General features: G+C 47.4%; 60 protein-coding genes and 1 pseudogene (1 of these 61 running past the window's edge). 31 read left to right on the top strand and 30 right to left on the bottom strand.

The window, feature by feature from the left end:
• Positions 1-73 precede the first annotated feature (73 nt).
• From oppA to IX31_RS03820, 6 genes are all read left to right on the top strand, one after another.
• Positions 74-1708, top strand: a complete 1635-nt coding sequence (gene oppA, locus IX31_RS03850) for an oligopeptide ABC transporter substrate-binding protein OppA (RefSeq protein ID WP_034455837.1) — start codon at positions 74-76, stop codon at positions 1706-1708.
• Between the two features lie 125 nt (positions 1709-1833).
• A complete protein-coding gene (gene oppB, locus IX31_RS03845) occupies positions 1834-2754 on the top strand; it encodes an oligopeptide ABC transporter permease OppB (RefSeq protein ID WP_034455836.1) in 921 nt (306 codons plus the stop codon).
• A 14-nt stretch (positions 2755-2768) separates the two neighbouring features.
• Positions 2769-3677, top strand: coding sequence for an oligopeptide ABC transporter permease OppC (oppC, locus tag IX31_RS03840; RefSeq protein WP_034455835.1), 909 nt, complete (start codon positions 2769-2771; stop codon positions 3675-3677).
• An 11-nt stretch (positions 3678-3688) separates the two neighbouring features.
• Positions 3689-4702 carry an ABC transporter ATP-binding protein gene (oppD, locus tag IX31_RS03835; RefSeq protein WP_034455834.1) on the top strand — a complete coding sequence of 338 codons (1014 nt, stop codon included), beginning with the start codon at positions 3689-3691 and terminating at the stop codon, positions 4700-4702.
• Positions 4699-5703, top strand: a complete 1005-nt coding sequence (gene oppF / locus IX31_RS03830; RefSeq protein WP_034455833.1) for a murein tripeptide/oligopeptide ABC transporter ATP-binding protein OppF — start codon at positions 4699-4701, stop codon at positions 5701-5703. Before oppD ends, oppF begins: the two co-directional genes overlap by 4 nt.
• 214 nt (positions 5704-5917) lie before the next feature.
• Positions 5918-6769 (top strand): ion transporter, encoded by an 852-nt coding sequence (locus IX31_RS03820; RefSeq protein ID WP_034455831.1) that lies wholly within the window; start codon positions 5918-5920, stop codon positions 6767-6769.
• A gap of 27 nt (positions 6770-6796) precedes the next feature.
• Here the strand turns inward: IX31_RS03820 and IX31_RS03815 are convergent, their stop codons facing one another.
• Positions 6797-7126, bottom strand: a complete 330-nt coding sequence (locus tag IX31_RS03815) for an HI1450 family dsDNA-mimic protein (protein WP_034455830.1) — start codon at positions 7124-7126, stop codon at positions 6797-6799.
• 37 nt (positions 7127-7163) lie between these two features.
• The gene (gene cls, locus IX31_RS03810) at positions 7164-8624 is read right to left on the bottom strand and encodes a cardiolipin synthase (protein ID WP_034455829.1); all 1461 of its coding nucleotides are present in this window, start codon (positions 8622-8624) and stop codon (positions 7164-7166) included.
• A gap of 208 nt (positions 8625-8832) precedes the next feature.
• Here cls and IX31_RS22175 point away from each other — a divergent pair, with 208 nt between their 5' ends.
• Positions 8833-9015: a YciY family protein gene (locus IX31_RS22175; RefSeq protein WP_072009405.1), complete on the top strand. Its 183-nt coding sequence runs from the start codon at positions 8833-8835 to the stop codon at positions 9013-9015.
• A 57-nt stretch (positions 9016-9072) separates the two neighbouring features.
• Here the strand turns inward: IX31_RS22175 and IX31_RS23385 are convergent, their stop codons facing one another.
• Both IX31_RS23385 and IX31_RS03805 read right to left on the bottom strand, forming a co-directional pair.
• On the bottom strand, positions 9073-9228 hold the full coding sequence (locus tag IX31_RS23385; protein ID WP_154150139.1) for a hypothetical protein: 156 nt from the start codon (positions 9226-9228) through the stop codon (positions 9073-9075).
• Between the two features lie 42 nt (positions 9229-9270).
• A complete protein-coding gene (locus IX31_RS03805) occupies positions 9271-9567 on the bottom strand; it encodes a YciI family protein (RefSeq protein WP_034455828.1) in 297 nt (98 codons plus the stop codon).
• A 225-nt stretch (positions 9568-9792) separates the two neighbouring features.
• On the opposite strand from IX31_RS03805, the gene tonB reads away from it, so the two are divergent.
• The gene (gene tonB / locus IX31_RS03800) at positions 9793-10533 is read left to right on the top strand and encodes a TonB system transport protein TonB (protein WP_072009404.1); all 741 of its coding nucleotides are present in this window, start codon (positions 9793-9795) and stop codon (positions 10531-10533) included.
• A gap of 54 nt (positions 10534-10587) precedes the next feature.
• Here the strand turns inward: tonB and pqqU are convergent, their stop codons facing one another.
• Positions 10588-12708, bottom strand: coding sequence for a TonB-dependent receptor PqqU (pqqU, locus tag IX31_RS03795; protein WP_034455825.1), 2121 nt, complete (start codon positions 12706-12708; stop codon positions 10588-10590).
• A 284-nt stretch (positions 12709-12992) separates the two neighbouring features.
• Here pqqU and IX31_RS03790 point away from each other — a divergent pair, with 284 nt between their 5' ends.
• The 3 genes from IX31_RS03790 to IX31_RS03780 all read left to right on the top strand — a co-directional run bounded on the left by IX31_RS03790 (position 12993) and on the right by IX31_RS03780 (position 14826).
• On the top strand, positions 12993-13553 hold the full coding sequence (locus IX31_RS03790) for a fasciclin domain-containing protein (RefSeq protein WP_034455824.1): 561 nt from the start codon (positions 12993-12995) through the stop codon (positions 13551-13553).
• Between the two features lie 65 nt (positions 13554-13618).
• Positions 13619-14173 carry an RNA polymerase sigma factor gene (locus IX31_RS03785; RefSeq protein ID WP_034455823.1) on the top strand — a complete coding sequence of 185 codons (555 nt, stop codon included), beginning with the start codon at positions 13619-13621 and terminating at the stop codon, positions 14171-14173.
• On the top strand, positions 14170-14826 hold the full coding sequence (locus tag IX31_RS03780) for an anti-sigma factor (RefSeq protein ID WP_034455822.1): 657 nt from the start codon (positions 14170-14172) through the stop codon (positions 14824-14826). The genes IX31_RS03785 and IX31_RS03780 overlap by 4 nt, the downstream gene beginning before the upstream one ends.
• A 49-nt stretch (positions 14827-14875) precedes the next feature.
• On the opposite strand, the gene ansP is transcribed toward IX31_RS03780, so the two are convergent.
• The 3 genes from ansP to IX31_RS03765 form a co-directional block, all read right to left on the bottom strand.
• The gene (gene ansP, locus IX31_RS03775) at positions 14876-16330 is read right to left on the bottom strand and encodes an L-asparagine permease (RefSeq protein ID WP_034455821.1); all 1455 of its coding nucleotides are present in this window, start codon (positions 16328-16330) and stop codon (positions 14876-14878) included.
• 184 nt (positions 16331-16514) lie between these two features.
• Positions 16515-19610, bottom strand: coding sequence for a beta-galactosidase (locus IX31_RS03770; RefSeq protein ID WP_034455820.1), 3096 nt, complete (start codon positions 19608-19610; stop codon positions 16515-16517).
• Between the two features lie 113 nt (positions 19611-19723).
• A complete protein-coding gene (locus tag IX31_RS03765) occupies positions 19724-20806 on the bottom strand; it encodes a LacI family DNA-binding transcriptional regulator (RefSeq protein ID WP_034455819.1) in 1083 nt (360 codons plus the stop codon).
• Between the two features lie 126 nt (positions 20807-20932).
• Here IX31_RS03765 and IX31_RS03760 point away from each other — a divergent pair, with 126 nt between their 5' ends.
• Entirely contained in the window at positions 20933-21736 is an 804-nt protein-coding gene (locus IX31_RS03760; RefSeq protein ID WP_241767161.1) for an arylamine N-acetyltransferase family protein, read from the top strand.
• A 67-nt stretch (positions 21737-21803) separates the two neighbouring features.
• A complete protein-coding gene (pptA, locus tag IX31_RS03755) occupies positions 21804-22034 on the top strand; it encodes a tautomerase PptA (protein ID WP_034455817.1) in 231 nt (76 codons plus the stop codon).
• 41 nt (positions 22035-22075) lie between these two features.
• On the opposite strand, the gene IX31_RS03750 is transcribed toward pptA, so the two are convergent.
• Positions 22076-23110 carry an AI-2E family transporter gene (locus IX31_RS03750; RefSeq protein ID WP_034455816.1) on the bottom strand — a complete coding sequence of 345 codons (1035 nt, stop codon included), beginning with the start codon at positions 23108-23110 and terminating at the stop codon, positions 22076-22078.
• Between IX31_RS03750 and IX31_RS23855 the strand changes: the two genes are divergently transcribed.
• The 3 genes from IX31_RS23855 (at position 23010) to mdtI (ending at position 24264) form a co-directional block, all read left to right on the top strand.
• The gene (locus IX31_RS23855) at positions 23010-23450 is read left to right on the top strand and encodes a protein YdgV (RefSeq protein ID WP_479682195.1); all 441 of its coding nucleotides are present in this window, start codon (positions 23010-23012) and stop codon (positions 23448-23450) included. The two genes, IX31_RS03750 and IX31_RS23855, sit on opposite strands and share 101 nt — an antisense overlap.
• A 120-nt stretch (positions 23451-23570) precedes the next feature.
• Positions 23571-23948, top strand: a complete 378-nt coding sequence (mdtJ, locus tag IX31_RS03745; protein ID WP_122973983.1) for a multidrug/spermidine efflux SMR transporter subunit MdtJ — start codon at positions 23571-23573, stop codon at positions 23946-23948.
• Entirely contained in the window at positions 23935-24264 is a 330-nt protein-coding gene (gene mdtI / locus IX31_RS03740; RefSeq protein WP_034455813.1) for a multidrug/spermidine efflux SMR transporter subunit MdtI, read from the top strand. Before mdtJ ends, mdtI begins: the two co-directional genes overlap by 14 nt.
• Positions 24265-24299: 35 nt before the next feature.
• On the opposite strand, the gene IX31_RS03735 is transcribed toward mdtI, so the two are convergent.
• The 5 genes from IX31_RS03735 to IX31_RS03720 all read right to left on the bottom strand — a co-directional run bounded on the left by IX31_RS03735 (position 24300) and on the right by IX31_RS03720 (position 28840).
• Positions 24300-25106: a trypsin-like serine peptidase gene (locus IX31_RS03735; protein WP_034455812.1), complete on the bottom strand. Its 807-nt coding sequence runs from the start codon at positions 25104-25106 to the stop codon at positions 24300-24302.
• Between the two features lie 97 nt (positions 25107-25203).
• Positions 25204-25308 (bottom strand): small membrane protein YdgU, encoded by a 105-nt coding sequence (gene ydgU, locus IX31_RS23850; protein ID WP_456061802.1) that lies wholly within the window; start codon positions 25306-25308, stop codon positions 25204-25206.
• Positions 25309-25363: 55 nt separating this feature from the next.
• Positions 25364-25762: an acid resistance repetitive basic protein Asr gene (gene asr, locus IX31_RS03730; RefSeq protein ID WP_034455811.1), complete on the bottom strand. Its 399-nt coding sequence runs from the start codon at positions 25760-25762 to the stop codon at positions 25364-25366.
• Positions 25763-26032: 270 nt separating this feature from the next.
• The gene (locus IX31_RS03725; RefSeq protein ID WP_034455810.1) at positions 26033-27517 is read right to left on the bottom strand and encodes a carboxypeptidase M32; all 1485 of its coding nucleotides are present in this window, start codon (positions 27515-27517) and stop codon (positions 26033-26035) included.
• 72 nt (positions 27518-27589) lie between these two features.
• Complete coding sequence (locus tag IX31_RS03720; RefSeq protein ID WP_034455809.1) at positions 27590-28840, bottom strand: MFS transporter; 1251 nt, start codon at positions 28838-28840, stop codon at positions 27590-27592.
• A gap of 102 nt (positions 28841-28942) precedes the next feature.
• On the opposite strand from IX31_RS03720, the gene IX31_RS03715 reads away from it, so the two are divergent.
• The 3 genes from IX31_RS03715 to bioD all read left to right on the top strand — a co-directional run bounded on the left by IX31_RS03715 (position 28943) and on the right by bioD (position 32074).
• A complete protein-coding gene (locus IX31_RS03715) occupies positions 28943-29851 on the top strand; it encodes a LysR family transcriptional regulator (RefSeq protein ID WP_034455807.1) in 909 nt (302 codons plus the stop codon).
• Positions 29852-29968: 117 nt separating this feature from the next.
• A complete protein-coding gene (gene mlc / locus IX31_RS03710) occupies positions 29969-31186 on the top strand; it encodes a sugar metabolism global transcriptional regulator Mlc (RefSeq protein WP_034455806.1) in 1218 nt (405 codons plus the stop codon).
• 192 nt (positions 31187-31378) lie between these two features.
• Positions 31379-32074: a dethiobiotin synthase gene (gene bioD / locus IX31_RS03705; protein WP_034455805.1), complete on the top strand. Its 696-nt coding sequence runs from the start codon at positions 31379-31381 to the stop codon at positions 32072-32074.
• On the opposite strand, the gene clcB is transcribed toward bioD, so the two are convergent.
• The 7 genes from clcB to IX31_RS03670 all read right to left on the bottom strand — a co-directional run bounded on the left by clcB (position 32027) and on the right by IX31_RS03670 (position 38259).
• On the bottom strand, positions 32027-33322 hold the full coding sequence (clcB, locus tag IX31_RS03700) for a voltage-gated ClC-type chloride channel ClcB (RefSeq protein WP_034457136.1): 1296 nt from the start codon (positions 33320-33322) through the stop codon (positions 32027-32029). The two genes, bioD and clcB, sit on opposite strands and share 48 nt — an antisense overlap.
• Before the next feature lie 124 nt (positions 33323-33446).
• A complete protein-coding gene (osmV, locus tag IX31_RS03695) occupies positions 33447-34586 on the bottom strand; it encodes an osmoprotectant ABC transporter ATP-binding protein OsmV (RefSeq protein ID WP_034455804.1) in 1140 nt (379 codons plus the stop codon).
• Positions 34586-35233 carry an osmoprotectant ABC transporter permease OsmW gene (gene osmW, locus IX31_RS03690; protein WP_034455802.1) on the bottom strand — a complete coding sequence of 216 codons (648 nt, stop codon included), beginning with the start codon at positions 35231-35233 and terminating at the stop codon, positions 34586-34588. Before osmW ends, osmV begins: the two co-directional genes overlap by 1 nt.
• A 9-nt stretch (positions 35234-35242) precedes the next feature.
• On the bottom strand, positions 35243-36145 hold the full coding sequence (gene osmX, locus IX31_RS03685; RefSeq protein ID WP_034455801.1) for an osmoprotectant ABC transporter substrate-binding protein OsmX: 903 nt from the start codon (positions 36143-36145) through the stop codon (positions 35243-35245).
• Positions 36146-36167: 22 nt separating this feature from the next.
• Positions 36168-36884: an osmoprotectant ABC transporter permease OsmY gene (gene osmY / locus IX31_RS03680; RefSeq protein ID WP_034455800.1), complete on the bottom strand. Its 717-nt coding sequence runs from the start codon at positions 36882-36884 to the stop codon at positions 36168-36170.
• 352 nt (positions 36885-37236) lie between these two features.
• Complete coding sequence (dmsD, locus tag IX31_RS03675; protein WP_034455799.1) at positions 37237-37866, bottom strand: Tat proofreading chaperone DmsD; 630 nt, start codon at positions 37864-37866, stop codon at positions 37237-37239.
• Between the two features lie 90 nt (positions 37867-37956).
• On the bottom strand, positions 37957-38259 hold the full coding sequence (locus IX31_RS03670) for a DUF1161 domain-containing protein (protein ID WP_034455798.1): 303 nt from the start codon (positions 38257-38259) through the stop codon (positions 37957-37959).
• A 144-nt stretch (positions 38260-38403) separates the two neighbouring features.
• On the opposite strand from IX31_RS03670, the gene IX31_RS03665 reads away from it, so the two are divergent.
• Complete coding sequence (locus IX31_RS03665; RefSeq protein ID WP_034455797.1) at positions 38404-39114, top strand: YnfC family lipoprotein; 711 nt, start codon at positions 38404-38406, stop codon at positions 39112-39114.
• A 45-nt stretch (positions 39115-39159) separates the two neighbouring features.
• Here IX31_RS03665 and add read toward each other — a convergent pair whose 3' ends face one another.
• From add to IX31_RS03640, 5 genes and pseudogenes are all read right to left on the bottom strand, one after another.
• Complete coding sequence (gene add, locus IX31_RS03660) at positions 39160-40161, bottom strand: adenosine deaminase (RefSeq protein WP_034455796.1); 1002 nt, start codon at positions 40159-40161, stop codon at positions 39160-39162.
• Positions 40162-40263: 102 nt separating this feature from the next.
• On the bottom strand, positions 40264-41436 hold the full coding sequence (locus tag IX31_RS03655) for a MalY/PatB family protein (protein WP_034455795.1): 1173 nt from the start codon (positions 41434-41436) through the stop codon (positions 40264-40266).
• 41 nt (positions 41437-41477) lie between these two features.
• Positions 41478-41939: pseudogene (locus IX31_RS03650) on the bottom strand (glucose PTS transporter subunit EIIB); the annotation flags it as partial.
• Between the two features lie 30 nt (positions 41940-41969).
• A complete protein-coding gene (locus IX31_RS03645) occupies positions 41970-42224 on the bottom strand; it encodes a hypothetical protein (RefSeq protein ID WP_034455793.1) in 255 nt (84 codons plus the stop codon).
• A 105-nt stretch (positions 42225-42329) separates the two neighbouring features.
• A complete protein-coding gene (locus IX31_RS03640; RefSeq protein WP_034455792.1) occupies positions 42330-43283 on the bottom strand; it encodes a DUF2971 domain-containing protein in 954 nt (317 codons plus the stop codon).
• A 324-nt stretch (positions 43284-43607) separates the two neighbouring features.
• On the opposite strand from IX31_RS03640, the gene IX31_RS03635 reads away from it, so the two are divergent.
• A complete protein-coding gene (locus tag IX31_RS03635; protein WP_051880528.1) occupies positions 43608-44246 on the top strand; it encodes a hypothetical protein in 639 nt (212 codons plus the stop codon).
• 170 nt (positions 44247-44416) lie between these two features.
• Entirely contained in the window at positions 44417-45142 is a 726-nt protein-coding gene (locus IX31_RS03630) for a hypothetical protein (protein WP_157837361.1), read from the top strand.
• Positions 45143-45188: 46 nt separating this feature from the next.
• On the opposite strand, the gene IX31_RS03625 is transcribed toward IX31_RS03630, so the two are convergent.
• From IX31_RS03625 to IX31_RS23380, 4 genes are all read right to left on the bottom strand, one after another.
• Complete coding sequence (locus IX31_RS03625) at positions 45189-45392, bottom strand: hypothetical protein (protein ID WP_034455790.1); 204 nt, start codon at positions 45390-45392, stop codon at positions 45189-45191.
• Positions 45393-45512: 120 nt separating this feature from the next.
• Entirely contained in the window at positions 45513-46118 is a 606-nt protein-coding gene (locus IX31_RS03620; protein ID WP_034455789.1) for a hypothetical protein, read from the bottom strand.
• 9 nt (positions 46119-46127) lie between these two features.
• Positions 46128-47264, bottom strand: a complete 1137-nt coding sequence (locus IX31_RS03615; RefSeq protein ID WP_034455788.1) for a hypothetical protein — start codon at positions 47262-47264, stop codon at positions 46128-46130.
• Between the two features lie 587 nt (positions 47265-47851).
• Entirely contained in the window at positions 47852-48022 is a 171-nt protein-coding gene (locus IX31_RS23380; protein ID WP_157837360.1) for a hypothetical protein, read from the bottom strand.
• Between the two features lie 1216 nt (positions 48023-49238).
• On the opposite strand from IX31_RS23380, the gene IX31_RS22030 reads away from it, so the two are divergent.
• The 9 genes from IX31_RS22030 to IX31_RS03570 all read left to right on the top strand — a co-directional run.
• Positions 49239-49715: an endonuclease domain-containing protein gene (locus tag IX31_RS22030; RefSeq protein WP_051880526.1), complete on the top strand. Its 477-nt coding sequence runs from the start codon at positions 49239-49241 to the stop codon at positions 49713-49715.
• A gap of 40 nt (positions 49716-49755) precedes the next feature.
• A complete protein-coding gene (locus IX31_RS03605) occupies positions 49756-50673 on the top strand; it encodes a hypothetical protein (protein WP_034455787.1) in 918 nt (305 codons plus the stop codon).
• 82 nt (positions 50674-50755) lie between these two features.
• Complete coding sequence (locus tag IX31_RS03600; RefSeq protein WP_034455786.1) at positions 50756-52666, top strand: terminase gpA endonuclease subunit; 1911 nt, start codon at positions 50756-50758, stop codon at positions 52664-52666.
• A gap of 45 nt (positions 52667-52711) precedes the next feature.
• Positions 52712-53218: a hypothetical protein gene (locus tag IX31_RS03595; RefSeq protein WP_034455785.1), complete on the top strand. Its 507-nt coding sequence runs from the start codon at positions 52712-52714 to the stop codon at positions 53216-53218.
• Between the two features lies 1 nt (position 53219).
• A complete protein-coding gene (locus IX31_RS03590) occupies positions 53220-54716 on the top strand; it encodes a phage portal protein (RefSeq protein ID WP_034455784.1) in 1497 nt (498 codons plus the stop codon).
• Between the two features lie 10 nt (positions 54717-54726).
• Complete coding sequence (locus IX31_RS03585) at positions 54727-56622, top strand: phage major capsid family protein (protein ID WP_034455783.1); 1896 nt, start codon at positions 54727-54729, stop codon at positions 56620-56622.
• A gap of 98 nt (positions 56623-56720) precedes the next feature.
• On the top strand, positions 56721-57017 hold the full coding sequence (locus IX31_RS03580) for a hypothetical protein (RefSeq protein ID WP_034455782.1): 297 nt from the start codon (positions 56721-56723) through the stop codon (positions 57015-57017).
• The gene (locus tag IX31_RS03575; RefSeq protein ID WP_157837359.1) at positions 57001-57417 is read left to right on the top strand and encodes a hypothetical protein; all 417 of its coding nucleotides are present in this window, start codon (positions 57001-57003) and stop codon (positions 57415-57417) included. Before IX31_RS03580 ends, IX31_RS03575 begins: the two co-directional genes overlap by 17 nt.
• Positions 57417-57546, top strand: the beginning of a protein-coding gene (locus IX31_RS03570) for a hypothetical protein (RefSeq protein ID WP_034455780.1). Its footprint extends 1550 nt past the window's final position; 130 of the gene's 1680 nt are visible here — the first part of the coding sequence; it begins with the start codon at positions 57417-57419; its stop codon lies off the right edge, out of view. Before IX31_RS03575 ends, IX31_RS03570 begins: the two co-directional genes overlap by 1 nt.

Here is a 57546-nt window from a genome sequence, read left to right as displayed (position 1 = left end):
CACTGTTAAGGAACCCTAAGGGGAAGAGGCTGGCTTTCGGGTCGGTAATTATAATGAGTGGAGTATCAACACAATGTCCATCATCACAAAAAAAAGTCTGGTAGCAGCAAGTATTTTATCCGCGCTAATCGTAGGCAATGTGGCCATGGCGGCCGAAGTTCCTGCAGGTGTTCAACTGTCAGAAAAGCAAACGTTGATTCGAAATAACGGTGCTGAACCACAGTCTCTGGACCCAAATAAGATTGAAGGTGTTCCTGAGTCAAACGTTAGCCGTGATCTTTTTGAAGGCTTACTGATTACTTCTCCAAAAGACGGACACCCAATTCCTGGTGTAGCTGAGTCCTGGGATAACAAAGATTTCAAAGTCTGGACCTTCCATCTGCGTAAAGATGCTAAATGGTCTAACGGCGAACCCGTCACAGCGCAAGATTTTGTTTATAGCTGGCAGCGTCTGGTTGATCCAAATACCGCTTCCCCATATGCAAGCTACCCACAATACGGCCATATCGTAAACGTTGATGCCATCATTGACGGTAAAATGAAACCAAGTGAATTGGGCGTAAAAGCCATTGACGACCACACTCTGGAAGTCACTTTGAGCGAGCCTGTTCCTTATTTCTACAAACTTTTGGTTAACCCGGCGATGTCCCCGGTGAATAAAACCGCCATTGAGAAGTTTGGTGAGAAGTGGACCCAACCTGCAAACATCGTCAGCAACGGTGCCTACAAACTGAAAGACTGGGTTGTTAACGAACGCATCGTAATGGAGCGTAATACCAATTATTGGGATAACGCTAAGACTGTTATTTCACAAATTACTTATCTGCCAATCTCTTCCGAAGTCACGGATGTGAACCGCTACCGCAGCGGCGAGATTGACATGACGTATAACAACCTGCCGATCGAACTGTTCCAGAAGCTGAAAAAAGAAATTCCAGCTGAAGTACACGTTGACCCGTATCTGTGTACTTACTACTACGAAATCAACAACCAGAAAGCTCCATTTAATGATGCGCGCGTTCGTACTGCTCTGAAACTGGGCCTGGATCGTGACATTATCGTTAATAAAGTGAAGGCGCAGGGCGATCTGCCTGCATATGGCTACACCCCTCCTTATGCTGACGGCGCAAAACTGACTAAGCCTGAGTGGTTCTCATGGACCCAGGAAAAACGCAACGAAGAAGCTAAGAAATTGCTGGCTGAAGCGGGTTACACCAAAGATAAACCGCTGACCTTCGACCTACTGTACAACACCTCAGATCTGCACAAGAAACTGGCAATCGCTGCCGCGTCTATCTGGCAGAAAAACCTCGGTGTGAACGTTAAGCTGGTAAACCAGGAGTGGAAAACCTTCCTCGATACTCGTCACCAGGGCAACTACAACGTTGCGCGTGCTGGTTGGTGTGCGGATTACAACGAGCCGACCTCCTTCCTGAACACCATGCTTTCTACAAGCTCAATGAACACCGCGCATTATAAGAGCCCAGCCTTTGATGCCATTATGGCGGAATCGCTGAAAGCGACGGATGATGCACAACGTGCTGCTGCATACGATAAAGCGGAACAGCAATTGGGCAAAGATTCTGCAATCGTTCCGGTTTATTATTACGTGAATGCCCGTCTGGTGAAACCATGGGTTGGCGGTTATACCGGTAAAGACCCGATGGATAATATCTATACTAAAGATATGTATATCATCAAACATTAATGGCAATTCGTGGGGCAAGTTTTAGCCTTTCTACTTCACGCTGAACGTGAATTATTTAGGGTAATTTTTGCCCCATCGTGTCTTATTTTATCGCACTCTAAAGGCACAGCCAGAAGGTATGGGCAATGTTGAAATTTATTCTGCGTCGTTGTCTGGAAGCAATTCCGACACTCTTTATTCTTATAACAATTTCATTCTTCATGATGCGCCTTGCTCCAGGTAGCCCTTTTACCAGTGAACGCGCACTGCCGCCGGAAGTTATGGCGAACATTGAAGCCAAATACCATTTAAACGATCCGATCTCGACCCAGTATTTCAGCTATCTGAAACAACTGGCGCACGGTGATTTTGGCCCGTCATTTAAATATAAAGATTATTCAGTGAACGACCTGGTGGCTTCGAGCTTCCCTGTCTCGGCCAAATTGGGTGCTGCTGCATTTATCTTTGCCGTCGTGTTAGGCGTTTTGGCTGGGGTTATTGCCGCACTGAATCAAAATACCAAATGGGATTACGCCGTAATGGGGGTGGCCATGACGGGGGTAGTTATCCCGAGCTTCGTGGTGGCGCCATTACTGGTTCTTATATTTGCGATAACCCTCAAGTGGTTGCCCGGAGGCGGGTGGAACGGCGGGGCCATTCAATACATGATCTTACCAATGGTCGCGTTGTCTTTGGCTTATATTGCCAGTATCGCGCGTATCACTCGTGGCTCAATGATTGAAGTTCTGCACTCCAACTTTATCCGTACCGCACGTGCGAAAGGGTTACCGATGCGCCGCATTATTTTGCGCCACGCCTTGAAACCTGCACTGTTACCCGTTCTGTCATATTTGGGCCCGGCATTTGTCGGTATCATCACAGGCTCGATGGTTATTGAAACCATTTACGGATTACCAGGTATCGGCCAGTTGTTCGTAAACGGAGCGTTGAACCGTGACTATTCATTGGTTCTGAGCCTGACCATTCTGGTCGGCGCGCTGACTATTCTCTTTAACGCGATTGTTGATGTGCTGTATGCCGTTATCGATCCGAAAATCCGTTACTGACGCTGGAGTACGCCATGATGTTGAGTAATAAAAACAGCGAGGCGCTGGAAAACTTCAGTGAAAAACTAGAAGTAGAAGGCCGTAGCCTTTGGCAAGACGCCCGTCGCCGCTTTATGCATAACCGTGCAGCGGTAGCGAGTTTGATTGTCCTGGCGCTTATCGCACTGTTCGTGACCTTCGCGCCAATGCTGTCGCAATTTAGTTATTTTGATACCGACTGGGGAATGATGTCCGCTGCACCGGATATGGCCTCTGGTCACTATTTCGGGACGGACTCCTCGGGACGTGATCTGCTGGTTCGTGTCGCAATCGGTGGTCGTATCTCGTTGATGGTGGGTGTTGCAGCAGCACTGGTCGCAGTAGTGGTTGGCACATTGTATGGCTCGCTTGCGGGCTATCTGGGTGGCAAAACCGACTCCGTGATGATGCGTCTGCTCGAGATTCTCAACTCCTTCCCATTTATGTTCTTCGTTATTTTGCTGGTGACATTCTTCGGGCAAAACATCCTGCTGATTTTTGTCGCAATCGGCATGGTTTCCTGGCTGGATATGGCGCGTATCGTGCGTGGCCAGACGCTGAGCCTGAAACGTAAAGAGTTCATTGAAGCAGCCCAGGTTGGCGGTGTTTCTACCGTTAACATTGTGGTTCGTCACATTGTGCCAAACGTACTCGGTGTGGTGGTGGTATATGCCTCGCTGCTGGTGCCAAGCATGATCTTGTTCGAATCGTTCCTGAGCTTCCTGGGTCTGGGTACGCAAGAACCACTTAGTAGCTGGGGCGCATTGCTAAGCGATGGCGCCAACTCCATGGAAGTTTCTCCATGGTTGCTGATGTTCCCGGCAGGCTTCCTGGTTATCACCTTGTTCTGTTTCAACTTTATCGGCGATGGCCTGCGTGATGCCCTCGACCCGAAAGATCGTTAAGGAGTGCCGCGATGAGCACAATTGAAAATCCTGCGGTGGTTACTCCACTGAGCCAGGCTTCTACGTTGTTAGACGTAAAAGATCTGCGCGTCACCTTCGGTACGCCAGACGGTGATGTTACAGCGGTAAACGATCTGAATTTCAGCCTGCGAGCAGGTGAAACGCTGGGCATTGTGGGCGAGTCCGGTTCCGGTAAATCGCAAACGGCTTTTGCTTTGATGGGGTTGCTGGCGGCGAATGGCCGTATTGGCGGCTCAGCGAAGTTTAATGGCAAAGAGATCCTGAATCTGCCAGAAAACCAGCTTAACCGCCTGCGTGCAGAACAGATTTCGATGATCTTCCAGGACCCAATGACCTCGCTGAACCCTTACATGCGTGTAGGTGAGCAGTTGATGGAAGTGCTGATGTTGCACAAGAAATTGGGCAAAGCAGAAGCGTTTGAAGAATCTGTTCGTATGCTCGACGCAGTTAAAATGCCTGAAGCACGTAAACGCATGCGTATGTTCCCGCATGAGTTTTCCGGCGGTATGCGCCAGCGCGTAATGATTGCCATGGCTTTACTGTGCCGTCCAAAACTGCTGATTGCCGATGAACCAACGACTGCACTGGACGTTACCGTTCAGGCGCAAATCATGACGCTGCTGAACGATCTTAAGCGTGAGTTCAACACTGCGATTATCATGATCACCCACGATCTGGGGGTTGTTGCCGGCATTTGCGACAAAGTACTGGTGATGTATGCCGGGCGTACTATGGAGTATGGTCAGGCTCGAGATGTGTTTTACAACCCGGTTCACCCGTATTCTATCGGCCTGCTGAATGCGGTACCGCGTCTGGATGCTGAAGGTGAATCTCTGCTGACTATTCCTGGCAATCCACCAAACCTGTTGCGTTTGCCGAAAGGTTGCCCGTTCCAGCCTCGTTGCCCGCATGCGATGGAAATCTGTAACACGGCACCGCCGCTGGAACAATTTGGCGAAGGCCGCTTACGCGCCTGCTTTAAGCCAGTGGAGGAGTTAGTATGAACGCCGTGACAGAAGAGAAAAAAGTCCTCTTAGAAATCGCCGATCTTAAAGTTCACTTTGATATCAAAGACGGTAAACAGTGGTTCTGGCAACCTTCTAAAACCCTGAAAGCGGTTGATGGCGTGACGCTGCGTTTATACGAAGGCGAAACGCTGGGTGTGGTAGGGGAATCTGGCTGTGGGAAATCGACTTTTGCCCGCGCGATCATTGGCCTGGTGAAAGCGACAGAAGGCCGCGTAGCATGGCTGGGTAAAGATTTGCTGGGCATGAATCAGGACGAGTGGCGCGAAGTGCGTAGCGACATCCAGATGATTTTCCAGGACCCGTTGGCGTCCCTAAACCCGCGTATGAATATCGGCGATATTATCGCTGAGCCGCTGCGCACTTATCACCCGAAAATGCCACGCCAGGAAGTTCGTGATCGTGTAAAAGCGATGATGATGAAAGTAGGCTTGTTGCCAAACCTCATCAACCGTTACCCGCACGAATTTTCAGGTGGCCAGTGTCAGCGTATCGGGATTGCTCGAGCGCTGATCCTCGAGCCAAAACTGATTATCTGTGACGAACCGGTTTCCGCGCTCGACGTGTCAATCCAGGCTCAGGTTGTGAATCTGCTGCAAAAACTGCAACGTGAAATGGGGCTTTCCCTTATCTTCATCGCGCACGATTTGGCAGTGGTAAAACACATCTCTGACCGTGTTCTGGTGATGTATCTGGGCCATGCAGTTGAGTTGGGCACCTATGATGAGGTGTACCACAATCCGCTGCACCCTTATACCAAAGCATTGATGTCTGCTGTGCCAATTCCTGACCCGGATCTGGAAAGAAACAAAACGATACAACTTCTTGAAGGGGAGTTGCCATCGCCAATTAACCCGCCGTCAGGCTGCGTATTCCGTACGCGTTGCCCGATTGCAGGGCCAGAGTGTGCGAAAACCCGCCCGGTTCTGGAGGGCAGTTTCAAGCATGCCGTTTCCTGTCTGAAGGTTGACCCGTTATAATCTCGCAGGGCTGGCATATTGCCAGCCTTTAGATTGCTGACAAAGAAGGAAAAAGCGTGGTTTTTCCTTCTTTTTAGTTAAGCAGCCGAAAATCAATGAATTGATTTTCCTTGTTATATTTCCGGTGATATATGTTCGTATCGTAAACGTAATGAGGTTTGTCATCATTTTGAGGGCTGGCATATTGCCAGCCTTTTTCACAGGCGAGGTTTTCGTGACAGGGAATAAGAGTTCTTTAAGACAACGTTGTTACCACGTTTTATTTGACCAACGAACCCGCTCAGGGCGCCGCTCCGAAGTATTATGGGGTTTGCTGGCCCTGCTTAGTGTCATCACCGTTTTTATTGAATCCAGCATCGGCAATCAAGTCACTTTCACACCAGAGCAATGGCGCTGGTTTATCGCCATCGAAATTGGTTTTACCCTGGTTTTCACCCTTGAATACATACTGCGCGTACTCACCTGGCCTGAGCCAGTGCGTTATGTGTTTAGCTTCTGGGGTTTTATTGATCTCGCGACGATTCTGCCGCTCTACGTTTTGTGGCTATGGCCGGAGCTGGCAATACACTACTTCTTTGCCTGGCGCGCCATGCGGGCGGTTCGCGTTTTGCGTATTCTAAAATTACTGCGCTTAATGCCCGCACTAAATAGCTTATGGCGCGCGGTGGTCAATGCCCGCCATCAACTGATTCTATTCTATTCATTTATCGCCATCGTATTAGTTACGGCTGGTGCATTAATGTATGGAATTGAAGGGGCCGTTAACGGCTTCACGAGTCTTGGCGTTTCGGTTTATTGGGCCGTGGTGACGGTGGCGACAGTTGGTTACGGCGATATTACGCCTCACACTCCGTTAGGAAGGTTAGTGGCGTCATTACTCATCTTGATTGGCTACTCGGTGATTGCTATCCCAACCGGGATTTTGACCGCGCAGATGACGGCGGAATTACAGCGCAAACGGCTGGAGCGAAAATGCCCGTTATGCCATCAACAAGATCATGAGACTAACGCGCAGTATTGTAAGTCGTGTGGTGGGCGATTACCGCTAATAGGCAAAGAAGAGTAGCGCGGCAGCAGTGCCGCGCTAAAAGCATCACTCGCGCCAGAGGATATGGCAGAGTTTGTGATCTTTTTCGCGGCACAACAGCACACGAGCAAAAATATCGTTGATTTCGCCACCGTCCGTGTCGGCAAGGCCAATCACGACTTCGGCGAAAAAGTCAGGGTTCAGGTCGAAATCTACATGTTCCTGCCAGTCTTCAGCTGGGTCAAAAAGCTCGGCACCGCCACGCTCTTCAAATTGCAGGTTAAATAAAATCACATCTGCCGGGTCGAGGTTATCTACCGCCAGTTCCAGAAAAATATCGTACGCCTGCTCGAGAGTTTCATCTTCTGTCAGGCGATTGTTCAGATCCATTTCCATCTCATTTTCCACTTATCGAGTGCTGATGCGCCACGTTTTACAGCAACGGGCTAAAGAAGTAAAACAGTCGCTCTACCACGCGTTGCCACATTGGGCGTTTCAACCACAAGCGTAGATCAACCAGCCGTGAGCGGGAGATATAATCGTCTTGAACGGCGGCAAGGTCGCTGGCAAAACCGGAGTCGTCGATAACCAGAGTTATCTCGAAATTGAGCCAAAGGCTACGCATATCCAGATTCACCGTGCCTACCAGACTGAGTTGTCCATCGACTAGGACGCTCTTGGTATGCAGCAAGCCACCTTCGAACTGATAAATTTTCACACCAGCCGCCAGAAGTTCGGTAAAGAATGCGCGGCTTGCCCAGCCCACCAGCAACGAATCATTCTTGTGAGGAACGATAATACTCACATCAACGCCACGTTGCGCAGCGGTACAAATTGCGTGAAGTAAATCATCGCTCGGCACGAAGTAAGGGGTCGTCATAATCAAATATTCACGCGCGGCATAAACAGATGTTAGCAATGCCTGGTGAATTAAATCTTCCGGGAAACCTGGGCCTGAAGCAATCGTGTGAATTGTATGACCGCTGGCTTCTTCAAACGGCATAATATTTGCGTCTGGGGCCGGTGGTAAAATCCGTTTACCTGTCTCAATTTCCCAGTCACAGGAATAAACAATGCCCATCGCGGTCGCGACCGGTCCTTCCATACGAGCCATTAAATCAACCCATTGCCCAACACCTGCATCCTGTTTAAAGAAGCGTGGGTCGACGAGATTCATACTGCCTGTATAGGCGATGTAGTTATCAATCATCACCATCTTCCGATGCTGACGTAAATCCATGCGGCGCAAGAACACACGCATCAAATTAACTTTGAGCGCTTCAACGACTTCGACACCGGCATTACGCATCATATTTGCCCACGGGCTGCGGAAGAAGGCTACGCTTCCTGCCGAGTCGAGCATTAAACGGCAATGGATGCCACGGCGAGCCGCGGCCATCAGGGACTCAGCCACTTGATCGGCTAAACCTCCGGGCTGCCAGATGTAGAACACCATCTCGATATTATGGCGAGCCAACTGGATATCACGAATTAACGCATGCATCGTTTCATCAGAGGTCGTGAGTAGTTGCAACTGATTGCCTTTGACACCGCCAATTCCCTGGCGGCGTTCACATAACTGGAATAACGATGTCGCAACCTCGCTGTTTTCTTCAGCAAAAATATGTTTGCAGCTTTTAAGATCGTTAAGCCATTTTGCGGTTGATGGCCACATAGCTCGTGCGCGTTCGGCGCGACGTTTGCCCAGATGCAACTCACCAAATGAGAGGTAGGCGATTATCCCTACCAGCGGAAGAATATAAATAATCAGCAGCCATGCCATGGCTGAAGGAACTGCGCGGCGCTTCATTAAAATTCGCAGCGTTACGCCTGCTATTAGAAGCCAATAACCTAAAATGATCAGCCAACTAACGACTGTATAGAAGGTTGTCATAGTTCAAAAATCCTTTAGAAACCGTATGCTTTTGAGTTTACGCACAACCGCCAGAGGTTGACACTAAAACTATACCCAAAATCATTTGAGTTGTAGGAAGGCTGCGCACCAACAACTTTAAGTATGACGGGTATAATCGTAAAACGGCTGGTCTGGCGTGAAGAAGACACTATAATGGCGCGTCTTACATGCAACCTGAGTCGTAAAAATGAGGCGTAGTAGAACTGAGGTCGGGCGTTGGCGTATGCTTCGTCAGACACAACGGCGCAGATCGCGTTGGCTGGAAGGTCAGTCACGCCGTAACATGCGCATTCACGCCATCAGAAAGTGCCAGACAAACCGCCAGCGTAACTCCTTGCTGTTTGCCATTCACGATCAATGGGCGTCGTAAAGAAAAGGGCACCGCTTGCGGTGCCCAGTATCATCAAAATCTTCTAGAATCCCGGTCTTACGAGAAATGCATTGCCAGTAAAATAATCAGCACAGTAACCGATGCCGCCGCGACAATCACCAACGGATGTTTGGCAAGCCAGGCGTTCCAGCGTGCTTCCTGATTACCCACAGATTGCTTGTGGCGCTCATAAGACTCATCAAACAAATCCATAAAAATTTCCTGATAACTTTATTCACCGTACTAATAGTTGAATCAGAATACCTTTTTGAATGGCTTGATTGCCACCTGTTTATACACACCCGCCGCAATATAAGGATCTGCTTCAGCCCATGCTTGCGCATCTTCAAGAGATGCAAACTCGGCAATTACCGTTGAACCGGTAAAACCCGCTGCACCCGGATCGTTACTGTCGACAGCAGGCATAGGCCCGGCAGTTAACAGGCGACCTTCGTCGCGTAAAAGTTGTAGGCGGGCCAGGTGAGCAGGGCGCACAGCCGTGCGTTTTTCGAGAGAGTCGGCATTATCTTCCGCATAAATGACATACAGCACGTGCAGCACTCCTTATAGATATGAGATATGTAAAACACGGTAAGTGAATGGAGCTAAGACTGCAACTTGAAATCTGTTGTGTATTAACAAGATGTTAAATCGCTACGTTGAATGTGGGAAAATAGAGCGCCTGGTAGGAAAATGAGCGACTTTGTTCGATGCGTTGTTGAATATGATTGCTATTTGCATTTAAAATTGACGCCTGTTTAAGAGACCTAAGACATTATGACGTCAATGACCCTTGATTTACCTCGCCGCCGCTTTCCATGGCCGACCGCACTCTCTGTCGTACTTCATGGTGCTATTGTCGCGGCGGCTCTCTATACCTCGGTACATCATCAGGTTGTTGAGTTGCCAGCACCTGCACAGCCTATCAGTATCACTATGGTGACTCCGGCTGAGCTTGAACCTCCGCAACCTGAAGTTGTTCAGCCACCGCCAGAGCCGGTAGCTGAACCGGAACCTGAGCCTGAACCGATCCCTGAGCCGCCGAAAGAGGCGCCAGTTGTCATTCATAAGCCAGAACCGAAACCAAAACCTAAGCCAAAACCGAAGCCGGTGAAAAAGGTTGAAGAGCCGAAGCGCGAAGTAAAACCGTTTGAACCGCGTCCGACTGCGCCGGTAACTAACACCGCACCAGCACGTCCCGCGCCGGTTGCAAACACTGCACCTGTTGCCTCAGCAGCACCTGTTGCAACTGGGCCGCGTGCGCTTAGCCGTAATTCGCCACAGTATCCTGCCCGCGCACATGCGCTGCGCATTGAAGGCAGGGTACGTGTGAAGTTTGATGTTGCTGCAGATGGTAGTGTGAGCAATGTGACGATTCTTTCCGCGACACCTGCCAATATGTTCGAACGCGAAGTGAAACTGGCGATGAAAAAATGGCGCTACGAAAGCGGCAAGCCAGGGCAGGGTATGATTGTCAACGTGGTCTTCAAGCTTAACGGCGGCGCGACGATGGAGTAATTCATCTCCTGCACCAAATAAAAACGGAACCTGATGTGGTTCCGTTTTTTTTACTTACAGGAATGTGTAGCTCAGGTTCACACCCACACCATAATTGCGCCCCGGTGCGGGTTCGTAGTAGCGGCCGTTGCCCTCATTGACGATAACGGAACCCACATATTCGCGATCAAACAGGTTATCGACGCGGCCCCAAATATCCAATAACCAGCTTTCCTGAATCCGCAGTTTATAACCACTGTTAAGAGAGGCGACAGTGTAAGCAGGTGCTTTCGCAGTATTCTCATCATTGGCCTGAATATCACTCATATAACGCACGTCAGCTCCTGCATAGAAGCCCTCTGGCGGCGTGTATTCAAGCGAAGCATACCCCATGTTACGCGCGATGCCCGGAATACGATTCCCCTCGCAGTTGTCATCACCGCATGCGTTGCTGCGATAGGTCGCATCGAGATAAGTCCATGCCATTTTTACGCGCCAGTCGTAGCCAAGTTGGCTATCAGCAGAGAGCTCCACCCCACGGCGGCGTGTTTCACCGGCGTTTTTGTAGGTCGTACGCCCACCACTGCTTTGGTCTGCAACAATCTCATCATCGGTATCGGTCTGGAACAGTGCTGCGGTAAGCAAACTATTGCCAACGCGCGTTTTACTGCCGATTTCTACGGTATCGCTGGTGGACGGTTTTAATCCAAAATTCAAACCTGACTGGCCGTTATCACGATACGAGAGTTCGTTGATGGTCGGCGTTTCAAAACCACGACCTGCAGAGGTGTAAATATTCCAGGCATCGGTCACGGCGTATTTCAACGCGGCGGCAGGTAGCCACTTGTGGTAGCTCGCGTCTCCGCTGTCATCACCATTTTTACCTTTGATGTATTGATCGTTCGAGTCGAAATAGACTGAGCTAAAACGCACGCCGGCATCAAGACTCAGTTTATCGGTGAGTTGCCAGGCAGTTTGTAGATACGGGTCAACGTTCCACATCAGGTTGCGTTCATCACGGCGCAGATCGCCTTTCTCGCCTAAAACCGTGGTGCCGTTTTCTATCACAAAGTTTTCAAACCCTTTGCGCTTTTCCGACATGGTTTCGTAATCAAGCCCGGAGGTTAACGTCACCGGCACAGACAGAAGATTGCCGCGGTGCGTCCAGCGAGAATCTATCCCTTGGTAATGGCGTGAAAGTGAAATCACTCCACCCGGATGGGTCGGATTTAACTCCGGGGCGACAGGAATAGACTGATATTGCGTAGTTTCGCGCACCCCCGCATAGGTCATGACACTTAAATCATCATTGGCGGTTAACTGCCTGTCGTAGCGCAGGCCAGCCTGAGTCTGTTTGGTGGTCTTGCGGGTATTGTACTGTTCGGCGCGAGGAGCCTGAGTCGGGTCATTGCGCCATTCTTGTTCAGTTAACCCGCCCGGATCGTTGGCATCAATATCCACGCTATTAAGCAGCAGCGTTAATTTACTTGCTTCATTGAGACGTACACCAAGCTTTGCGTTGCCGAGATTTTTCTGGGCGCTGCTGTGGTCGCGATAACCATGAGTGGTAAAGCGTGAAGCGGAAACGGCGTAATCGACATCACCGGCATGAGTGCCATCGCCCGTGGCACCGGTTGCTTTAATGCTGTTGCGCCAGCTTCCGAAACTGCCGTAATAACTGCTGGCTTCAAAGGTCGGCGGTTGTGTGCCGGTGGTGGTGTTAACGTTAATTACGCCGCCCGACGCATTGCCGTAAAGCGCCGAGAAGGGACCGCGTAACACTTCAATGCTTTCAACGCTGTTAATATCGATATTTGAGGTTTGCCCCTGGCCGTCAGGCATGGTGGCAGGAATACCATCGACATACATTCTTATGCCGCGCACACCATAGGTGGAACGAGAACCAAATCCGCGCACCGAAAGCTGTAAATCTTGCGCATAGTTCTGGCGATTCTGAACCTGAAGACCCGGCACGCTGCTCAGGCTTTCTGAAAGGTTAACGCGCGGTGCCGCCTGGCGCATGTCGTCGCCATTGACGACGCTGACCGCGGCTGGCGTGTCCAGCTCGGAAATCGTGCCTTGTGTGGCCGTAACGACCATCGTGTCCTCAGCGGCATGAACGGGAAGGACAAAAGACGACAGGGCAGGAGTTAATATCAGCGGGAGAGAAATCTTTCCATGGTGCACAATTTTCATCAGACATTTTCACTGGTGGGAGCATTTTACGTTCCGGACGAACCATCTGGAACATTCAAGCGTGTATGTTAATACTTGTGATGAATGTTTGAAAAGTGTTAACGGCACATAACGTTAACGCAAGTTTTTATCGCTAAAAGTGTTTCGCGAGTATTTGCGCGGCGGGGAGTCAGGTTTAGTTAATCAGAAAAAATATTTTCATTTCCCTGCATCCAGTTCGTTTCCTCGTTCGTATATCAGAGTGTGAGCCAACAACGTGCTCCTGACTTGATGAGGAAATAACCATGAACAAAATCCTTACTGCTGCGATCTCTACCTCGCTACTGTTTAGTGCTGCCGGCATGGCTGCCGTGATGTCAGACTCCGTGATGGTTGGCGGCGCGGCAATGTACCCTTCGAAAAATATCGTTGAAAATGCGCTCAACTCTAAAGACCACACGACGCTGGTTGCCGCCGTGAAAGCGGCAGGTCTGGTCGACACACTACAGGGAACCGGGCCATTTACCGTGTTCGCGCCGACCAATGCAGCGTTTGCCAAACTGCCCGCCGGGACGGTTGAGAATCTGGTGAAGCCGGAAAACAAAGCGGTACTGACCAACATACTGACTTATCACGTTGTGGCGGGAAAATACGATATGAAACAACTCGAGAAAAAAATTAAAGCGGGTGGTGGCCATGCGGAATTGAAAACCGTGAATGGGCAGCCTTTGTGGATAATGAGCAACGGCCCGCACAACATCCAGTTGAAAGATGCCCAGGGAAATATCGCCAATATCAGTACTTATGACATAAATCAGAAAAACGGTGTAATTGACGTTATTGATACTGTCCTGATGCCTAAATAAATCCTGTCTATACTCGGTGTGAGTGCGCGCGGCCTGCGTCCACTCACACTTCAATCAGGGCAGATATGGACAACAAGCAGGTTCAACAACAGGTAGCGCTGGTTAAGGCGATTGCCGGTGGCGATCGAGGAGCCTTTGAACAACTATATCGCCAGACGTCACCGATGCTTTTCCCGGTAGCGTTGCGTATGTTGCGCCGCTCTTCATGGGCCGAAGAAGTCCTGCATGACAGTTTTCTTGCCGTCTGGAATCGTGCTGCAACGTATGACCCTGCCTATAGCTCCCCTATGACCTGGCTTACGCATATTGTGCGCAATCGTTGTATCGATTGGCTAAGAAGTGGCCCTGCGCGCAGCGGTGAGCTGGAAGAAGAACTAACCGACTATACGCCAGGGACGAGTTATCAAAGTGAAGAAAATCAGCATGACGATAAGCAAGTCGACAAGCTCACGGAGTGCCTGGCGCACCTGCCTGCGGATCAGCGGCAAAGCGTGGTGTTGGCTTACTATCAGGGCATGTCTCACAGTGAAATTGCGACCTGGTTGCATCAGCCGCTTGGCACGGTAAAAAGCTGGGTGCGCCGGGCGCTGGATCACCTTAAGGACTGCGTAGGATTATGAAAAGCAGACAAGATATCGACAATGCATTGAGCGCACAGTATGCCCTGGGCACGCTGCGTGGGAATGCGCGTCTGCATTTTGAAAAACGCCTGGCGCAGGAACAAGAACTGGCACAACAACTTGGGCGTTGGCAAACCTTGCTGGCACCATTTGAAAACAGCACACAGCCACAGATTCCGCCGGAGCGGGTATGGAAAAAATTAGAGCTTAGCCTGCCGCCGCAAAAAACGACTGCTTCAATATGGAACTGGAATTACCTCGGATGGGCGCTCGCTGCCGGGCTTGCCGCTATCGTGCTGGTGCCGTATTTCACCAGCCGTTCGCCAGAACTCGCACCGCTGGTGGTGTTAAACAGTAGTGATGCAACAAAAGGGCAATGGATTGTTAATGCAGATAGCGAACGCAAAACATTGCAGTTAGTTCCGGTGCAACCGCGCGAGATTGCGGCCAACAACAGCTTGCAGCTATGGGCGATACCTTCGGGGGCAAAACCGATTTCACTTGGCCTGGTTAACGCCAGCCAGTCTACTCAACTCACTACGGGCAACGTGGCCTTGTCTCCAGGCACGACGATTGCTATCAGTCTGGAGCCGCAGGGTGGTTCACCAACCGGGCAGCCAACCGGGCCGGTTGTATTCAGTGGGTCGCTGTAAAATTAATGCCGGATGTCGCTAATGCTAATCCGGCCTGGAGTTTTAAAGTTTACTGCATAGAGCCATCTTCTTTATGCGCCAGTTCATGCACACGCTTACGTGTCCCGAACCAGCCCAACACCAGAACGACGGCAATCAACGGAATTGAAGCGATAGTGTAGGTTCCGTTGGGATAATCGAAGGCCATCAGTACCAGCACGCTGAACAGGAATAACAGCGTCAACCATGAAGTAAAGGGCGCGCCGGGTAATTTAAAGCTGACGTCAGCCGCTTTGCCTTCTTTAATCGCTTTGCGTAAGCGCATCTGGCAAACCATGATAAACGCCCAGGAAGAGATAATGCCCAGCGAGGCGACGTTAAGCACAATCTCAAAGACCTGCGAAGGCACAAGGTAGTTCAGCACTACGCCAATCACATAAATCCCAAGGGTGACCAGAATGCCGGCATAAGGCACTTGCTGCTTACTCATTTTCGACATGAACTCAGGCGCTGAACCGCCCATCGACATCGAACGTAAAATACGCCCGGTGGAATAGAGGCCAGAGTTCAGGCTCGAAAGCGCCGCCGTCAGCACCACCATATTCATGATGTCGCCGATATACGGTACGCCAAGTTTAGAGAAAAACGTCACAAATGGGCTTTGCCCTGCCTGATAAGCCGTCCAGGGTAGCAATAAAACCAGCAATGTTACGGAGCCGACGTAAAACAGGCCGATACGCCAGATAACGCTGTTAATCGCTTTTGGCACCATTGTCTGCGGGTCTTTGCATTCGCCTGCGGCAGTACCCACCAGTTCGATAGAAGCAAAGGCAAACACCACGCCCTGGATAAGTACCAGCGCAGGCAGCAGGCCATGTGGGAAGAAACCGCCGTTATCGGTAATTAAATGGAAGCCTGTCGTGTTGCCGTCGAGCGTTTTTCCGCTGCCGAGGAACACAGTCCCGACCACCAAAAAGGCAACGATAGCGAGGACTTTGATCAGCGCGAACCAGAACTCCATTTCAGCAAACCACTTCACACCAATCATATTCATGGTGCCGACAATACCAAGCGCACCGAGAGCAAACACCCACTGTGGCACATCGCCAAAAGCGCCCCAATAGTGCATATAAAGTGCCACGGCGGTGATATCGACAATGCCCGTCATTGCCCAGTTAACAAAGTACATCCAGCCAGCCACGTAGGAGGCTTTTTCACCGAGGAACTCGCGTGCATAAGAGACGAAACTGCCGCTCGAAGGGCGATGAAGAACCAATTCGCCTAGTGCGCGTAAAATAAAGAAAGAAAAGATGCCGCAGACCAGATACACCAGCGCCAGTGCGGGGCCAGCCATTTGCAGGCGCGCACCGGCACCCAAAAAGAGGCCTGTACCAATCGCGCCGCCGATGGCAATCATCTGCACCTGGCGATTACCCATTGCCTTGTGGTACCCGGAATCGTGCGAATTCAGCCAGCGCCGTTTAGCCGCGTGCTTTTCCGCTTCGGTTTTTTGCGTTGTGTTCATGTTACCCCTGTCTCCTGGTTAAAAGTCCCCGCAAGTGCCTGGCTTTTTATAATTTCAACGCCATGACAAAACGGGTGCCAGATCCTATCCAGAAATGTTAAAGGACGCTAATGTCTTTTTCACAAAAGGGAGGGATAACAAGCGATGGCTGAAAAAATAATCAGACCATCGCTGAAAACAAAAACTAGTCGCGAGTCCAGGTCAGCTCATAGTGGTAATGCTGTTTGTCGAGCAGATATTCTGGAGAAACGCTTGGGCTCCAGGAATCATCGCCGCCTACGCCCATATGGAAACCATCCAGATTTAGCCAACTACCAGGTTCCTCAACTAACAGATGACGATGCGAGGTTTCGCGCAGTTGTTGCTGGCTAAAGCGGCTGATATTGAAGTGGAAATTTCCCTTCCAGAGATTGTTACCGTACTCAAGCTGTTGAGTATCACAGCGCAGGCCATTTTCGGTCGGGAAAACATACGGCGTATGCATTTCATCCAGCGGCCGTTTCCAGCTATCGAACAGGGCGGATTGTTTGCGATCAGGATAGTTTTCATGTGGCCCTAATCCCAACCAGCTGACTTCGGAATGAACTTGCGATAACTGGCAGGTCAGCCCGATGCGCGCAGGCGGCGGCGTTCCAAAAGCCACATCAACATCCACGCTCATGTGGAGCGCACCCTGGCAATCAATTCGCCAGTTCTTGTGGCTGACAAACAACGTTTTGCCGTCATGTTTCCAGCTATGAACGGTACGAATCAGGACTTCATTTGCAAGCTGCTCGGCTTCGCAGGTTTCCAGTTGGGATTCAAGTTGATACATTCCCGCTGCTTTCCAACGCTCGACCCAGGCGTTCGGGTCAATTCGTGTCACTTCGCTAACGCCAATATCGTTATCCAGCGGTGCACGGGTGAATTGATCCTGCAACGGCTGTAGCAACGCAGGCTGCTGCGCGGTCCACCACTGGTTCATCAATCCCGTTTCACGATTAAACTGCCAGTGATGCAGCCCGAGTCGAACATCAAAATGGCAATGGCTAATGGTCAGCTCTGGTTTTTCACCGTTAAAAGGCAGTGAGGTTGCGGTGAGAATGCCAGGGAGTTGCCACTGATCCCATGCGCAAATATGCCCGGCTTCTGACCATGGCGTGGCGTTAATTTGCTGCACTTTTACCGTCAGCCATACATCGCCGCTGCGGGTAATATCAGGCAGGGAGTCGAAGATAACCGCCTGTTTGCCTTCAGGTGTTATATCGAGCTGCACTTCACCTTCAGCAAGCTGTTCACCCGCTTGCGAAACCTGCCAAATCAGGCGTTCGTTATCGCTATGGCGGAACAGATATTCGCTGGTGATTTCCAGGCGCAAAGACTCTTCGCGTTTCAGTTCAAACTGGAAAAACTGCTGCGCTTGCTGGGCTTCATATAGCGCCGGATGCGGCGTGCGGTCAGCAAAAACCAGACCGTTCATGCAGAACTGGCGATCGTTCGGTTTGTCGCCAAAATCGCCGCCGTAAGCAGAAAACGGCTCGCCGTTCTCATCGTGTTTAATCAGCGATTGATCCACCCAGTCCCAGACAAAACCGCCTTGCAGACGCGGATGCTGGCGGAATGCCTGCCAGTATTTGTGGAAACCGCCAAAGCTGTTGCCCATGGCGTGAGCATATTCACACAGAATCAGCGGGCGCGTTTCGTCCGGCATACCGATCCACTTTTTAATCGACCACTTTGGCACCGCCGGGAAGGGCTGATCCTCGTCGATTCGCGCATACATCGGGCAAATAATATCGGTTGCCGCGCTGTTCGCTCCGCCGCCTTCATACTGCACTGGGCGCGAAGGATCGACGGATTTAATCCAGCGATAAAGCGCGTCGTGATTCGCACCGTGACCAGATTCATTCCCCAGCGACCAGATGATAATGGAAGGATGATTAATGTCGCGTTGTACCATGCGCGTGACGCGCTCCGTCATCGCGGGCAGCCAGGTCGGGTCGTCGCTCAGGCGATTCATCGGCACCATGCCGTGGGTTTCAATATTCGCCTCATCCACCACATACAGGCCATAACGGTCGCACAGGCGGTACCACAAAGGATGGTTAGGGTAATGGGAGCAGCGCACCGCGTTAAAGTTATGCTGCTTCATCAGCAGAATGTCCCGGCGCATAGTTTCTTCGTCCATCACCTGACCATTTTCAGGATGATGCTCGTGGCGATTGGTGCCGCGAATCAGCAACGGTTTGCCGTTGAGCTTCAATAACCCTTGATGGATTTCGACTTTACGAAAACCGACGTCATAGGCTTCGGCTTCAATTATTGCGCCTGTGCTATCCAACAAAATAACGACAGCGCGGTATAGATTGGGGATTTCGGCGCTCCACAATTGCGGGTTTGCGGCAGAGAGCCGGACGGTGGTCCGGTCGCTATAAGCGCCACGTTCATCAATAATCTCGCTGGTCAGCGCTTGTTGCCGCTCACTCACGCATTCTTCACCATGCCACAGTTGCACTTTTACCTGTAACTGGCCGTCGATGTCGCCTTTTACCGCAACAGCTGTTTCCAGCACGGCGTGGCTAAAATCTTCGTTTAAATGCGAGATGATTCGTACATCGCTCAAATGAATGGCGGGTTTATGCAGCAATGTGACGTCACGGAAAATACCGCTCATCCGCCACATATCCTGGTCTTCCAGATAAGTTCCATCGCACCAACGCAGCACCATGACCGTAATACGGTTCTGCCCCGAGTGAAGGGCTTCACTGAGGTCGAATTCTGAGGGCAGGCGGCTATCTTGCCCATATCCTATCCAGTGACCATTACACCAAAGATGGAATGCCGAATTCACACCATCGAAAATAATCCTCGTCTGCCCCTCATCAAGCCATGATTGTTCGATATTAAATGTGAGCGAGTAACATCCAGTCGGGTTGTCATGTGGCACAAATGGCGGTGTAACCGGAATAGGATAGGTGACGTTGGTATAAATCGGGGCGTCAAAGCCATGCATTTGCCAGTTTGATGGAACGGGTAAGATTTGAGCGTCGGCTAAATCAACCTCAAGCCAACTTTCGGGAACACTTTCGGGCTGAGTAAAATAGCTAAATCTCCAGTCACCGTTGAGACTGTGCAAACTATCAGATACTGAGTCGTCGCGCGCGGCGCTCGCATCACGCCAACTGGAAAATGGCGGGTGAGCAGGCAGGCGATTTAATTGCGTCACTGCTGGGTTCTCCCAGTCGCGTCGCCCAAGAATCGCGGCCAAAGTGGCAGCGACAGAACCCGAACGGATAGTCATATTTGATGTTCCTTTACATTTTTGCGAAGCGCTCACAATTATTAATTAATATGTTTTTTACCTGCGCAGATGTAAAGCAGTAAAACAATTTCAGGTGAGGCGATTCACAAAAATCACTTCAGGCGTGCGACCTGGCGGGCGAGTACCGCAAGCGCGTCGGCCAGGGCTTGTGGTGACGTGGCATCAGAATTTGGTACTGCTGTCGTTTTACGCTCAATCAGCGTGACGGGAAGAATAGTGGCATGGCCAGGTAAAGCGGGCGCGTGGATTTGGGCAATCAGTTGGTCAACACTGGTATTCCCCAGTGCTTTAAAGTCTTGTTTGATAGTGGTGAGCGGCGGGATAAAACAGGCGCTATCTTCGGTATCGTCATAACCCACCACTGAGACTTGCCCTGGAACGGATAAGCCTGACTCATTGAGCGCACGTAATGCGCCTAACGCCATTTGATCGTTGGCGACCACCAGGGCGGTAAACTTCGCTCCCGTACTAATGAGCGCCAGTGTCTGAAGATAACCGGAGATTGAACTCCAGTCTCCCTGCAATTGCGCGACAGCCTTCAGGTGGTGCTGTGCCAGAGCCTGTTGCCACCCTTCCTGGCGCAGACGGGCTGAAACAGAGGTCAAAGGTCCGCTTAACAAAGCAATATGCTGGTGGCCTCGCTGGACGAGATGAGTCACGGCCAACTGTGTGCCGGTGGTGGCATCAAATGTGATGCTGTGGGTATTGAGATCCGGGGATACATCGAGGAACAATACCGGCACATTGCCGCACATTTCAGTGATAGCGCGAACCTGGTCATCTTCCAGAGGAATATTCACAATTAGCCCATCAACTCGCTGGGAAAGCAGGCTATTCACAGCACCTTTGCAGGCGCTCAAATCAGGCTGCTCAATCATCGATATCACCACGTTAAAGTGGAGTTTGCTGGCCTGAGACTTAATGGCGGCTGCGATTTGCGATGGAGCGTGAAGGGACAAGTTGCTGGTCACAAGCCCAATCGTGTGGCTTAGTTTCCCGGCCAGTTGCTGCGCCACCCGGTTAGGAACGTAGTTCAGTGCCTGCATCGCTACTTCTACTTTACGGCGCGTTTTATCAGAAACGTGCTCTGCCTGATTGATAACCCGCGAAACGGTCTGATAGGAAACATTGGCATGTTTCGCCACATCATAGAGAGTCATCGACTTGGGTTTCATAGCGCATCCTTCTGGCACTCAATTTCAGGGGAATAGTCTACAGGCCTGTTGTGGCCAGAGCATTATCGATCATTTGCCCTGAAAAAAACGCTTTATAGTGAAGACATCGGATTTTAAGAGGTTGAGATGATGACTTTTGAGCGACAAACCTATTTTGCGCGTATTGGTTTTCAGGCGAAAGCCGTACCCACCTTAGAGACTTTGCAACGTATTCATCTGCTGCATACCTGTTCCATTCCTTTCGAAAATTTAGATGTGTTACTGGGACGTACCATCAGGCTTGAACTGGATAATGTTTTTGAAAAGCTTGTCGTCGCTGGGCGAGGAGGTTATTGCTATGAGCAGAATGCCTTACTGCGCGCAGCGCTCGAAGATATCGGTTTTGAGGTGGAAGACCTGGCGGCGAGAGTGTTGATAACGCAACCGCCTGAGATGCCACCAAGAACGCACCGCCTATTGCTGGTGTCGATAAATCAACAGCGTTATCTGGCCGATGTAGGATTTGGTGGGAAAACGCTGACTTCCCCTTTGCGGCTGGAAACTGATGTTGAACAGCCTACGGCGCACGGCGTCTATCGCTTAACGCATCTGGAGAGCGATTACTTGTTGAGTATCAAACAACCAGATGGCTGGATGCCTCTGTATCGGTTTGATCTGCAACCACAATATTTCAGTGACTTTCAGGTCGCTAATCACTATGTTTCGACATGGCCCGAGTCGTATTTCCGCCATCATTTAATGGTGTGTTTGCATAAAACCGATGGCACGACGTTAACGCTGAGTGACCGACAGTTTAGCGGTGAGCAACGCGAGGAAATAGGGGACGAGCGAGCAACGTATCAGCTACTGCAAGAAAAGTTTGGCTTGCGTCTGGACCATGGGCAGCACGGCATGAGCGTTGCGGAGTTTACCGCTATTTGCCCCAAATGATTTTCTGTTGCTATAACCTGATGTTTTAACGTATGAATAGAATTCGCCATTTTAAAGGAGATTTTTTGTGCCGCACATCACCGTAAAACACTTCCCGCGCGAGTTGACTGAAGAACAAAAAGAGGCGCTTGCTGCGGATATTTGTGCCGTGCTTAAGAAGCACTTTAATTCATCTGACGAGTCGCTCTCTGTTGCCTTAACCCCTATCCAGAAAGATCGCTGGAAAGAGGATGTCTACGATAAAGAGATCGCACCAGCACTGGATACTTTGGCCAAAAAACCCGGCTACAGTATGTAGTTTGTTTCAAGGCCGCTCTGTTTGCCAGGCGGCTCTTGCTCTTAGTTTTTTGTTACATCACTCAATAGCACGGCTATACTTCTGCCACCTTCGTTTTGTTCCAGTGCTATTTTCACCGCGATAGTGAGTGGAACCGACAGTAGCATTCCCACCGGGCCTAGCAGCCAGCCCCAAAAAATCAAAGATAAGAAAACCACCAGAGTGGATAAACCCAATCCGCGTCCCATCATGCGTGGTTCGATGATATTGCCAAACACAAGATTGATGGCCAGATAACCGGCGACGACAAGCAGTGCATCGTACAGCCCACTAAATACCAGTACTTGTGCAACCGGCGGGATTGCTGCCAGAACTGAGCCGATATTGGGAATATAGTTGAGTGAGAAGGCGAGTAGCCCCCAGACAAAGGCAAAACGCACATCCAGCGTGGCTAACATTATCCACACCACCAACCCCGTCACCAGGCTGATAGCGGTTTTTAGCACCAGATAATGGCTGACGCTGTCCAAAGCTCGCTGGATAGCCCCCATACCTTCTTCCGGTCGGGACATCAATTGTTGAAGTTTTACCGGCAATTGCGGTACTTCAATCAACATAAATACTACGGTCAGCAGCAGCAAAAAGATTGAAGTCATCGCGTTGGAAAGCTGAGTGATAAGACTCGTGACGAGCGTCATTGCCGCGTTAGGGTCGATATATTTAACCAGTTCATCCACCGACACAGATATCCCGACTCGTTGCAGCCACGGGTCCAGTGTTTGCAGAGGGGAGATTAATAATGACCGATATTGCGGTAGCGTACGCGTCAGCTCATTAAGCGTGGTTCCCAGGTAGGCGAGTAGCACGGCCATGAAGAAAATAATCACTGAAATGACAAAGCTAATCGCCAGCACACGCGGGACTCGAATGCGCTCCAGACGACGAATCATTGGGTTGAGGATAATGGCAATAAACAGTGCCAGAATAAATGGCACGATGATCTCGGCAGCCACTTTTATACCCACAAGGATGATGACCAGCATCCCCAACATAATGACTGCTTTTAATCCACTTAACGTAATAATGGGTTTTGCCATTATTGACGGTCTCCATCAGAATAGTCCGTTCCTTAATTGTGTATATAGTACGGGTGGGGAAAGGAGGGGTATACACTTATTTTTTTTGCTACCCAAGCGTAAAGAATTGAAAAGGGAAGTTAGACACCTTCCAAAATATGGTACAAATTCAGCGTGTTTGACTACTGAGGACAATTTACTATCCGCAACTGATGAGAAGCAACACCGCGGATACGTTGTGAAAATTATGGACATTATGCTTACGAACAAGCTGTTCAGAACGTTAATAACCCTTCAAGCCCCGTCTTTCTGTGCTTCATTTTCGCTTTCTGGTGAACAACACTGGCGCAACGCGCTGTAGATCTGCCTTCCTGAATCCCGAATTATCCCGGGATAAATAAACGCATTTTTTATTCGGCTTGCCTGCTATTTATGGCGTATTTGCAAGCTGTGGAACGGCTATTTTCTCTATCGGAGAGAAATCATGATCTATTGGATTTTATTAGCATTGGCTATTGTTGCCGAAATTACGGGCACCTTATCCATGAAATGGTCCAGCGTCAGTGATGATAATCTCGGCTATATTTTTATGCTGTTTATGATCACCTTATCTTATATTTTATTATCATTTTCGGTTAAAAAAATCGCTCTTGGCGTCGCGTATGCCATGTGGGAAGGAATTGGTATTTTATTTATTACCCTTTTCAGTGTTCTGTTGTTCGACGAATCAATCTCACTAATGAAAATCATCGGTCTGACCACGTTGGTTGTGGGGATCGCTTTGATTAAATCGGGAACCAGCGCTAAAAAAACGCGAACGGTAAAACCAGCAAAGGAGAGCGAACATGCAATCATTTGAATGGGTTCACGCGCTATGGCTGCTCCTGGCGATCGTGTTAGAAATTGCCGCGAATATTTTCTTGAAACACTCTGACGGGTTTCGCCGTTTTGGCTACGGCATATTGTCGCTGTGTGCGGTTCTGGCAGCCTTTAGTGCGCTGGGGCAGGCAGTAAAAGGAATTGAACTGTCTGTAGCTTATGCACTATGGGGTGGCTTCGGCATTATCGCCACCGTGGCGGCTGGCTGGATTTTGTTTGGCCAGCGTCTTAACCGCAAAGGTTGGGTGGGGCTGGTTTTATTGCTAGCCGGCATGGTGCTTATCAAACTGGCCTAAAAGAAAACCGCCGGGTGCGAAACCCGGCGGTGAGATTATTGGCTGGCTAAACTCTGTAGCTGGTCACGAAAACCGGTCACAGAAATTGCGCGATTATCTGCACGATATCGGTCTTTAGCCGCAGGCGCCGAGCTTTGTACCGCAATCAACTGCCAGCCATTGTCCGTTTTTAACATCAACGGCGAACCACTATCACCGGGTAACGTATCGCACTGATGCGACAGAACGGTTTTCTGTGCCCAACCGGTAATCAAACAATCGTTATGAGTATAGAGATCGTCAAGATGATCCTCGGGATAACCTGACTGTGTAACTTTACGATTCTGATTTTTTAGCGCTTCGGTGAGTGCGTCACGGTCGCCCTCAAACAATGGCAACGGCGTGATGCCGGAAGGCGGGTTGTGCAAAATAATCAGGCCAAAATCATGAGGTGCTGCACTGGCGGGAACAATCCAACCGTCACCATCAGGTTTAAGGCGACGACCCAGCGTAGATTCAACCCGGCCTTCAATATCATGAATTTCATAACGCCATTTGCCCTTATTAGACACAAAGCGCAGAGCGATGGCTTTATCGGGTTTCCCATGGGGGGGTTGTAGCAAACAGTGCCCGGCGGTAAGTGCCAGGTGAGGAGAAATTAAGGTCGCGGTGCAAAGATTACCGCTGGCCGTCTCAAGCTGACCGATAGCATCCCACGGCGGTGTTGCGGGATCATTCACTCTTGTGCGGTCATCCTTGCCAAAAAATAGCGTTTTGACATTTGCAGCACTTTCGTCATCGGCATGAGAAAGGGCAGGTAACAAGCACAGTACACCTAACAACATCACAACTTTTTTGCGCATATCACTCTCTGTGGGGCGATTAATTTTGATTGTTATATAAACCCAGCGAATGGACTAACTATAGACGGGTCGCACAAAAAGTGGGAGTAAAAAGTCATTACAGCCAGAAGCTTAGCGTAATAATGCCGCAAAGAATAAGCAGCGTGAGGATGATTTCAAAGCTGTAGCGTCGCAACATCATCCAGACTCCGGAAGTAAACACCCGGCGAACCGGGTGTTTTTAGTGTGGCTATGCTCTCGGGTTTGCCCCGATAACCTTATGCAGCTGGCTGAGTTGCAGGTTTTGCTGCTTCAGTTTTAGCGGCAGGTTTTTTGTGATGCTTTTTAGCAGCCTGGGCTTTCTGTGCAGCTGGTTTTGCCGCTTCAGTTTTAGTTACTGCTTTTTTGTGTTTTTTAGCAGCCTGAGCTTTCTGTTCGGTCTGGGCAGGTTTTGCTGCTTCAGTTTTCTTCACTTCTTTTTTGTGTTTTTTAGCGGCTTGTGCTTTCTGCTCGGTAGCGGCTTTTTTGTGTTTTTTATGATGAGTGGTTTTTGCAGCAGGAGCTTTAGCTGCAGCAGAAGTGGTAGCAGGAGCTGGGGTCGCAGTAGTTTCAGCAGCGAAAGCAGCAGAAGACAGACCCATTGCAGCGGCAACAACCAGAGCTAATACTTTATTCATCTCGACATCCTCAATTCATGTTTGAATTTATGTTTGTTTGAAGCCCTGCGGGGCCGTTGAGATGAACTATAGACTTATGGATCAATGCGTTCAGTGAGTGATTAGTATCGGCGTGTAACGGATTGTACAATGCGCCCGTCATACTTCGAATTGTTGATGCGTTGGCTAGGTGCGTTCACCCAGCCACATAGTTATTTATGCTGCTGGGGATTCACACGCTTGCCGCGTTTCTACAATACGAATTATACAGGGCGCAAAAAGTTGCAGAGATTAAAGGTAACGCGCTTCTAAATGCTTACGGAAATACAATGGGTTAAGGTCTTCCCCCGTTGCATTGGTAATCAATTCAGACGTTGTGAATCTGCTACCGTGTTGCCAGATATTCTGACGTAACCAGTCGAACAATGCGCTGAAGTTTCCTTGTGCAATATCGCTATCAAGCTGTGGCAATGCGCATTTTGCTGCATTGAACAGTTGAGCGGCATACATTGCACCCAGTGTGTATGAGGGGAAGTAACCGAAAGCACCGTCAGTCCAGTGAATATCCTGCATACAGCCATTGCGGAAGTTATCTTTGGTAGAAAGTCCCAACCATTGCTGCATTTTTTCATCCCACAGTGCAGGGATGTCTTCCACTTCAATTTCGCCATCAATCAGCGCACGCTCAATTTCATAGCGTAAAACAACGTGGGCCGGATAGCTGACTTCATCCGCATCAACGCGGATAAAACCACGCTCAACACGCTGGTTCACGGCAGTAAAGTTTGTGCTTTCAAATGCAGGCTGTTTGCCAAAGCGTGCCGTAACCATCGGTAGCAACAGTTTAAGGAACTCTTTGCTTCTGCCCAATTGCATCTCAAAGAAGAGACTTTGCGACTCATGAATCGCCGTGGAACGCGCCAGAGCAACAGGCTGGCCGAGCCATTCACGTGGCAGGTTTTGCTCGTAACGCGCATGGCCTGTTTCGTGGATAACACCAAACAGTGCGCTGACCAGATCGCTTTCATCGTAACGCGTGGTAATGCGTACATCTTCCGGGACGCCACCACAAAATGGATGTGCGCTAACATCAAGCCGGCCGCCGTTAAAATCAAAGCCCAATAGCTTCATGGTTTCCAGGCCAAGCTCGCGCTGGTCTTGCGTAGTGAAGGGGCCGACAGGTGTTATCACCGACTCTTTTGCTTGTTTATCGACAACTTTCTGCAACAGATCTGGCAGCCAGGTGCGCAAGTCACCAAACAGAACGTCGAGTTTAGCGCTGCTCATCCCGGGTTCATAAATGTCTAACAACGCGTCGTACGGGGATTTCCCCTTTGCTTCGGCGCGCAGTTTCGCCTCTTCACGGCTAACACGAACCACTTCTTTTAAATTGGTGGAAAAACCCTGCCAATCGTTGGCTGGGCGTTGCGTTCGCCAGCCATGTTCACAGCGCGTTCCAACCAGAGATTTTTCTTCTACCAGTGATGCTGGTAATAGAATGGCTTCTTGATACTGACGTGTCATTTCGCGCAGGTTTGCACGTTCAACATCATTCAAATTTTCCTGAACCGCAGCTTGCAATAGCGTGGCGATTTTTTTATCGGTCAGAATTTGGTGCTGCAAAACACTCAGTTCAGCCAGGGCTTCGCCGCGTGCGGTGCTGCCGTTCGGTGGCATATTGGTAAACATATCCCAGCCAGCGATGGCTGAAAGATGATCAAAACGTGAAAGACGCTGGAAGGTGCGGGTGAGATGATTGTAGTTTTGCTTTTCCATAGGGCCTCATAAGAGATGGTTTACGCTGCGAAAATAGCAAAAAGCCATCCCGAAAACGAGGCCGTAACGGGGTTATTGTGCGCGATGATGCAAACGCGTCCCTACCAGTAATGAGATGACTAAAAGTGAGCCGATAAAACTCGCGACTCCCGACCAGCCAAACTGGTGCCAGAAAACACCGCCGAGCGTCCCGGCAAGACTTGAACCGAGATAATAGCTGAACAAATAGAGTGACGAGGCTTGCCCTTTAGCACGTTTAGCTCGCGGGCCAATCCAGCCGCTGGCGACTGAGTGTGCGGCGAAGAATCCTGCAGAAAAGAGCAGCATTCCTGCAAAGATAGTGATGAGGGGGGAGAAGACGGTAAGCACCAGACCTAATAACATCACCGCAGTGGAAAATATCATTACCGGACCACGGCCAAATTTGGCTGTCATTGCCCCGGCTTTTGGCGAACTCCAGGTGCCGGTTAAATAGGCCACGGACAGCAACCCCACCACCGCCTGACTTAAAAACCAGGGGCCTTGCATCAAACGATATCCAATATAATTAAACAGCGTGACGAACGCGCCCATCAGTAAAAAACCTTGAGCAAATAAGAGCGGCAGACCCTGATCGCGCCAGTGCAGACGGAAGTTAATAAAGAGGGTTTTTGGCCGCAGCGAAGAAGGGCGAAAATGTTTTGATGCCGGTAATATTTTCCAGAACATAAGTGCTGATGCCAGCGCGAAGCAACCAATGGCTGCGACAGCGATACGCCAGTTAAAGAAGTCGGTAATCACGCCGCTTAACAGACGTCCACTCATACCGCCAATGGAGTTTCCGCTGATATATAGCCCCATCGAAAAGGCCACCACGCTTGGGTGAATTTCTTCACTCAGATATGTCATGCCGACCGCAGCTACTCCACTAAGAGACAGGCCAATCAAGGCGCGCATCACTAATATGCCGTGCCAACTTGTCATCATGGTTGAAAGCAGCGTGCAGCATGACGCGAGTAGCAGCGCGGTAACCATCACGGGCTTACGACCAATGGCATCAGACAGCGGGCCAGTAAAGAGCAGCCCAATCGCCAGCATGGCGGTAGAAACAGATAACGAAATACTGCTACTGGCTGGTGAAACCCCAAATTCATGGGACAGAACCGGCAGTATCGGTTGTACACAATAAAGCAGCGCGAAGGTGGCAAGTCCTGCGGAAAAGAGCGCGAGTGTAACTCGCATAAACTGAGGTGAACCACGCTTAATGTATATGACAGGCTGGGGAGAACGTCTTTCGTCAACATCTGCTGCCGGGGCTGTGTTGACGAGGGTTGTACGGCTCAAAATGGATCCTTAAAAATACAAAAATGAAATCTTGTTTTCAGAGTAGAAAACTGTAAATGTTCTGTCTAATATATTAATAATCTCAATTGATATTTTTAAAGTATGAATATTGAATTGCGTCACCTGCGCTACTTTATTGCAGTGGCAGAAGAGCTGCATTTTGGGCGAGCTGCCGCGCGTTTACGTATCTCTCAGCCACCTTTGAGCCAGCAAATTCAAATCCTTGAACAGCAAATTGGCGCTCGTCTACTGGCGAGAACCAATCGCAGCGTAAACCTGACCGCCGCAGGCAGCCAATTTCTGCAAGATGCCAGGCAGATTTTAAACCAGGTTGATATAGCTGCAGGGCGCGCAGCGAGACTTCATCAAGGCGAAACCGGCGAGTTGCGTATTGGTTTCACCTCATCTGCTCCGTTTATTAAAACGGTATCTGATAGCCTTTCGACTTTTCGCCGCAGCTACCCGTACGTTCATCTCCAGATGCGGGAAATTAACACACGCGAGCAAATTGCTCCGTTAAACGACGGCGAACTCGAACTCGGTTTAATGCGCAACACTCGGCTTCCGGATACGCTCGCCTGGAGTCTGGTTCTACGTGAGCCACTACTGGCAATGGTGCATCGTGACCACCCGCTGGCTCAATGTTCAAAAGTTTCTCTGCAACAGCTGGCACATGAACCTTTTGTCTTCTTTGACCCACTTGTTGGGACGGGGCTGTATGAGGATATTCTCGGCCTACTGCAACGCCATGGTATTTCACCCTACATCACCCAGGAAGTGGGCGAGGCCATGACCATTATAGGGCTGGTGTCCGCCGGGTTAGGGGTTTCTATACTTCCGGCGTCATTTAAGCGTGTCCGTCTATCGGAAGTGGTGTGGCTGCCAATTGATGAACCGGAAGCGCAATCTGAAATGTGGCTGGTATGGCCAAAACATCGTGAACTTTCTGCGGCGGCACTTCGCATCTGCGCGCTGCTCACTGAGTCAATAACGACGTTAAAAGGCGGTTAATACAGCAGATTATGTGCGGTAAATCACAACCCTACCTAAATATTTGACTCCTTCACTTGAAGTGTTTCACCATAGCCCAAAGTTTATTTCGAAGCGCGAAAATAAAGGGAGTCGCAAGTGGTTGCTGATAGTCAACCGGGCCATATTGATCAGATCAAGCAAACCAATGCGGGCGTAGTTTATCGCTTGATTGATACCCATGGGCCGGTGTCGCGCATCGATCTTTCTCGCCTGGCGCAACTTGCGCCTGCCAGCATCACGAAAATTGTTCGTGAAATGATTGAAGCTCATCTGGTGCAGGAAACCGAAATTCAAGACCCCGGCAGCCGCGGGCGTCCAGCTGTGGGCTTGATGCTGGAAACTGAAGCATGGCACTACTTGTCTGTGCGTATTAGCCGTGGGGAAATCTCCCTTGGCCTACATGATTTAAGCAGCAAGCTGATAGTTGAAGATACGGTTGGCCTTGCTGTTAATGACTCACAACCTCTTATTGAACGCATCATCGCGCAGATTGACCAGTTCTTTATCCGCCATCAGCAAAAGCTTGAACGCCTGACGGCGATAGCTATCACCATGCCCGGAATTATCGACACCAAGCGTGGCATAGTGCATCGGATGCCGTTTTATGAAGTCTGCGATATGCCGCTCGGTGAGATTCTGGAAAACTACACCGGTGTGCCGGTCTACATTCAGCACGACATCAGTGCCTGGACGATGGCTGAAGGGCTGTTTGGCGCCTCAAAAGGTGCTCGTGATGTGATTCAGGTTGTTATTGATAATAACGTCGGTGCTGGCGTGATTACCGATGGACGCCTGCTCCATGCGGGCAGTAGTAGCCTGGTTGAAATTGGCCATACGCAAGTTGATCCTTACGGCAAACGTTGTTATTGCGGTAATCACGGTTGCCTGGAAACGATTGCCAGTATCGACAGCGTGCTTGAGTTGGCACAGCTTCGCATGAGCCAGTCGATGGGTTCCATGCTGCATGAACAACCTCTGACAGTCGAATCTCTGTGTGACGCTGCATTAAGTGGCGATCTATTAGCGAAAGATATCATTCTTGGTATTGGCACCAATGTCGGCCGTATTCTTGCGATAATGGTGAATCTGTTCCATCCGCAAAAAATCCTGATTGGTTCCCCGTTTAACCGAGCCGCAGATATTCTGCATCCGGCAATCACTAATTGCATTCGCCAGCAGGCATTACCGGCGTATAGCGAGCATATGATTGTTGAAAGTACCCAGTACAATCATCGCGGAACTATGGCGGGAGCGGCGTTGGTAAAAGATGCAATGTATAACGGTTCGTTATTGATTCGCTTGCTGCAAGGCTAATGTCATTGCCTGATCCACTAAAAATTGCGCTATCTCAATCTGGTCGAATAACTATTCTTTTAGACTTTCACTCCTGAACTATTCAATTTTTAATCACTCATACCCAAAATATTTCGAGTTGCAGGCGGGCGATAAACGCACCTGCAACCTGAAGTTTGATGGGTATTTAAAGCATTGCATTGGGAGTTAGTCATGCTTACGCGTTTCTTTATAACGGGTACCGATACTGCAGTCGGGAAGACTGTGGTTTCTCGCGCCTTGTTGCAGGCTCTTGCAGCCAGTGGCAAAAGTGTCGTCGGCTATAAGCCGGTAGCCAAAGGCAGTAAAGAGACGCCAGAGGGCCTACGCAACAAAGACGCGTTAGTTCTACAAAGCGTTTCCACTGTCAATTTACCTTATGAAGCCATCAATCCTATCGCTCTTAGCGAAGAAGAAAGCAGCGTGAGCCATAACTGCCAGATTAACTATTCGCTGCTGTCTGATGGGCTACAGCGTTTGGCCGGGCAGGTGGATCATGTCGTTGTCGAAGGCACTGGCGGTTGGCGCAGCCTGATGAACGACTTACGTCCATTATCGGAGTGGGTGGTTCAGGAACAGTTACCGGTGTTAATGGTGGTCGGGATTCAGGAAGGGTGTATCAATCATGCCTTGCTGACCGCTCAGGCGATTGCCAATGATGGCTTGCCGCTGATTGGTTGGGTAGCAAACCGTATCAATCCCGGCCTTGCGCACTACGCAGAAATCATCGACGTATTAAGCAAGAAATTGCCTGCGCCGCTGGTGGGCGAACTGCCATATTTGCCACGAGCAGAACAGCGTGAACTGGCAAACTATATCGATTTATCCCGTCTTAGCAGCGTTCTGACTGTAGACCGTTTGCGGGCGTAACCAGCGCGAAAGCGCAGAAGCAATTACGCACGCCAGCAGTAAACCGGGGAGTAATGTAAACTCCCCGGTCATTTCACAAACCATCAATGTGGACATAATCGGTGCATGAGTGGTCGCCGCTAAAAGCGTTGCCATTCCGGTTAATGCCAGCAAAATAGCAATACTATCGCCACTCCACGCCCAGATTCCAAACCATTGACCCACCACCATTCCCAGTGCCGCTCCTACAAATAGCGTTGGCGTAAAGACACCTCCTGGTGCACCAGAACCGCTGCTTGCCAGTACTGCCGCCAGTTTGTAGACCAAAATGCCTGCGACAAACAGTAGTGCCGGGGGCTGCGAGAGGAACGATTGCACTACGCTATAACCATTTCCCCAAACCAATGGCGTAATAAGTGAAAGCAGCCCAACCAGCAAACCTCCTAACGCAAGCTGTAACGGAGGCATTAAATGCAAGCGCTGGAACAGTTTACTGCTGTGTGACATCAGCCAAAGAAACAGCGGCCCGGCAAGACCGGCAAGCAGGCCAAACGTGGCCATCAACAAATACTGTATAGGCTGCGGAGCGCTTAACGCTCGCACGGTATACAACAACGCTTGTTCGTCATTGAGTAAATGAGTCATCAACAAGGCGCTGACGGCGGCAATCACGACTGGGCCTAGCGAGGCAAGCATCAACGTGCCAAACAGAATCTCTGCGATAAACAAACTACCTGCCAGCGGTGCATGGTAGGCACTTGCCATCCCGGCGGCGGCACCGCAGGCGACCCACAATTTCCATTCATCTTTATTTGAGAAACGCTGGGCAAATACCGAAGCAAAAACGGTGGCCAGTAGCACCATAGCCCCTTCACGGCCAATGGCACTGCCGCTTGCTACCACAATCAGTGACGCGGCTGATTTGACCAGACTTGCAGATACATCAAGACGCCCGTCGCCGGTCTCTATGGCTTCCATATAGTCTGTGGGTGCAGAAGGGCGCTGGCGCGTGGCGCGTTGCCAGCCCCAAAGGAGTGTCCCCGCAAGTAAACCACCCATAGCCGGTGTGAGTAATCTACGCCACGGCGGTAATGCGGCGGCTGCGGCAACCAGGCTTCCACTATGATCGCCAAGGAAAAGGCCTTCAAGGAAATACATTGACTGGCGAAACAGCCAGACTACCAATGCAGAGGCAACGCCAATCCAGACGGCGAATATTAGCCGTCGAAGCATGCCTTTCATATCGGGGAAGTGGTTTAGATGGCGCATCAAAGCATTGTAAGGTGGATGAGCGTTAGCGTCATCCACCGTTTGTTGCTGTTTTTTCGGATGTCGCTGGCGCTCATCCGACCCTATGGGTTGAGTGGCGCTGGCGTTATTAAACTACATTGAACTATGAAATATTCAGCGCCCGGCGGGTGCGGCCTGAACTGAGGTAATCGGCGATATAATCTTGCGAAATTTCACCGCTGTAGCGGCCATCTTCGTCAGTAATCGGCATCCACACCATGTTGTGCTCGTAGAGTTTCGATAGCACGATTCGCAAGTTATCTTCCGCACGCCCGGTCACGCGGAAAGGATGCAGTAACTCAGAGCATGAACCGATGGCACCACGCGCTTCGCGGCGCTTCACAAAGCCTAATGGCTTACCTTCACCATCCACCACGGTTATCGAGCGCATGTCGTTATCATCCATGGTAGAGAAGGCTTCCGCTAACGGTGTGGACTCACGCGCGGTAATTGTCGGTTGTTGGTCGGTCACATCACCAGCCTGAACCAACAAGAGGCGTTTCAAGGTGCGGTCCTGACCCACAAACGACCCCACAAATTCATTGGCAGGCTTAGCTAATAGTTCATCGGGGCTGGCACATTGCACAATTTTACCCTGACGGAACACGGCGATACGGTCACCCAATTTCAGTGCTTCATCAATATCATGGCTGACCAGCATGACGGTTTTCTTCAACTGACGTTGCATTTCCAGAAATTCATTCTGTATCGCTTCACGGTTGATTGGGTCGACCGCACCAAACGGCTCGTCCATCAGCAGCACCGGAGGATCCGCCGCCAGTGCTCGGATCACGCCAATACGTTGTTGCTGCCCGCCAGACATCTCACGCGGGTAGCGATTCAGGAAACGGTTAGGGTCGAGCGCCACCATACTCATTAATTCACTGGCGCGTGCTTTACAGCGTGCTTTATCCCAACCCAGCATCCGTGGCACGACGGTAATGTTTTCTTCAATCGTCATATTCGGGAACAGGCCGATTTGCTGGATAACGTAGCCAATATTGCGGCGCAGCGTGACGGTATCCAGCTCGTTAGTATTTTTACCGTTAATCAGAATATTACCGCAGGTTGGGGCAATCAGGCGGTTAATCATTTTCAGCGTGGTGGTTTTGCCGCAGCCGGATGGGCCGAGCAGTACACACATTTCGCCTTCAGGCACATTCAGGCTGACGTTATCAACCGCGTTAAATGTTTGGCCGTTCTTCTGAACGAACTGTTTGGTGAGATTTTCCAGTTTAATCATTATCGGATCCCCTTAGGAGTCAGCACCACTTGTAAACGGTGCAGTAACCAATCAAGCACAATAGCCAAAACACAAATCATCACCGCACCGGCAATCAACATACGGATGTCGCTGCTGCCGATGCCGTTTAGCAATAACAAACCTAAACCCCCAGCACCGATCACCGCGGCAATCGCCATCACGCCAATATTCATGACCACTGCGGTACGAATACCACCAAAAATCACCGGTAAAGCCATTGGGATTTCCACCCAACGCAGGCGTTGCCAGAAGGTCATGCCGATGCCACGACCCGCTTCGCGTAAACCGGGCGGCAGGCTATCTAATGCGGTGTGCGTGTTGCGCACAATCGGCAATAACGAATAGAGGAAGACCGCGGTAATGGCGGGGAACACGCCAATCCCTTGTCCAACCAGCGAAAACAGCGGAATCATCAGACCAAACAGTGCGATAGAAGGAATGGTCAGCACGATGGTGGCGATACCCAGTACCGGTGTGGCGAGCCATTTGTGGCGCACGATCAAAATGCCCAACGGCACGCCAATAACTATCGCCAGCCCCACAGCTAACAAAACTAGCCACAAGTGTTGTAGCGTCAGGCTGCTGAGATAGCCTGCGTTATCAATCATATAATGTAACGTTTCCATGATGCCTCCTTAGAGCAAGCCTTTTTGTTGCAGGAATTCTTGCGCAACTTTTTGTGGGGTTTCATGGTCGATATCCACTTTGGCATTCAGAGTAGATATCACGTCGTTATTCAGTGAGGCGGAGAGGGTGTTGAGAGCTTCTTCAAGCCCAGGGTTTGCCGCTAATGTCTCTTTACGCACAACAGGCGTCACGGCATAACTTGGGAAGAAGGCCTTATCGTCTTCCAGCACTTTCAGATCAAAACCTTTTACGCGCCCGTCTGTGGTGTAAATCAACCCGGCATCCACAAACCCATCGCGCACCGCGTTATAAACAAGGCCGGGGTCCATCTGGCGGATCTGTGGACGGTCGAGCGGCATGTTGTAGGCTTGCTGCAAAGGCTTCATGCCATCGCTTCGCCCGGCAAATTCCAGATCAAGACCGAGCATCCAGTTGTTATCAGGGGTTGTTTTGCGGACTTGTTCAATTTTTGCCACTAGTTCCGACATGGTATTGATGTTCTCTTCTTCAGCGCGTTTACGCTGCATCGCGAAGGCGTAGGTGTTGTTCATGTCTGCCGGTTTCAGCCACACCAACCCCAGTTTCGCATCCAGTTTTTTGACGGTGTCGTAAGATTCCTGCGGAGTCATTCGCTTGTTGATATGGTTAAAAATAATCAGAGATGTGCCGGTATATTCCCAGGTCATATCCACCTGTTTGTTGATCATCGCATTACGTGAAATTACGGTGGCAATGTTGGTCTGTGGCTTTACCTGGAAGCCTTTCTTACGCAAGTACTGTGTGGTCATGGCGGACAAAATATGTTGCTCGGTAAAGCTTTTTGTCGCCAGCACGATAGGCTCGGCTTTTACTGATCCTGCGAATAGAAACGTTGCGGTGAGTGCGGCAAGTAGCGGTTTAAACGATTTCATGACGGGCTCCTTTTTATTGTTGTTATTTCACGGTGTGGGGGCTTAACACGCGCCCTAAACCTGCGAGTGCAACATCAAGGATCAGGGCAAAGAGCGCTGTGGCAGCTGCACCCAAAATCAGCGTCGGGAAATCATTGAGGTAGATGCCCGGGAATATCAACTCGCCGTAACTGCTGGCACCTATCAAAAACGCCAGCGGCGCAGTACCAACGTTAATTGCTGTCGCGATACGGATGCCTGAAAGCATGACTGGCCATGCATTGGGTAACTCGATCTGGCGCAAGCGTTGCCATTTAGTCATACCAATACCGTTGGCTGCTTCGATAAGCGAAGAAGGGACGCCGGATAAACCCGAGTAGGTATTGCGGACAATTGGCAGCAGCGAGGCGAGGAATAGCGCGATTATTGCAGGTTTGTCACCAATCCCGATAAACACCATCGCTAACGCTAAGACGGCCAACGGAGGCAAGGTATTTCCGACGTTAAATATTTGCATCGCATATTCAGCGAAACGGCGAGCAACAGGGCGACTAAGTAGAATTCCGCTGGGGATCCCCACTAGTAAAGCCAGAGCCATTGAGCTAAACACCAAAATTAAGTGTTGTTGCCCGAGATAAAGCAAATCCACTTTACGAGCGATTAGGGTTTCGGGGCCAATTCCCCAAATCAATAATCCGAGGACGACAATTATTGCCAGTGCACCAAAAAAAGTGCGTTTTACGATGGATGTATTATGCATTGCAGTGTGTCTCCCTGGGTGCACGTTATAGCAACCTCGAGGTCGCTTGTTGTTATGCCTTGTGTCGGCAGGGTGTTTTGACCTATAGCAACGCTGCGGGAATGATTCCAGTAAATAGGGAAATTACCAGGCCAAAGATTAGCGGGTAAATTAACGAGTTAGCCTTGTGCCGCCTCGCTTGAAACATGGTTGTAAAGAATTGTCTTAAAAGTGTCTGGATAAAGTTACGTTGTAACTTTTATGAAAAGTTATCGGGAGTAAATATCGGATAATGTGGGGTAAATACGGGGGTTCGATATTGGAAAAATAGTTGGTGGATAAGCGCAAACGCTATCCACCGTTACTCAGATTCTTAGGAATAGAGCTCTTTTTGTGCGACAGGGATCTGCAAACCCTTACTCCAGTCAGCAAGTGTCAGGCGAGTTAATTCGCCTAACGCCTGATAGAACGGATGATCAGCATTGGCGATAAATAACTCCAGGAAACGCCCGCTCCACGGCAGGATGTGCCAGGCAAGAAGTTCGTCAACTTTCGGCTGTAGCCTTTCTTCAGCAAGCCAGGCGGCCAGCATCAGCAGCAAACCGAAGTGATCTTCGGGTTCGTTGCTTTCTTGCTCGTTGGAGATGTCGTTTTTACGCATCCAACGGCGCAACTCAAGCATCGAATCACCAAAAAGTACTTGTTCTTTATCGAGATAGACCGAACCCCAGGGCGAGGCGGGTAGAGCATCCGGGCCGATGAACAGCCGCTGCCAGGCTTCACTCAAAGATTCTGGTTCATAGTTAAAACCTTCCGCCATACGCTGCGCGATACTCGCCAGCTCTTCATGCTGCACTGGCCATTGCTCAGTCCACGATGGGTCCTGAAGTGAGGCATACAGTGATGCAACATCCCGACTTTGGGGTTCTTGATAAAAAAGCGCACCGAGCACTCTTCCCGTCAGGGCGATAGCCGCCAGTCGTTGCGTTGTTTCAGACATCATTCTCTTCCTTGTTGCGCGAGTTATGCCGCGCATTCTCTACGGATTGCCTGCCAATTGCTATGCATTAGAGATCTACATCCGTTTTAATAACTACTGTGGCTCACTTTGTGACCCATCCTGCGTACTACCTCCGCTTACCGGATAGTTTCCGCTGCTGGTACGCGTATAAAGGATTTTTTGCGTATCATTACCACAATGTCCAACAACTTGAGCATCAGGCTTATCAGCTTGATCGTTAGGAACAATGGTTAAGCTAAAGCCTGATTCAGGGACACCGTTATTGATTATCTTTTGCTGAATGTCGGCCTTGACTGTATCGCAGGAGGTTTGTGCGGCCAGTACAGGAGTTGCGGCAGCAAACAGGCATACACCAAGCCAAATTGAACATTTCATCGTATCTTCCTTCTGTTGAGGGGCTGTATTAAGAATAGTATCTTCAGTGTAAATTGTTGTATTTGCTTATACCCTTCATACTCCAGGTCGAATTATTTTGGGTATATTATTGTTGTTACATTTCAAGTCGGGGACAGGAGTTACGTGAAGAAAATTATTATCCTCTGTGCGCTGGCAGCGTCTGTTGCCGGGTGTGACAATCCGAAAAATACGCTTTCGTACACGCCAGAAATGGCGAGTTTCTCGAATGAATTTGATTTTGATCCACTGCGTGGGCCGGTAAAAGACTTCAGTCAGACATTAATCAATGAAAAAGGTGAAGTCGTTAAACGCGTTGTTGGCCTTATATCGGAAGAAGGGTGCTTCAACGAGCTCGAATTTCACGATCTGGAAAACAATACCGGTGCAACCCTGGTGTTGGATGCTAATTACTATCTTGACGCCATCACCCGCGAAAAACGGGTAAAGCTTCAGGGGAAATGCCAGTTGGCAGAATTGCCGAGTGTCGCAATTACCTATGAGACGGACGATAAAGGTTTTGTGGTGGCTGCTCACGGTGAAGCGACATCTATTGTTTATAACTATGACGCTGATGGATATCCGTTAGGTAAGGTAACTAAAGCAAAAAATGACACCCTGGCTATCAAGGCGAAATCGGGTAGTGACAACAAGAAAAAACTCGATTACACCTCTGAAAGCACGCTCAACGGCAAGTCTATCGCTTTGGTTAAACAAACTTGCGACTACGACGGCTATTTCAACCCACTGGAATGTGTGCTGAACATCACCGATAAAAGTGTCAAACCGCCGAAAGTTGAAAGCTTTACGATTAAAAATAGCATCAATTATTATTGATATTTAGAGCTTGAGTCAGCTTTCTGACTCAAGCTTTTATCAGAGCTACGCGGCGCGAACCTTAGCAATCAGCGCCTGTTTTTCTGCATCAGTTAAGAAGGCAATTCTTAAACCATTCTCTTGTGCGGTACGAATATGTGCCGCACTCAAACCTGCCTGTGGTGCCGCCACATTATATTCATGAATAATATCGATACCCTGGACTGCTGGGTCATCAGTATTGATCGTAGCCAGCACGCCTTTATCCAGGAAGGTCATCAACGGGTGCTTATCCATTGAGGCTATAGTGCTGGTTTGGATATTGGACGTCAGGCAAGACTCGATGCCAATTCTGTGTTCCGCAAGGAAATCCATAAGCGCCGGGTCTTCAACTGCCTTAACGCCATGTCCGATGCGCTCGGCGCCCAGCTCACGAATTGCCTGCCAGATACTTTCCGGGCCAGCGGCTTCACCGGCATGAACAGTGATATGCCAGCCTGCATCGCGCGCACGGTTAAAGTGATTAAGGAACAGACTCCCCGGGAAACCGAGCTCATCACCGGCCAGATCAAGGGCTGTAATGCTGTCGCGATGGGCCAGCAGGGCCTCCAGTTCAGCCTGACATGCGGCCTCGCCAAAAGTACGGCTCATAATCCCAATCAAGCGGGCTTCAACACCAAAATCACGGCAGCCCTGGCGTACGCCTTCAATTACCGCTTCTACCACACCCGCAACAGGTAGGTTATGGTTCATGGCCATATAGCCCGGAGAGAAACGTAGTTCGACGTAATGCAGGCCATTGAGGGCTGCATCTTCAATGTTTTCCCATGCTACGCGGCGGCAGGCATCGAGATCTGCCAGGACTTTAACGCCCCAGTCCAGTTTTTGCAGGAAACTCACCAGGTCAGGTGCTGTTTCCACGACTTGTACATGAGGACGAAGTGCTTCAAGGGAGTCAGCCGGGATTGGCAAATTAAACTGGCGGCCGAGATCGAGGATAGTTTGTGCACGAATATTGCCATCAAGGTGGCGGTGCAAATCGGTTAACGGCAGGGTGGTATCAATCATGGTCGCACTCTTTTTTTGATTTAAGTGCGCAACAGTATAAGAACAAACGCACCTAAATAGCTACGTTGCGCAAACAAAAAGGGGAGTTTTCTCCCCTTAACTTCACTGGAGAGATTTTATCGCTGCGATTAGGCGCTTCACACCTTCTTCAAGCTTAACGCGTGGGCAGCCGGTGTTCAGTCGCACAAATCCTTTCCCTTCTTCACCGTAGGTATATCCCGGCATGATGGCGACTTTTTGCTGCTCGATAAGCACTTTTTGCAGCGCATTGTCGTCTATACCCAATGGGCGCAAATCTATCCATGCAAGATAAGTGGATTCCGGTGGATGCCAGTTCAGTTGCGCAAACTCTCCGTTCAGCGCATCGGCGACAAAGCGGAGATTACTTTGCAGGTATACCCGGAGCTCATCAAGCCAGGCGGAACCTTCTTGATACGCCGCGATATGTGCGACAACGGCAAGAATAGCGGGGGATGATAATCCATCCTGACCTTTCAGCACATTTAAGTATTTCTGGCGCTCATCACTCTCATTAATCAAGCCATAAGCACCTGTTAATGCAGGAATGTTGAAGCTTTTGGAACCTGATGTGAACAGAGCCCACTGGCCTTTGCCCACTTCATTCCACGGCGTGTGCTGGTGGCCTTCCCATACCATATCCATATGGATTTCATCACTGATAACTCTTACGCCATGACGTTCGCAAAGCATTGCCATGGTTTCAAGTTCAGTGCGTGTCCAGACTTTGCCGGTAGGATTTTGCGGGCTGCAAAGCAGCATGATTTTGCATTCAGGCTTCGCCAGTTGCGCTTCGAGAGCAACCATATCGCACATCCAGCTGCTTTCGGTTTTATGCAACGCAGCACTAAACACCTGGCGTTGGTTGCCCTCAATGGCTTTATAAAATGCGTCATACGCAGGGGTATGGATAAGCACTGCATCGCCAGGTTCAGACCACTGGCGAATGAGTTGCGACACCATGTAGATAACAGACGGGCCGTACACGACTGACTCTTTATCAATCACACTGTTAAAACGTGTGTGATACCAATGTGCGATCGAGCCAAGAAACTCATCATTTTTCCAGCGGCTATAACCTAATACACCGTGAGATAAACGCTGTTGCAGAGCTTCAAGAATGACTGGGGCGGTAGGGAAATCCATATCGGAGATGGTAAAGGGCAGGAGGTCGGCGGCACCGAAACGGTCAGCGACATAATCCCACTGAGTACACCAGGTTCCGTGGCGGTCAACGACTGTGGAAAAATCGAACATATTACCTCGCAACAAACGGGCGCCTCGGCGCCCGTTATGGTTTACGCCTGAGCTGTTTGCATCAGATGCGCCATTTCATCTTTCACCGACTGGACCTGCGGCCCAATCACCACTTGCAGATTGTGCTGGTTGAGTTGCACCACACCGATGGCACGGAGGTTTTTAAGCGCAGCACTGTCGACCAGAGACATATCTTTCACCGATAAACGCAGACGTGTAATGCAGTTATCCAGGGAGACAATATTATCTTTACCACCCAATGCGGCAAGAATTGCGGGGACGTTATAACCAGACTTGCCCACTTGTCCAACAATTGCTTTTTCGATGCCGCTTTCAATATCACGCCCCGGGGTTTTGATGTTGAAACGGGTAATCGCGAAACGGAAAATTACGTAGTAAGCACAGAACCAGATAGCGGCCACAACAGGTACTAAATACCATTTCGTTGCAAGGCCGTGCAGAATGCCGAACACAACGAAATCAATAATGTTGCCATCAGTATTGACCTATGTGTCAAGCCCCTTATCAATTTTTTACGGTTCGAGCGTAAATTCCTCGAAATCCTGCGCGTTTGAATCGGCTGTTCGGTACGCAACAACAAAGCTAAACGCCTCTTTGTAAGTCACTGCACGTTCCAGCAGTAACCAAAAGCAATCAGGGTAGATTTTCCCCACGTACCACAAACCATCATTACGCTTGATAAAAACAATGTCGTTAGGCTTGATTCTCGAAACGTCGATGAACTCGCCTTTGTTGAACTGCACGATATCCCACGGCATCCGCTCCATATGTTCCCCTTAGTGCGGTTTTTATGGTGTACTGTATAAATGTACAGTATTGGGGGGGTAGGGCAAATCCGGCAATTAGGTTTTTAAAACTTTACTATGTATAGTTTAAAGCACATTTTTGTTGTATTGATGCTCTTTAGGTAACGACCATAAATCATCAAGAGATATTTTTTCTCTTTCTAAATCAAAGCTTCCCTTTGTTTCTCTAATTTTATAAAAATTAACTGCATCACTGCTTTTATCACGTGTTGAAGGTCGATGAGATAAAGCCATCATTACGCTATAAATTACGGAGTTATTACATCTTAATCCGAAAGTAATATCGGACAAGATAAAAGGGGAACGAGTCAAACCAATTTGACCAATCATGCGATATTCTTTTTCATATTTCCATTGGTTAGCTTTTCTAGAGTATATTATTTCATCTATTTTATCCTCTGCATCTTGTGATCCTTCAAGAAATGCCTTTTTTGTTAAGCTAGTTTCTACTGTTCGTGGACTATCATAATCTACTTCTAGAATCCTTTTCTTTGAAAAAAACTCGTTAATCTCACCATTAGGTTTATAGCCGATACATAAACCATTATGTTGGTCACCGTAATGTGACCACATCAGAGGACATTTATAATCACTAGCTAACGATAATATACCTGTGCCTTTTTGAGATAAATGGTCTTCAATGTTATTAAGCAAGATTAATTTATAATCATTTGGATCAGATGAGTACAAACCTTTAATAGATTTAGTGTAATTTTCAACATAATCAAGTGTTAATGAGTCTATCATTTTATAAAAACGGTCAATAGAGCCATACAGTTTGATTAATGGTAGGTGATTAGCATAATTATTAATGAGTGCTTTTCTATAGACCATCTTTTCCAAGATTTCGAGAAGTTCATCAGTATTGAAAATGTCATCAAGTATATGTGGCTTACAATCAAGTGGGTCATTAAAAGTATCTGGGTTTGCTAAAAAGACTTTGTCATTAACTAAAGCGTCGAGAGTGAAAGTATCGAATTTTTTATACTTGTAAAGGGTTGTTGGCTTTTCATTGTTCATAACTCAGAACCTTTGTTTCGCTATGTAATTTACATGAGGTTAACAATTATCGATAGAGTTTTATTATACAAATAAAGGTACTTCCCAACACCTGTATTTTTGGGAAGTTTCGAAAGCGCGTTCTTTGCGTCATATATGAATTTTTAAAGTTGGTTCAGTTCAAAAGTCTACGCCTATCAATCCTACAAAATTCCCATCAGATTTTTTCAATCATGTAGTGTTCATGTTACTGATTTCTTTACAATTGTTCGTGATTTCGCCAGCGTTTCTCTCACCATAAATACATAAAAATATGCAGCGTTATAACCAGAGAGAATATTACGCATGAAACCAGAAAATTTTATCACCGTGTCGGAGATCGGGCGGCGATATGACTACACCCCGCAAGCCGTCAAGAAATGGATTCAGCGCGGTCTACCTTACAACACCAACCAAAGAAAAATTCCTGAAACAGAGGGTACAGATTGGATCATCAAAAATATCCTGAACAACCTCAAGACGATGGACACCAGCGAGGAATTGAAGCAAGCCAAACTACGGCGTGAAAATGCTTTAGCGTCAATGGCAGAAATGGACGAAGCGACACAAGCGGGTGAGTTGATTCCGGTCGGATTGGTACAGGCAGCGATCAGCAAGCATTCATCGGCGGTACGGTCATCAATGCTTCAAATTGCCAACGTGGATACACAGCGCGTGTTAGAAGCCGCCACCAGTATCAAAGAGCTAAAGAAGGTGTTGACCGCAATCATCAGCGAACGTTTGACCGAATGCGGTAACGCTATGCAATCCGATGAATATCTACATGATGCCGAACTTATCGAACTCTCAGAGGATAACGACAATGGAAACGATACTGATCCTGGTATTTCTGTTCAAGCTGATAACGGTGATGATGGTAGCGGTGCTGATTCTGGATCTGATTCAGACGGCAGCAACGAAGATGATTACGATTTTGACGATTGAGAAAATTAATGTTAATGAGGCACACAAACTCCAAAGCAATGAAAGTATATTACAATAAGCAATAGTAAATGATAATATTATCACTCACGCCATTTTTTAGTTAAATAAATTAACAATAATGATAATTTATTGTGACAATTTTTTAATGCAAAAAGATAAGGGTTAATAAATTGGAAATGAAATTTTACAATCGTGTTTTGTTATCCCTTTCCATTGTGTTATTAATTTTCTGCTGCCTAATTATTGCTTACGCATTGCACAGCAAAGATAGTGTTTTTGAATTTGGAAGTATTTCTGATTGCATTAGCTCTATGAGTGCATTAGGTACATTTATTATCGCATGTATGGCGTTTAAGAAGGCACCGGAATGGATAAATCAAAGAATGCACGAAGATGCATTTTCAATGGCAAAAAAAATCATGTTTGATGATTACCCTGCACTTAAAGAAAAAATTGATATAGCGGGTGCTTTGATTGACCATTACGTATTGCAAGTTGAGTTTATAAGTGATGAACTTGATTCTTTTATCAGTCTTGATGATTGCAATACAAGCCTATCTGTTTTTCGTGAGATAAAACAAACACCGTCAACAATAACCAACAGCCTGAGAAATCTTGCGAAACTTGGTTGGGATATGAGCTCGGAGTTTTCAAAATTAAACAGTGAGATTAATGTTCTCTATTATAAACTCCAGGAGTATAATAATGTCGCGTTTGTAGGTGTTAAAAAAATATTAGCATCAAAAGATAAGGTTGTTAAAGAAAAGTTTGCTAAAATATCGATTGAAAATTTTGAAAAATTCCAACGTCACGAAAAAGAATTTGATATTCTTTACAAAAAACTAATGATAATGCACAAAAGAATACCTGATTATTTTGAAATTGGAAAAATTTGATTTTTTAAAAATAAAATAAAACCCCGATCATGAGATCGGGGTTTCTTTATTCAGAGGGTACTACTTCAGGTAGTACTGGCTGGAGTTGCTTTTCCAGTTCCTGGATTTTGGCAATGTACTGTTCACAGTAGTTTTTCAACATCTGCTTAGAGTTGGTTGATTCTGCAAGCATTCGTACCAACTGGTCGTTATTGTTTTCGAGGTTTACGATAGCTTGTTGCATCTGCTGGATCTGGTTCTGTTCGTTCATTTACGGATTCTCTTTAATAGCGGGGCGTTTCCCCTTAACGCTATTATTTATGAACCCTAAATACTGACGGCAATCACGCCATTAACGGATTTGCTAACCGTTTAAACTTTCCTTGAAGCCTCACCATCGAATGGACAGAATCGCCGCTTGTGTTGGCCTCTGTGCGTTAAGTGGTGGGGCTTTTCTTTGTTCCCGCTCTCTTACCATCTGTATAGTGTTCTCGGCCTTGCTGATCCACTGGCAATTTTCCTTACAGTACCGCTTAGGGCTGGTGGGGTTGCGTATATCCTTATCAAGACTCAAATCACGTTCGGTCATGAATCTCTCATAGCCGGGCAGGGTGATAACATCATGAACAAATTCCGCGAAACAGTACCAGCGGGGATCAACCGTTACCGCTGCATAAGTGGGAAAGTTCACTTTATCGGTTAGCCTGATAATCATATTGCGCCAAACCATATACAGTTTTCGGCGTTCCTCACCTCTGACCAATATCCCTTCACCAACATAGCCAACACCGCACACGGTCGGTTTGTATTTGTCCTTTACCTGGCGATTCCTAATATTAACCATCGTCGTTACGGTGGAATAACCAGACGCAACAAAACGCACCAGAACCCGCTTGTTTCCGTTGTAGCTGATTACCTCAATCAATCCGTCATTAACTTCATAAAACGCGCCCACGATTGATCTGGCGCGTTCCTGTTTGATATTTTCATTACCCATGTTCCGGCCTTAAAAATTAATCGAATGAGCAATCGAAGGGCGTTTAGTTTCTTGTGGTGCGTTGTATTGTGCGTAATACTCTGTTAATTCTGCCCTTGCTGCTAATTCGCGGTTGTTAGATTCTTCGTTATGTTCACGTTTGGTATAGATATTCATGAAGCGCTCATTCGATTTCACGAAAACATATTTTACTCCATCATATCGCCAGTGTTCACGAACGTGATACGTTTCATTGGTTCCATTCAGTTTAAAAGCCTGGTAGCGGATCATCGTTACGTAATCGGTGTGAATCTCAACACCATCTTTGAATCCATCAATATATTTCTTTGCTGGCTTGCTAATCGATTCCGTTGAACCGTAAAAGATTAAATCGAACTCATCTTGTGTATATGTATCAGTAACGACGTGTGCGGGTTCTGGCTGCTTTATTTCCACTGGTTTAATCTCATCTATGATAATTTCCTCAATCGCTTCTGGTGCTTCTGGCTGCGTTTCCTGCGGGATTTCTACCGCTGGTTTCTGCTGCTCTTTTGGTTGTGCTTCTAATACTTTGATACGTGCGATTAACGGCGCTGTAGCGGCATCAATAAGGCGCTGAACATCTTCAAGGGTGAAAGATGGTGCGACCGCTGGCGCTTGCTCTTGTGCTTCTGGCTGCGTCTGCTGCGGGGTTTTCTGTTGCTCAACAGTAATTAGATGATCTTCTTTACTCGAAGCGGTATAGAAATTGAACGGAGTATATTTTCCGTATTTACCATCTTTCGTCATGGATGCTTTTACTTGAATAAGTTTCATACGTTTTGATTTGCCTTGTCTAAACAACATACCGCGCATAGAAACGCCGTCAGGTAATTGTTTAGATATGATAGCAACAAAGTATTTTTCGCTATCATCATTCATTACAACACATTCAACTTGTTCATTAGCTTCAAGGGATGAATTTACATTCTTTCTGAATTTTGCAAACTTTTCATATAGTGCGCGATCTGATCGTTGATTCAGGTCAGCGATTGCAGGTAATGAAATAAAATCGCCTATGCATGAAACCGTATCACGAAATTCTGTTCCGTGGTTATGAATCTTTGCGCCGTATTTGCCTTCTGCGTTGTTGTTATGATACAGGGTGAAAGTTAAGGTTTTTTCCATTTTTGGAGTCCATAAATAATAGTGTTAAGGGTTTTAGTGTTGTAACGAACATAATATTTTCCTCAGATTCAAATCGCCCCCCTGCTGATAACAGGGGGCTTTTTTTACTGTGCTGTTTTAGAGATCAAACAAACTTTCAAGGGTTACTTTTGGCTCGCTGACTCGTTCGCACATAGCATTAAGAATTATATTTCTTCGCAAGCTAATTATTCTATGATGGTTTACAACAGGGGATCGCTGTAAGTTGCTTAATTTCCCGTTAGAACCACAATCAACAAACATACACGTTTCTGGTGAATATAATTTACATCCGTTAATTATGAAGTCTTTATCAAGATGATAGCCACCTTGTAACCACAGATCATAATTAGGTAATAATTTGATATCTTCACAGAAAATTTCATAATCCTCCCATCGTTCACAAACCTTACAACCTATGTATGATGGGAAAACTTTATGTACCGAGTCTGAGTGACATCTACGGAACATATCTTTCCAGATAGCATACTCCTTAAAGTGTCTGCGCTTCCCTGTAGTCGAATCAATATATGATAACGGCTGCTTTCCTGAATAACCTTTATTAAAAATCATGCTACTAACACCCTGCGAAACTCTATACCGTATCGGATCATTGCGCGGGTTAATGTAGTTCGGTGAATCCCTGCTTCTTTCAATAACTCTTTTTTCTCTGCTGCCGTTGCGTTCACATATTGTTTGGCAATTTCAAGAATTTGTTTTTCGCTTACTTTTACGTTCATAGTTAACCTGCATCTTTTGTGCGTTTATGGGATTTTAAAAACGATTCAGTGAATCGCTATACATCTATTTAGAGCATTGTTTTTCAGGCACAGAGATATCACACCACAGATTAGACGTGGTTAGTTCTCAGGCACGAAAAAGGGGGTTTTGAATAATCATTCATGGGAAAAATCGAAAAAACACTACAGGCGTTATTTTGAAGTTTACATTCGATAACGTTATGAAAAATCACAACATTTTCAAGAGTGAAAAATCTCAAAAAACGGATCATAGTTTAGAATGATTATGCAAAGAAAGTGCATTGGTAACGGTCTATCATTAACCGTTCAGTAAGATCCGGTACTCAAGATCAAACTGGTACTAAAATTTTCAGCTACAGAAAGGGGATTCCTGATCACTCTTCGTAAAACTGTGCTCCACAGTAAAACGGTACAACTTTATGTAGTAACGTTAATCTGGGCTACCCAAACCAACTTGAATTACAGTATGCCGTATCTGATAAACGTTGTCAACACCCAGGGATTCAGTGACTTAGTAAAGGATTTTGTAATGTCAATCACTATACTGTAAAACTTAACCAATCCTGTAGTAACTGTATGGGTATTACTCAATAACTTTTCAACACTGTAATGCAAGCAGTGTTTTTGTGTAATGATCGTAATGAATTAATCCTACCAGATATCATTAACTACAAGATCACCGAGGGGCGACAGCCCCGACGGGATTTCGAGCGTAAGCGAAGAAATCTAACCAGATCGGTAGGATTTAATCAGCGTTCAGGAATCCCGCAAAGCGGGTTATAAAGAGAGGGTAAACGAAGTGCACTCTCTATTTTTCTTTTTTTGTTTTATTTTTTTTGTTTTTTTATCACGAAACGAAGTGAGTATGCATATATTATAGCAGGCTGAAACCCGCGCCAGCTCTGGCCTAGCGGCATCATACAGAGTTCAATGAGAGTTCATACAGCGCTCAATAGAGAGTTCACTACAGCGTTCATTCAGAGTTCAAGATTTTAGTAATCAGAGTTCATACAGCGCTCATACAGCGTTCATATCTCTACTCATCAGAGTTCAGATCAGAGTTCATCCTTCTACTAATCAGCGTTCACCAGTTGCGTTATCCCCACTTCACGAGCAAGCCAACCCATAACGAAGCGGGGCAACGCGCCCTAATCCTACCGCGATAAATACAGTCATATCAATACAGGTACACGATATGACGATTCTCACAAAGAACACGCTAGAAGCGTGGAAGCAAATCCAATTTCAGAAGCAGGGCGGCAAGTGTCAGATCTGCGGCGACAACCTCGAATCCTGGAACGCTGCACACGGCGATCACCATCATGCAAAAGGGAACATGCGCGGGTTGCTCTGTCGTGGGTGTAACACTTACATAGAAGGAAAGATTCAGGGGTTGTTTTACCGGGCAGGACATAAAAACAAAAATTGGTCTGATGTGCTTCGATCCCTGGCTGACTATTGGGAAGCCGACTACTCAGCGAACCCGATACACCCAAATTTTGTACGCGATGAATCGAAGAAGTTCGGCAAGCTGACCAAAGAGAGAATGATCAAGGTGCTGGTGAAAGAAGGTGTAGACGTTGACAAGTCCTACAGCAAAGACGACCTGATCAGCATATATAAAATCGAATACCGAGCATTGCTAAATCAACTACACCTCTCAAATAGATAGTGTTAAATTGTCACCTCCTCAATGCAGTGGTGATAAAGAAATGGCAATAGAGTTAGATCCCTATAATATGGTAGTTGCAGTTAATAATCTTAATGATACGTTAAAAGAAACCAACTATTTTAAAGATTATGTTTTACCTATTGCAAGTTTGATTGTTAGCGGATTGTTTGGTTATATAATTGCAATTCGTGGATATAAATGGCAGGAGAGTGTACAGAATGAACGCATGAAGGTTGATGCAATCAATAAAACCATATTGATGTTTCAGGATATGCAAAATAATTTAATTGCAATTAAAACAAATTATTATGATTGGCTTTCCCATCACCCACTACAGCGTGTTGGCTGCTTGCAAAATATTATTTATGATGAAACTGTAATGGTTCTGGAGGCAGAGAAAATTGTGCAAATTGGCTTGGCTGATAGTAAAAAAAATATAATTCACCGATTGATAAAGAAAAAAGTAGAAAATAAAGGAACTCCTTGGCTTAATGCTTCGTACATAATAACTACCGTATCTAATTATAATTACACGCTAAAATTATTAAAAATGCGTAATGAAATAGATCAGCAGGTAAAAGAAGAATTAACTAAGAAATATGGGCCGGACTACTCTAAACAAATGTCAGAAATACAGTTGCGAAACGGTTTAAGTAGATCTTTGTTTGTTAAATATTTTGATATTTCAGAGTTTTTTATTCTCCAAATGGATAATATGATTATAAATATAAATGATTTTCTTTTGAATTATCCTGGTGAGATATCTAAAAAAGTGAATGAAAAATTTCTCTCAAACTATAAAGTTATTGGTGGTTGTACGTTTGTCTCACCTTCACACGATCGATTGGTTAAAAGAACTACAAGATTAGATATTAACCTTATGGCTTCATTTATTGGTATGGGTATAGAAGAAGCACTCCAAAAGTATGGTGATTTCAGAACTATAAAGACAGGTTAATTATTAACTAATAAAATTTATTTAGCGGCCATTGGGCCGCTTTTTTTTGGCCTGGATAAATACCCTCACAGAGAGGGTATTCATGAAAAATTTACGGAAACTATCAAATATATTCAAAGCGGCATCGGGGCAGATGATCCCGCCGCCATTGCTCAACTGCTCGGAATGGTGCGAGCAAAATTTAACTATCGTCGATGGGCCACGGGCTGGCGAGAAAATGCGCCTGTTCTCCTTCCAACGGGAAATGATGGACGCGATTCATGAGGGCAAAAAGAAGATCGTATTCAAGACAAGCGCACAGGTAGGCAAAACCCAACTGCTGAACGGCATTCTGTTTTATCAGATGAAGCACAGCGGGCATAACCTCGGGGTACTACAGGCGACGACCAAAGAGCTAGGCCAATGGTTATCAGGAAAGATAAAGCCAGCGATCCAGCAAACCCCCGCACTAGCAGAACTCATCACAAGCAAATCCGACAAAGACGCCGTAAACAACCAGGCGCAAATCCAGCTACGTGATGGAACGTTTATCTACTGTATGAGTTTAACAAGTCCTTCACATCTTCGAGGTAAGACATTAGCAACGGCAATTTTAGATGAGGTGGATGCCGCGCAGGAATCACCAGAAGGTGATCCGGTGCTGCTGGCTGAACAACGTGTAACCACGTTTCAGGATGAAGCCCTGGTGTTGATCAGTTCCACGCCGACAGTAAAGGAAGGGGCGATAAACAAACAGTTCGACCAATCGGATCAACGTTACTTCTATGTGCCGTGTATGCATTGCCAACACGAACAGATCATGAAATGGGAAAACGTGAAGTTCGACAAGGGGATCAGGCAGGGAAAACAAATCCCGATACCCGATACTGCTCGTTATGTTTGCCCCCATTGTGAAAAGGCATGGACAGAGGGCGACCGTTTACGGGCAGTTGCGAAAGGGCGATTCATTGCGCACAACCCCGGCGCGGCTTCTATTGGCTTTCACGTATCGAGACTGTACAGCCCGTTGTCAACCATCGTTAGTTGTGTTCAGGATTATGCAGACGCCTTTCAATCGTTCAGCCTCGGGACGTGGTTTAACACCTGCCTGGGTGTCACATACGACGACTTAAACGACGACTGCGGAACCGACGAACTAGAGAAGCTGAAAGCGGATATCAGCCTTGAATCAATCCCTGATGATGCTGTTTTCCTGGTTGCCGGTATCGACCAACAAAAAGACCGCCTCGAGTGTTGCACGTTGGCAGTTGCACCGAACGCGCTTTACCTGGTGGATTACCGCATGTTTTACGATATGGATTGCGAAAAGCGCGATTCAAAAGCGTACACCAACCTGATCGAATACTTGAAGTCTGATTTCAGGACGGTAAGCGGTGACAAGATTCCTATGCACATGGCGTTTTTGGATAGCGGCAACGGTAAGGCCACACAGACCGTGTACGCCAACTGTAACCGCCTCGGAAAGCTCAAGGCGATCAAAGGTTCATCCAGTTTTAACGCGCCTGTAATCCCTGTACAGCCCACTAAAACGGGCGGTCAGGAGTTGTTTGTGTTGGGCGTTAACTCGGGTAAATCGATAGTGCGGGAACTCATCAACCGAAATTTAAAAGGTGATGCACCGACAACGCTACAAATAACTAAAGAAGTGCCTGATGATTGGTCAGAACAAATATTATCAGAAGAATTGAAACGGTCAGGTAATACCGTTCGGTGGACACTGAAAAAAGGCTCAACCCGAAATGAAGCGCTGGACACTTTCGTGTATGCACTGGCAGCAATGCAACAAGTGCTTAAATTGGTTAACTGGCAATCCCTACGCAAGATTAAAGCCAAAAGGAATGTAATTGCACCAGTTGAAGATATAACGCCACCAAAGGCCGTACATCCCGAAATTGAAGCAATGACAAACCACGATAAAGAACCGGAACCGGAAAAACCGAAGAAAGGGAACAGGGCAAGGCAGAAACTGCGCTCAAGTTGGATGAAATTCTGACGCCATAAATAAGCCTATACATGTATAAACATTATAGGCTAACAAATGGAAAATCCATCTATTACCGTTATTAAGGGGCAGTCAATTATTTTTGATGCTCCTGAAAACGCAAACACAGCTAATTTATTAGATTCAGACGAAAAGTATATTCTTCAAGTTCATGGGGTAACTAACGGACTAATTGAACTTCCAACCGCAAGTGATGAAATTAAGTCTGGTAAATATGTTGTAACCGTAGAAGATGCAAACGGTGTATTGCTGGCAGTTCAGCCAGTGAAAATACGCGGTTTATTCGAGAAAGAAAATCGTGCTGAAACTTTACGCGAACAAATCAGTTTGCTCGATAAAGTAATTACCGCGAAATTATCCGACGATCAAGGCGTACTGCAACAACTCTCAATCAACAATAAGACTCTTGTTTATTCCACGCTTGCCGACTTGATCGCGCTGGTGGATTCATTACGCGCACAACTCAGTAATGAAATTGAGAAGGCAAACCGCAAAAAAGGCCGTGCTCCATTCAGACAAGTTAAATTAATTCTCAGGGGTTAACATGAAAATCTTACGCAGTATTAAAAACGTGTTTACCCGAAGCAAAACAGCGGCAGTAAATACATACAGAAAACAAACACACCGATTTCGTAAACCACAACCAGTACAGGCCAAACTTGTTTATGAAATTCATGAACGTTCGTTAGGTCTGGTTGATATGAATGATCGGCTAGACGCAACGCATAAACCAAAATTCCAGGGCAGTATTAACCGACAAATCAGAACTCAACATTCGCGGTTATTAGATATCTGTCGTGATCTGGCACTCAATAGCCCGTATGGGGCGCGTTACGTTCAAATGTCGGTGGATAACATTATTGGTACTGGTTTATATCCTCGTACACAAATGACGTTGCCAAATGGTGATCTTGATAAACGCACTAATCTTATAATCGATAAGATGTTTTATCGTTGGGCTGAAAATAAATCTCGATTCAGTATGAACGGGCAATTTGATTTTTATCAGTTCTGCCAAATGGTAGAGCGTCAACGTGAAACTGACGGGGAAGTATTCGTTATCATCCATAAAGAAGATGGTGACGTTAAATTAGAAATGGTCACTGCTGACCGTTGCGATATCAGTCATGAAATGCGGATTGATGAAAATACCGTAATTAAAAATGGTATTACCTACGATGAACGCACAATGAAGCCATTGTCTTACTGGTTTAAGAAAATGGATTTGTTCAGTGATTCGGATACAGGCGATTTAGAAGAATACGACGCAGAAGAAGTTATTCACTATTTCGACACGAAACAGTGTGATCAACGCCGTGGGTTCTCAGACTTTGTTCCGGTAATTCAGACAGTAGCGCAACTCGATTCCTATGTTCAGATATCACTGGTACAGGCTCGCGTAACAGCTTCATCAATGGGCTTTATTACTCAGGCTGATAAATCAAGCGGTCTGGATGATGATGACGACGAAGATCAACCGGAAGTCATGGCAGAGTTTAGCCCTGGCACAATTAACATGCTGAACCCAGGACAGGATATTAAATCCATTCAGTCAAACACACAGGCGAATGAATTTGCGTCATGGATGGACAAAATCGAAACCACAATCGCTATGGGCTTGGGTTGCTTTAAACAGGCGTTAACAGGTGATATTTCAGGCGTGAACTATTCATCAAGCCGTTTCGATGACTTGATGCAACAAAACCGCTACCAGGCACTACAACGCCACCTGATTAATACGGTACTGATTCGTGTCTATCGTGAGTTTTTACAAAATCTGGTCGATGAGGACTTGATTGAAGTAAATATTATTCGCGCTATGTATGAAACCGACTGGATTAAACCACAGGCGCGATCTGTAGACCCTGAAAAAGATATCAAAGCCAAAGTATTAGAAATTGATAACGGTCTGGTTTCACGCCGTGAAGTTATCGAGTCTTTAGGCCGTGATCCCGATAAAGTCGCATTAAAGATTAAGGAAGATTCATTCAAGAAAACCTCTGAAAACGTATCCATAAATACACCTGTAATGGAAACCTAAGAGGTTCAAAATGATTTTACGCCGTAATTTAACCGTTGCGGCGCGAGATTTATCAGTAGAAACAGACGAACAAGGCGATTATTTCAATATTCGTTTCAGTTCTGAATATCCGGTTAACCGTGAAGTATACGACCAATATGGCGATCTCGCTGTATATGGTGAGGTATTACTTCATGGTTCTGATAACGCTGATTTAACGCGCCTAAACGATGGTGTAGCGTCTTTATTGTTTAATCACGACCATAACCAACACTTGGGAATAATCATTCCTGGTTCGGCTTATATCGATGTTAACGATAAAGCGGGCTACGCAAAAATCCGTTTTTCTAAAGTAGGCAATCTGGCTAATGAAATTGCTGAAAAAGTTCGTGAAGGAACTATTTCGAATATCAGTTTCGGATACAGCTTAGATAACTATTCATTCGACGACGAAAACAAACAAATTCTGGTTGATCGGTGGTCTGTTAATGAAATTTCTTTCGTAACAGTTCCGGCAGATCCGACCGTGGGCCTTATTCGTTCTGAAAATGGCTCCCTAAATATTATCAGGAAAGGCGACAACGCCGAAATAAACAAAAAAGAGATTAAGACCATGCCTAAACGTGCAACCGAAGAAGAAATTCTGGAACAAGAAGAAGTAATCGAACAGCAAGAAGAAATTATTTCCGAAGAAGAAGCGGAAGTTGAAGAAGAAATTGCTGACGAAGAAGGCCGCGATATTTCCGCAGAGGAAGAAGAAGCAGAAGCAGAAGCAGTTGAAGTAACCGCCGCCAGCGTTGCGGAAGAAGTAATCAAAATTCTCGATGAACGCGAAAAACGTTCTTTAAAAAATAAAAAGGTACGTAATGTAATGACCACTAAAAAAGATACCCTGCAAAATCTGGAACGTTCTTTCGATCTGATTGGCGCAATTAAAGCAAAAACCGAAGGTCGTGATCTGAAAGGTGCTAACCTGGAATATCATCAAGAAGCTGAACGTAAATTAGGTTCCCGCGCTGCTGCACGTTCCGGTAATACCGTTCACATTCCAACTTCTGTACTTCGTGCGGCTCCTGCTGGTGCTCAGGCTTCAAGCACTGTAACCGCTGTTCAGGATGATATTCTGTTGCGTGATTCCTTCGTGGATCTGCTGCTGAAAGATTCCATCATCGGTAAAATGAACGTACAGCGTCTTAACGGTCTGACCGAAGCAAAATACCTGATTCCTCGCGCTACCAGCTCTGCTGTTGATGCGTTCGGATTCATCACAGAAGGTCAGGACGCACCGATTGGTAAATCTGCGTTTGATAACGTTTCTTTGACTCCGAAAACCTTCGCGGGTGAAGTCGTTATGAACCGTCGTACTCTGCTGACTACTCCAGGTATTCAGGCGATTCTGTCCAAACAGATTATCGACCGTTCACGCGAAAAACTGGAAGCGGCTATGTTTGGTACTACTGATCTGGCTAACGCGCCTAAATCTCTGCTTAATATCATTACCGCGCTGAAAACTGGTACTGCTGATTGGGATTATAAAAACTTCCTGGCTTCTATCGCGGCTATGACTGACCGTGGCGTAAGTGAAGAAGCGATCATGTTCGCAATGCGTGGCGCTACTCTGGCAGAACTGAAATCAATCCTCAAAGATGATCAGAACGCCATTTCTTCTTACATCGTGGGTGATGATGGCAAACTGGCAGGTCGTCCAATCGCTTCAAGCGGTATCTTTGGCAGTGATGAAATGCTGTTCGGTGATTTCTCCGGGATCATGATGGGTGAATGGGACGGTCTGACTCTGGACGTTGACCCTTGGACAGAAGCCCGTAACGGTGGTGTTTGTCTGCGTCTGTTCACCGATCTGGATTGGACTTTCGTCGGTCAAGAAAACAGCTTGGTACACCTGAAACGTGGCACTGTGACGAAATAATACAGATTCTCTCTGATGGAATTGCCCCGGCTTTTTAGTCGGGGCTTTTTTGTGCCTGAAAATATGCGCGGTAAATACTCAGATAAGGAGTATTAAACATGCTTAAATTTTCACGTAGTCAAAGAGAAAAGTTTTTAAAACTCGGTGAAAAATATCAACGTGTAGACGGTTCAACGTTTACCGCAATTTATGACCAATCGGTAACAGAGGTACAAGGCCAGATATCATTAATGATGAAGTTAACCTGTTCGCAGGGTGATTTAAATCAGGATGATGAAGTTATCGTTAACGGTTCGAATTATAAAATTGCATATATCGCTGATGATAATAGCGGGATGGTTGATTGTTATTTGTCCGCAAGTGGGAAAGGGGATCGCCGTGGTAAATACGTCTAGAATGATGCCGGGATTAAAAGTAAAACGAAAACTTGAGGATATTATTGATGGTTGGGGTTTTAAGGTAGTGGATCAGTTCACGGCAGGTGTTCAAGATAATATTCAGGTGTGGATAACAAATTTCAACGAAGATTATGAACCGCTACCACTGAACAATAAGACTTTAAATACCACACTAACTGTTGAACTGGCTATTTTCACAGAAACGAATGAATCAGGCGTTAATAATCTGATGTACGACTTGATAGATCTAACACCTGATATGTTTGCGGATATTGTAAGAATCAACAAAATCAACCCACTTAACACCGATACAACATACAACACCGATTCTTCTGATGGGCATATCATCGGGACAATCACACTTGAATTTAATTATCTATTCACAAGGGGTGCGTAATGCTACCAATCGAAACCCCGTTAGAAAATGGCTTATACACAGATATTTTTGTTGCTGATACGGGATCATTTGCCATTTCCACAAACCTTACGGGTGAATTAAGAGTAAATGATCCAACGTTCCACACCT

Source organism: Buttiauxella noackiae, assembly GCF_000737905.1.
GTDB lineage: Bacteria > Pseudomonadota > Gammaproteobacteria > Enterobacterales > Enterobacteriaceae > Buttiauxella > Buttiauxella noackiae.
The sequence above is the reverse complement of the archived record's forward strand: the minus strand, read 5'-3'. Positions and strand labels throughout refer to the sequence as shown.

Excerpts from the sequence above, each read along its gene's own strand:
- oppA (WP_034455837.1), top strand. The coding sequence starts at position 74 with ATGTCCATCATCACAAAAAAAAGTCTGGTAGCAGCAAGTATTTTATCC.
- oppB (WP_034455836.1), top strand. The coding sequence starts at position 1,834 with ATGTTGAAATTTATTCTGCGTCGTTGTCTGGAAGCAATTCCGACACTC.
- oppC (WP_034455835.1), top strand. The coding sequence starts at position 2,769 with ATGATGTTGAGTAATAAAAACAGCGAGGCGCTGGAAAACTTCAGTGAA.
- oppD (WP_034455834.1), top strand. The coding sequence starts at position 3,689 with ATGAGCACAATTGAAAATCCTGCGGTGGTTACTCCACTGAGCCAGGCT.
- oppF (WP_034455833.1), top strand. The coding sequence starts at position 4,699 with ATGAACGCCGTGACAGAAGAGAAAAAAGTCCTCTTAGAAATCGCCGAT.
- IX31_RS03815 (WP_034455830.1), bottom strand. The coding sequence starts at position 7,126 with ATGGAAATGGATCTGAACAATCGCCTGACAGAAGATGAAACTCTCGAG.
- cls (WP_034455829.1), bottom strand. The coding sequence starts at position 8,624 with ATGACAACCTTCTATACAGTCGTTAGTTGGCTGATCATTTTAGGTTAT.
- IX31_RS22175 (WP_072009405.1), top strand. The coding sequence starts at position 8,833 with ATGAGGCGTAGTAGAACTGAGGTCGGGCGTTGGCGTATGCTTCGTCAG.
- IX31_RS23385 (WP_154150139.1), bottom strand. The coding sequence starts at position 9,228 with ATGGATTTGTTTGATGAGTCTTATGAGCGCCACAAGCAATCTGTGGGT.
- tonB (WP_072009404.1), top strand. The coding sequence starts at position 9,793 with ATGACGTCAATGACCCTTGATTTACCTCGCCGCCGCTTTCCATGGCCG.
- pqqU (WP_034455825.1), bottom strand. The coding sequence starts at position 12,708 with ATGAAAATTGTGCACCATGGAAAGATTTCTCTCCCGCTGATATTAACT.
- IX31_RS03790 (WP_034455824.1), top strand. The coding sequence starts at position 12,993 with ATGAACAAAATCCTTACTGCTGCGATCTCTACCTCGCTACTGTTTAGT.
- IX31_RS03785 (WP_034455823.1), top strand. The coding sequence starts at position 13,619 with ATGGACAACAAGCAGGTTCAACAACAGGTAGCGCTGGTTAAGGCGATT.
- IX31_RS03780 (WP_034455822.1), top strand. The coding sequence starts at position 14,170 with ATGAAAAGCAGACAAGATATCGACAATGCATTGAGCGCACAGTATGCC.
- ansP (WP_034455821.1), bottom strand. The coding sequence starts at position 16,330 with ATGAACACAACGCAAAAAACCGAAGCGGAAAAGCACGCGGCTAAACGG.
- IX31_RS03770 (WP_034455820.1), bottom strand. The coding sequence starts at position 19,610 with ATGACTATCCGTTCGGGTTCTGTCGCTGCCACTTTGGCCGCGATTCTT.
- IX31_RS03765 (WP_034455819.1), bottom strand. The coding sequence starts at position 20,806 with ATGAAACCCAAGTCGATGACTCTCTATGATGTGGCGAAACATGCCAAT.
- IX31_RS03760 (WP_241767161.1), top strand. The coding sequence starts at position 20,933 with ATGATGACTTTTGAGCGACAAACCTATTTTGCGCGTATTGGTTTTCAG.
- IX31_RS23855 (WP_479682195.1), top strand. The coding sequence starts at position 23,010 with ATGATCTCGGCAGCCACTTTTATACCCACAAGGATGATGACCAGCATC.
- IX31_RS03750 (WP_034455816.1), bottom strand. The coding sequence starts at position 23,110 with ATGGCAAAACCCATTATTACGTTAAGTGGATTAAAAGCAGTCATTATG.
- mdtI (WP_034455813.1), top strand. The coding sequence starts at position 23,935 with ATGCAATCATTTGAATGGGTTCACGCGCTATGGCTGCTCCTGGCGATC.
- IX31_RS03735 (WP_034455812.1), bottom strand. The coding sequence starts at position 25,106 with ATGCGCAAAAAAGTTGTGATGTTGTTAGGTGTACTGTGCTTGTTACCT.
- asr (WP_034455811.1), bottom strand. The coding sequence starts at position 25,762 with ATGAATAAAGTATTAGCTCTGGTTGTTGCCGCTGCAATGGGTCTGTCT.
- IX31_RS03725 (WP_034455810.1), bottom strand. The coding sequence starts at position 27,517 with ATGGAAAAGCAAAACTACAATCATCTCACCCGCACCTTCCAGCGTCTT.
- IX31_RS03715 (WP_034455807.1), top strand. The coding sequence starts at position 28,943 with ATGAATATTGAATTGCGTCACCTGCGCTACTTTATTGCAGTGGCAGAA.
- bioD (WP_034455805.1), top strand. The coding sequence starts at position 31,379 with ATGCTTACGCGTTTCTTTATAACGGGTACCGATACTGCAGTCGGGAAG.
- clcB (WP_034457136.1), bottom strand. The coding sequence starts at position 33,322 with ATGCGCCATCTAAACCACTTCCCCGATATGAAAGGCATGCTTCGACGG.
- osmV (WP_034455804.1), bottom strand. The coding sequence starts at position 34,586 with ATGATTAAACTGGAAAATCTCACCAAACAGTTCGTTCAGAAGAACGGC.
- osmW (WP_034455802.1), bottom strand. The coding sequence starts at position 35,233 with ATGGAAACGTTACATTATATGATTGATAACGCAGGCTATCTCAGCAGC.
- osmX (WP_034455801.1), bottom strand. The coding sequence starts at position 36,145 with ATGAAATCGTTTAAACCGCTACTTGCCGCACTCACCGCAACGTTTCTA.
- osmY (WP_034455800.1), bottom strand. The coding sequence starts at position 36,884 with ATGCATAATACATCCATCGTAAAACGCACTTTTTTTGGTGCACTGGCA.
- dmsD (WP_034455799.1), bottom strand. The coding sequence starts at position 37,866 with ATGATGTCTGAAACAACGCAACGACTGGCGGCTATCGCCCTGACGGGA.
- IX31_RS03670 (WP_034455798.1), bottom strand. The coding sequence starts at position 38,259 with ATGAAATGTTCAATTTGGCTTGGTGTATGCCTGTTTGCTGCCGCAACT.
- add (WP_034455796.1), bottom strand. The coding sequence starts at position 40,161 with ATGATTGATACCACCCTGCCGTTAACCGATTTGCACCGCCACCTTGAT.
- IX31_RS03655 (WP_034455795.1), bottom strand. The coding sequence starts at position 41,436 with ATGTTCGATTTTTCCACAGTCGTTGACCGCCACGGAACCTGGTGTACT.
- IX31_RS03645 (WP_034455793.1), bottom strand. The coding sequence starts at position 42,224 with ATGGAGCGGATGCCGTGGGATATCGTGCAGTTCAACAAAGGCGAGTTC.
- IX31_RS03640 (WP_034455792.1), bottom strand. The coding sequence starts at position 43,283 with ATGAACAATGAAAAGCCAACAACCCTTTACAAGTATAAAAAATTCGAT.
- IX31_RS03635 (WP_051880528.1), top strand. The coding sequence starts at position 43,608 with ATGAAACCAGAAAATTTTATCACCGTGTCGGAGATCGGGCGGCGATAT.
- IX31_RS03625 (WP_034455790.1), bottom strand. The coding sequence starts at position 45,392 with ATGAACGAACAGAACCAGATCCAGCAGATGCAACAAGCTATCGTAAAC.
- IX31_RS03620 (WP_034455789.1), bottom strand. The coding sequence starts at position 46,118 with ATGGGTAATGAAAATATCAAACAGGAACGCGCCAGATCAATCGTGGGC.
- IX31_RS03615 (WP_034455788.1), bottom strand. The coding sequence starts at position 47,264 with ATGGAAAAAACCTTAACTTTCACCCTGTATCATAACAACAACGCAGAA.
- IX31_RS23380 (WP_157837360.1), bottom strand. The coding sequence starts at position 48,022 with ATGAACGTAAAAGTAAGCGAAAAACAAATTCTTGAAATTGCCAAACAA.
- IX31_RS22030 (WP_051880526.1), top strand. The coding sequence starts at position 49,239 with ATGACGATTCTCACAAAGAACACGCTAGAAGCGTGGAAGCAAATCCAA.
- IX31_RS03605 (WP_034455787.1), top strand. The coding sequence starts at position 49,756 with ATGGCAATAGAGTTAGATCCCTATAATATGGTAGTTGCAGTTAATAAT.
- IX31_RS03600 (WP_034455786.1), top strand. The coding sequence starts at position 50,756 with ATGAAAAATTTACGGAAACTATCAAATATATTCAAAGCGGCATCGGGG.
- IX31_RS03595 (WP_034455785.1), top strand. The coding sequence starts at position 52,712 with ATGGAAAATCCATCTATTACCGTTATTAAGGGGCAGTCAATTATTTTT.
- IX31_RS03590 (WP_034455784.1), top strand. The coding sequence starts at position 53,220 with ATGAAAATCTTACGCAGTATTAAAAACGTGTTTACCCGAAGCAAAACA.
- IX31_RS03585 (WP_034455783.1), top strand. The coding sequence starts at position 54,727 with ATGATTTTACGCCGTAATTTAACCGTTGCGGCGCGAGATTTATCAGTA.
- IX31_RS03580 (WP_034455782.1), top strand. The coding sequence starts at position 56,721 with ATGCTTAAATTTTCACGTAGTCAAAGAGAAAAGTTTTTAAAACTCGGT.